The organism is Brevibacillus sp. NSP2.1 (genome assembly GCF_000470975.2).
GTDB classification, from domain to species: domain Bacteria; phylum Bacillota; class Bacilli; order Brevibacillales; family Brevibacillaceae; genus Brevibacillus; species Brevibacillus agri.
The window spans coordinates 172,328-229,998 of sequence record NZ_CP048274.1; the positions used below are offsets into that span (position 1 = coordinate 172,328).

General features: G+C 52.1%; 51 protein-coding genes, 1 pseudogene and 1 riboswitch (2 of these 53 running past the window's edge). Of the genes and pseudogenes, 37 read left to right on the plus strand and 15 right to left on the minus strand.

Going from position 1 to position 57,671, the window contains the following annotated elements:
• The 3 genes in view from M655_RS00995 to M655_RS01005 are tightly spaced (at most 43 nt apart) and all read left to right on the plus strand, a layout consistent with a single transcriptional unit that may run on beyond the window.
• Positions 1-414, plus strand: partial view of a YycH family regulatory protein gene (locus M655_RS00995; protein ID WP_007780450.1) — the 3' end only. The gene continues 969 nt to the left of window position 1, outside the view; only the last 414 of its 1,383 coding nucleotides appear in the window; its start codon lies off the left edge, out of view; the stop codon is at positions 412-414.
• Positions 401-1,174, plus strand: coding sequence for a two-component system regulatory protein YycI (locus M655_RS01000; RefSeq protein ID WP_005831717.1), 774 nt, complete (start codon positions 401-403; stop codon positions 1,172-1,174). The genes M655_RS00995 and M655_RS01000 overlap by 14 nt, the downstream gene beginning before the upstream one ends.
• A 43-nt stretch (positions 1,175-1,217) precedes the next feature.
• Positions 1,218-2,006 carry an MBL fold metallo-hydrolase gene (locus M655_RS01005; RefSeq protein WP_007780446.1) on the plus strand — a complete coding sequence of 263 codons (789 nt, stop codon included), beginning with the start codon at positions 1,218-1,220 and terminating at the stop codon, positions 2,004-2,006.
• Here the strand turns inward: M655_RS01005 and M655_RS01010 are convergent.
• Positions 2,001-2,237: a hypothetical protein gene (locus M655_RS01010; RefSeq protein ID WP_005831713.1), complete on the minus strand. Its 237-nt coding sequence runs from the start codon at positions 2,235-2,237 to the stop codon at positions 2,001-2,003. The genes M655_RS01005 and M655_RS01010 overlap by 6 nt on opposite strands.
• Before the next feature lie 276 nt (positions 2,238-2,513).
• On the opposite strand from M655_RS01010, the gene M655_RS01015 reads away from it, so the two are divergent.
• The 25 genes from M655_RS01015 to lpdA all read left to right on the plus strand — a co-directional run bounded on the left by M655_RS01015 (position 2,514) and on the right by lpdA (position 32,221).
• Positions 2,514-3,734 (plus strand): S1C family serine protease, encoded by a 1,221-nt coding sequence (locus tag M655_RS01015; RefSeq protein WP_005831709.1) that lies wholly within the window; start codon positions 2,514-2,516, stop codon positions 3,732-3,734.
• A 543-nt stretch (positions 3,735-4,277) separates the two neighbouring features.
• Positions 4,278-4,520: a CxxH/CxxC protein gene (locus tag M655_RS01020; protein ID WP_007780439.1), complete on the plus strand. Its 243-nt coding sequence runs from the start codon at positions 4,278-4,280 to the stop codon at positions 4,518-4,520.
• 6 nt (positions 4,521-4,526) lie between these two features.
• On the plus strand, positions 4,527-5,006 hold the full coding sequence (gene rlmH / locus M655_RS01025; RefSeq protein ID WP_007780437.1) for a 23S rRNA (pseudouridine(1915)-N(3))-methyltransferase RlmH: 480 nt from the start codon (positions 4,527-4,529) through the stop codon (positions 5,004-5,006).
• A 184-nt stretch (positions 5,007-5,190) separates the two neighbouring features.
• Positions 5,191-6,573, plus strand: a complete 1,383-nt coding sequence (locus tag M655_RS01030; protein ID WP_007780435.1) for a hypothetical protein — start codon at positions 5,191-5,193, stop codon at positions 6,571-6,573.
• 319 nt (positions 6,574-6,892) lie between these two features.
• A protein-coding gene (locus tag M655_RS01035; protein ID WP_157179509.1) for an IS3 family transposase occupies positions 6,893-8,016 on the plus strand; the annotation gives its coding sequence in 2 pieces (ribosomal slippage) (positions 6,893-7,142 and positions 7,142-8,016; 1,125 coding nt in all).
• A 4-nt stretch (positions 8,017-8,020) separates the two neighbouring features.
• Positions 8,021-8,941 carry a DUF1430 domain-containing protein gene (locus M655_RS01040; protein WP_286086024.1) on the plus strand — a complete coding sequence of 307 codons (921 nt, stop codon included), beginning with the start codon at positions 8,021-8,023 and terminating at the stop codon, positions 8,939-8,941.
• Positions 8,938-9,579 carry an ABC transporter ATP-binding protein gene (locus M655_RS01045; RefSeq protein ID WP_007780416.1) on the plus strand — a complete coding sequence of 214 codons (642 nt, stop codon included), beginning with the start codon at positions 8,938-8,940 and terminating at the stop codon, positions 9,577-9,579. The genes M655_RS01040 and M655_RS01045 overlap by 4 nt, the downstream gene beginning before the upstream one ends.
• A 499-nt stretch (positions 9,580-10,078) precedes the next feature.
• The gene (locus M655_RS01050) at positions 10,079-11,581 is read left to right on the plus strand and encodes a malate:quinone oxidoreductase (RefSeq protein ID WP_026557675.1); all 1,503 of its coding nucleotides are present in this window, start codon (positions 10,079-10,081) and stop codon (positions 11,579-11,581) included.
• A gap of 366 nt (positions 11,582-11,947) precedes the next feature.
• Positions 11,948-12,172 carry an ABC transporter substrate-binding protein gene (locus M655_RS01055; protein WP_005830628.1) on the plus strand — a complete coding sequence of 75 codons (225 nt, stop codon included), beginning with the start codon at positions 11,948-11,950 and terminating at the stop codon, positions 12,170-12,172.
• 437 nt (positions 12,173-12,609) lie between these two features.
• Positions 12,610-13,800, plus strand: coding sequence for a helix-turn-helix domain-containing protein (locus M655_RS01060; RefSeq protein ID WP_026557673.1), 1,191 nt, complete (start codon positions 12,610-12,612; stop codon positions 13,798-13,800).
• 61 nt (positions 13,801-13,861) lie between these two features.
• Positions 13,862-14,890 carry an ABC transporter substrate-binding protein gene (locus M655_RS01065; protein WP_035422931.1) on the plus strand — a complete coding sequence of 343 codons (1,029 nt, stop codon included), beginning with the start codon at positions 13,862-13,864 and terminating at the stop codon, positions 14,888-14,890.
• Positions 14,887-15,702: an alpha/beta hydrolase gene (locus M655_RS01070; RefSeq protein ID WP_025844685.1), complete on the plus strand. Its 816-nt coding sequence runs from the start codon at positions 14,887-14,889 to the stop codon at positions 15,700-15,702. The genes M655_RS01065 and M655_RS01070 overlap by 4 nt, the downstream gene beginning before the upstream one ends.
• Positions 15,703-15,979: 277 nt before the next feature.
• Complete coding sequence (locus M655_RS01075) at positions 15,980-16,906, plus strand: VanZ family protein (protein WP_026557671.1); 927 nt, start codon at positions 15,980-15,982, stop codon at positions 16,904-16,906.
• Positions 16,878-17,624, plus strand: a complete 747-nt coding sequence (locus tag M655_RS01080; RefSeq protein WP_025844687.1) for a response regulator transcription factor — start codon at positions 16,878-16,880, stop codon at positions 17,622-17,624. Before M655_RS01075 ends, M655_RS01080 begins: the two co-directional genes overlap by 29 nt.
• Positions 17,625-17,667: 43 nt before the next feature.
• Entirely contained in the window at positions 17,668-18,447 is a 780-nt protein-coding gene (locus M655_RS01085; protein ID WP_026557670.1) for a sensor histidine kinase, read from the plus strand.
• A 401-nt stretch (positions 18,448-18,848) separates the two neighbouring features.
• Complete coding sequence (locus M655_RS01090) at positions 18,849-20,234, plus strand: amino acid permease (RefSeq protein WP_005830611.1); 1,386 nt, start codon at positions 18,849-18,851, stop codon at positions 20,232-20,234.
• Positions 20,235-20,501: 267 nt separating this feature from the next.
• On the plus strand, positions 20,502-21,551 hold the full coding sequence (locus tag M655_RS01095; protein ID WP_025844693.1) for an LLM class flavin-dependent oxidoreductase: 1,050 nt from the start codon (positions 20,502-20,504) through the stop codon (positions 21,549-21,551).
• A gap of 184 nt (positions 21,552-21,735) precedes the next feature.
• Positions 21,736-22,281, plus strand: coding sequence for a hypothetical protein (locus tag M655_RS01100; RefSeq protein WP_026557669.1), 546 nt, complete (start codon positions 21,736-21,738; stop codon positions 22,279-22,281).
• Positions 22,282-22,418: 137 nt separating this feature from the next.
• The gene (locus M655_RS01105) at positions 22,419-24,116 is read left to right on the plus strand and encodes a DUF262 domain-containing protein (protein WP_005835596.1); all 1,698 of its coding nucleotides are present in this window, start codon (positions 22,419-22,421) and stop codon (positions 24,114-24,116) included.
• 196 nt (positions 24,117-24,312) lie between these two features.
• On the plus strand, positions 24,313-26,223 hold the full coding sequence (locus M655_RS01110; protein WP_007778120.1) for a sigma-54-dependent Fis family transcriptional regulator: 1,911 nt from the start codon (positions 24,313-24,315) through the stop codon (positions 26,221-26,223).
• Between the two features lie 37 nt (positions 26,224-26,260).
• Positions 26,261-27,094, plus strand: a complete 834-nt coding sequence (locus M655_RS01115) for a lipoate--protein ligase family protein (RefSeq protein WP_026557668.1) — start codon at positions 26,261-26,263, stop codon at positions 27,092-27,094.
• 272 nt (positions 27,095-27,366) lie between these two features.
• Positions 27,367-28,359 carry a thiamine pyrophosphate-dependent dehydrogenase E1 component subunit alpha gene (locus tag M655_RS01120; RefSeq protein ID WP_005826811.1) on the plus strand — a complete coding sequence of 331 codons (993 nt, stop codon included), beginning with the start codon at positions 27,367-27,369 and terminating at the stop codon, positions 28,357-28,359.
• Positions 28,360-28,377: 18 nt separating this feature from the next.
• The gene (locus M655_RS01125) at positions 28,378-29,415 is read left to right on the plus strand and encodes an alpha-ketoacid dehydrogenase subunit beta (RefSeq protein ID WP_005826813.1); all 1,038 of its coding nucleotides are present in this window, start codon (positions 28,378-28,380) and stop codon (positions 29,413-29,415) included.
• Between the two features lie 97 nt (positions 29,416-29,512).
• On the plus strand, positions 29,513-30,829 hold the full coding sequence (locus M655_RS01130; protein WP_025846955.1) for a dihydrolipoamide acetyltransferase family protein: 1,317 nt from the start codon (positions 29,513-29,515) through the stop codon (positions 30,827-30,829).
• A gap of 12 nt (positions 30,830-30,841) precedes the next feature.
• Positions 30,842-32,221, plus strand: coding sequence for a dihydrolipoyl dehydrogenase (gene lpdA / locus M655_RS01135; RefSeq protein ID WP_026557667.1), 1,380 nt, complete (start codon positions 30,842-30,844; stop codon positions 32,219-32,221).
• A 103-nt stretch (positions 32,222-32,324) separates the two neighbouring features.
• On the opposite strand, the gene M655_RS01140 is transcribed toward lpdA, so the two are convergent.
• From M655_RS01140 to M655_RS01160, 5 genes are all read right to left on the minus strand, one after another.
• Positions 32,325-33,320, minus strand: coding sequence for a sensor histidine kinase (locus M655_RS01140; RefSeq protein ID WP_026557666.1), 996 nt, complete (start codon positions 33,318-33,320; stop codon positions 32,325-32,327).
• Positions 33,317-33,994: a response regulator transcription factor gene (locus M655_RS01145; RefSeq protein WP_005826821.1), complete on the minus strand. Its 678-nt coding sequence runs from the start codon at positions 33,992-33,994 to the stop codon at positions 33,317-33,319. The genes M655_RS01140 and M655_RS01145 overlap by 4 nt, the downstream gene beginning before the upstream one ends.
• Before the next feature lie 100 nt (positions 33,995-34,094).
• Positions 34,095-34,817: an amino acid ABC transporter ATP-binding protein gene (locus M655_RS01150; RefSeq protein ID WP_005826823.1), complete on the minus strand. Its 723-nt coding sequence runs from the start codon at positions 34,815-34,817 to the stop codon at positions 34,095-34,097.
• The gene (locus M655_RS01155; protein ID WP_007778144.1) at positions 34,814-35,470 is read right to left on the minus strand and encodes an amino acid ABC transporter permease; all 657 of its coding nucleotides are present in this window, start codon (positions 35,468-35,470) and stop codon (positions 34,814-34,816) included. Before M655_RS01155 ends, M655_RS01150 begins: the two co-directional genes overlap by 4 nt.
• A 45-nt stretch (positions 35,471-35,515) precedes the next feature.
• Positions 35,516-36,289, minus strand: coding sequence for a transporter substrate-binding domain-containing protein (locus M655_RS01160; RefSeq protein WP_005826827.1), 774 nt, complete (start codon positions 36,287-36,289; stop codon positions 35,516-35,518).
• A gap of 93 nt (positions 36,290-36,382) precedes the next feature.
• Between M655_RS01160 and M655_RS01165 the strand changes: the two genes are divergently transcribed.
• From M655_RS01165 to M655_RS01190, 6 genes are all read left to right on the plus strand, one after another.
• Positions 36,383-37,870: an alanine/glycine:cation symporter family protein gene (locus tag M655_RS01165; RefSeq protein WP_286085948.1), complete on the plus strand. Its 1,488-nt coding sequence runs from the start codon at positions 36,383-36,385 to the stop codon at positions 37,868-37,870.
• A gap of 86 nt (positions 37,871-37,956) precedes the next feature.
• On the plus strand, positions 37,957-38,742 hold the full coding sequence (locus M655_RS01170) for a gamma-glutamyl-gamma-aminobutyrate hydrolase family protein (RefSeq protein ID WP_025846962.1): 786 nt from the start codon (positions 37,957-37,959) through the stop codon (positions 38,740-38,742).
• A 77-nt stretch (positions 38,743-38,819) separates the two neighbouring features.
• Positions 38,820-39,158, plus strand: a complete 339-nt coding sequence (locus tag M655_RS01175) for a zinc ribbon domain-containing protein YjdM (RefSeq protein WP_005826834.1) — start codon at positions 38,820-38,822, stop codon at positions 39,156-39,158.
• Between the two features lie 402 nt (positions 39,159-39,560).
• Positions 39,561-40,274 carry an amidase domain-containing protein gene (locus M655_RS01180; protein ID WP_026557664.1) on the plus strand — a complete coding sequence of 238 codons (714 nt, stop codon included), beginning with the start codon at positions 39,561-39,563 and terminating at the stop codon, positions 40,272-40,274.
• A 20-nt stretch (positions 40,275-40,294) separates the two neighbouring features.
• On the plus strand, positions 40,295-40,840 hold the full coding sequence (locus M655_RS01185; protein ID WP_005826838.1) for a hypothetical protein: 546 nt from the start codon (positions 40,295-40,297) through the stop codon (positions 40,838-40,840).
• Positions 40,841-41,047: 207 nt separating this feature from the next.
• The gene (locus M655_RS01190; RefSeq protein WP_026557663.1) at positions 41,048-43,723 is read left to right on the plus strand and encodes a YhgE/Pip domain-containing protein; all 2,676 of its coding nucleotides are present in this window, start codon (positions 41,048-41,050) and stop codon (positions 43,721-43,723) included.
• Between the two features lie 126 nt (positions 43,724-43,849).
• Positions 43,850-44,049, plus strand: a riboswitch (cobalamin riboswitch).
• Between the two features lie 129 nt (positions 44,050-44,178).
• Here M655_RS01190 and M655_RS01195 read toward each other — a convergent pair.
• Positions 44,179-44,598, minus strand: a pseudogene (locus M655_RS01195) (IS5/IS1182 family transposase); the annotation flags it as partial.
• Between the two features lie 222 nt (positions 44,599-44,820).
• Here M655_RS01195 and M655_RS01200 point away from each other — a divergent pair.
• The 3 genes from M655_RS01200 to M655_RS01210 all read left to right on the plus strand — a co-directional run bounded on the left by M655_RS01200 (position 44,821) and on the right by M655_RS01210 (position 49,213).
• Positions 44,821-46,224, plus strand: a complete 1,404-nt coding sequence (locus M655_RS01200; protein ID WP_026557661.1) for a sigma-54 interaction domain-containing protein — start codon at positions 44,821-44,823, stop codon at positions 46,222-46,224.
• 196 nt (positions 46,225-46,420) lie between these two features.
• Positions 46,421-47,770, plus strand: a complete 1,350-nt coding sequence (gene gabT, locus M655_RS01205; protein WP_007778180.1) for a 4-aminobutyrate--2-oxoglutarate transaminase — start codon at positions 46,421-46,423, stop codon at positions 47,768-47,770.
• 18 nt (positions 47,771-47,788) lie between these two features.
• Positions 47,789-49,213, plus strand: a complete 1,425-nt coding sequence (locus M655_RS01210) for an aldehyde dehydrogenase family protein (protein ID WP_026557660.1) — start codon at positions 47,789-47,791, stop codon at positions 49,211-49,213.
• A gap of 112 nt (positions 49,214-49,325) precedes the next feature.
• On the opposite strand, the gene M655_RS01215 is transcribed toward M655_RS01210, so the two are convergent.
• From M655_RS01215 to M655_RS01250, 8 genes are all read right to left on the minus strand, one after another.
• Positions 49,326-51,011, minus strand: coding sequence for a membrane protein (locus M655_RS01215; protein WP_026557659.1), 1,686 nt, complete (start codon positions 51,009-51,011; stop codon positions 49,326-49,328).
• A gap of 23 nt (positions 51,012-51,034) precedes the next feature.
• Entirely contained in the window at positions 51,035-51,469 is a 435-nt protein-coding gene (locus M655_RS01220; protein WP_007778189.1) for a divergent PAP2 family protein, read from the minus strand.
• A 24-nt stretch (positions 51,470-51,493) separates the two neighbouring features.
• Entirely contained in the window at positions 51,494-51,850 is a 357-nt protein-coding gene (locus M655_RS01225) for an SMR family transporter (RefSeq protein ID WP_005826878.1), read from the minus strand.
• A 27-nt stretch (positions 51,851-51,877) separates the two neighbouring features.
• Positions 51,878-52,804 (minus strand): decaprenyl-phosphate phosphoribosyltransferase, encoded by a 927-nt coding sequence (locus tag M655_RS01230; protein ID WP_035422928.1) that lies wholly within the window; start codon positions 52,802-52,804, stop codon positions 51,878-51,880.
• Between the two features lie 263 nt (positions 52,805-53,067).
• On the minus strand, positions 53,068-54,855 hold the full coding sequence (locus M655_RS01235; RefSeq protein ID WP_026557658.1) for an FTR1 family protein: 1,788 nt from the start codon (positions 54,853-54,855) through the stop codon (positions 53,068-53,070).
• Positions 54,856-54,882: 27 nt separating this feature from the next.
• Complete coding sequence (efeB, locus tag M655_RS01240) at positions 54,883-56,157, minus strand: iron uptake transporter deferrochelatase/peroxidase subunit (RefSeq protein ID WP_025846908.1); 1,275 nt, start codon at positions 56,155-56,157, stop codon at positions 54,883-54,885.
• Between the two features lie 4 nt (positions 56,158-56,161).
• Positions 56,162-57,049, minus strand: a complete 888-nt coding sequence (gene efeO, locus M655_RS01245) for an iron uptake system protein EfeO (protein WP_025846910.1) — start codon at positions 57,047-57,049, stop codon at positions 56,162-56,164.
• Positions 57,050-57,332: 283 nt separating this feature from the next.
• Positions 57,333-57,671, minus strand: the end of a protein-coding gene (locus tag M655_RS01250; protein ID WP_026557657.1) for a FadR/GntR family transcriptional regulator. Its footprint extends 378 nt past the window's final position; the window shows 339 of its 717 coding nt (coding positions 379-717); its start codon lies beyond the right edge, outside the window — the gene reads right to left on this strand; it ends in the stop codon at positions 57,333-57,335.

Sequence of the window (57,671 nt, forward strand, 5' to 3'; positions counted from 1 at the left end):
TTTGAACGAATCAAGAAAAGCTACAATGAAAAAGATTTAATCACCTTCCGCCAGTATGTCGGGGCGTATCCTCTGGTGAGCACAAGTGAGCCAATCCAGATTGATACGATCCAGATTACATCGGAAGCGGGACAGGTTGTAACGATGAGCCGTTCCCTGCTCGATCTGGATAAATATATCGGCAACAACGAGCAGACGATCATGTCGGGGCCGGAGCTGTACAAGCTGATCCGGGACAAAAAGCTGGCCGATACGGAACAAATCACAAATGCCTACCTCGCCTATCAAACGGTCATAGGAGACGGATACGTCGATCTGGTTCCGACCTGGATCGTCGAGCTGGCGAATCAGGGGAATCTGTACATTCTCGCGCGAGTGAAGCAGGGAGGAGGAGGGGCGCATGGATTGGAGTAGAACGAAGACCATTCTGATCTGGGCCTTTCTTCTGCTCGATCTGTTTCTTTTCTATCAGGTGTACGTGACGCGCATCAGCCTCTGGAATGACAAGGAAGTGGCGCAGGGAGAAAAGTGGAATATGGAGCTGTATCTGAATCAGCAAAATATTGCCCTGGACACAGAGGTTCCGCAAGAAACTCCGGAGATGGCTTATCTCGATGCGGAATACGTCGGAATCAGTCCGATTAACTTGCTTGAGCTGCCTGGCATTCAGGCTACGGTGGAGAAAATGTCGCTTGCGGCAAGGCTGGATCCGCCGATTCAGATTCGCGGCCAACTGACTCCGAATGAGCTGCTGCGTCAGATCGGGCCAAGGCTGATGTACGCCGAGCAGTACGGGCCGGATTCGTACCAGTCGAATCAATCACGGCTGCTGTACTGGCAGGTTCACGAAAAAATGCCGATCTTCGTCGCCCCTTTGGAAGTGTATTTGGAAAACGGAGCGATTTTGGGCTATCGGCAAACGTTTTTCCACGTGCGGGAACAAAAAGGCGGGCGGCAGGTCATCTCCGGCTACAAGGCGCTGCTCTCGCTGGTCGAGAAGCAAATTATCCAGCCGGGTGAACGGATTGAGAATGTAAGCCTGGGCTATTACGGTTCATACGATGCGGATATTCAGGCGCTGGCTCCGGTATGGCGGGTCGTCCACGATGGCAAGCAGCATTTTGTCAACGCGTTCACCGGGGCTTTGGAGCGGGCGATGGTCACGCAGCGATGAACAAATAGACAGCCAGGGAAAGCGACGGGAAGAGGGATGTTCGGTGAGATTTAGTGTGTTGGCAAGCGGGAGCACAGGCAATGCCATCTACGTGGCGACAGACCGTGTTTCCGTGCTGATCGATGTGGGGATTACAGGCAAGCAGGCAGAGGCCGCGCTGCAAACAATCGGCGTCAATCCTGCCGACTTGAGCGCGATCCTCGTTACCCACGAGCACGTCGACCATATCAAAGGGGTCGGCGTCATGGCGCGGCGATACGATTTGCCGATTTACGCCAATGAAAAAACGTGGGCGGAGCTGAACGGACAGATTGGCGCGATCAAGGAAGAGCAAAAGCGCCTGTTTGCCGTAGGGGAGAAGCGGGAGCTGGAGGACTTGGGCATCGAGTCGTTCGGCATCTCGCACGATGCGGCGGAGCCGATGGGCTTTTGCTTTTATCACGGCAAGAAAAAGCTCAGTGTGGCAACAGACCTGGGCTATGTCAGCGACCGGATCAAGGAGACGATTCGCGGTGCGGACGCGTATGTATTCGAGTCCAATCACGATGTCGAGCTGCTGCGTATGTCGCAGTATCCGTGGAGCATTAAACGGCGCATTTTAAGCGACGTGGGCCACTTGTCGAACGAGGCGGCAGGCGACGCTTTGACCGAGTGTTTGACGGGCGGAGCAGAGCGCGTGTATTTGGCCCATTTGAGCAAGGAAAACAACATGATCGACCTGGCCCGACTGACGGTGAAAAACATTTTGGAAGAAAAGGGGCTGACCGTCGGGGATGACGTGCATTTGCGCGATACATACCCGGACCGCCCGACCAAGCTGGAAGAGCTATAGGAGCGGTTCGATCCGGGTCTGGCGGCGGCTGATCGCATCGGAGAGCTTGACCATCGTATCGAGCTGAAAGCTGAGCTGGCTGTCGAGCTCCTTTGCTTTGGCTGTCAGCTCGTCATGCGTCAGCAGTCCTTTTGCAACGAGGAGGTCGATCAGGGCATGCAGGACAAGCGTATTGTGGTAATCCGTTTCCTGCAGATCGGCGAGCTTGGCGATGAGCTGTACTTCTTTCATACTCTATCAACCCTTTCTTTTAGCTGGTGTCAGAAAAAGCTTTTAATCTATCATATCCGCGCTCTCGGTGAAATATTCCGAGGGCTTTTTGCTTTTTTCATTCCACAACCTTTCCATATTTCTCACGCGATTTTGCCGAAACCAGGACGTATACTAAAGGTGTCAAAAGGAACAGACAGCAACGAACTCATACATGCAATCGGCTGACACAGGGGTATAGGAGAATGAAAAACCTGTAACCCTAGTATTAGTAGAGGAAGAAGGAGAGTGTGAATCATGGGGTTTTACGATGATTTGACTCACGTGGAGCGGAAAAAACGAAGCGGTTCTATCGGTCGCACTGTCTTGACGTCCGTAACGTCGGCGGTGATTGGGGGAATGGTCGTCCTGCTCATGCTGCCGACTCTCTCCAACTCCGGATATATCAATATGGTCAAGCCAGGAGCGTCAAACGTCATGAGCAATCCCGCGGCCAACCTGTTTGCCACGCCTGTATCTGTAAAGGTAGAAACCGGTACAGTAAACGCAGTGAAAAAAGTGGAGAACGCGGTTGTCGGCGTCATCAATATCGGCCGTGCCCGCAGCAATTGGTTCAGCAATACGCAAGATGTCGAGCAGGGTGAAGGTTCTGGCGTCATTTTCGAGAAAAAGGGCGGCAAAGCCCACATCATCACCAACTACCACGTCATCGACCAGGCGCAGAAGCTGGAAATCGCCTTGCCGACAGGGGAAAAGGTGGACGCGAAGGTTTTGGGTGCTGACCCGTACGCCGACCTCGCCGTCCTGGAAATCGACGGCTCCAAGGTAACCGCCGTTGCCGAGCTGGGGGACTCCTCCACGCTGCAAGTAGGCGAGCCGGCGATCGCCATCGGGAACCCTCTGGGCATGAAGTTTTCCCGCACGGTGACACAGGGCATCATCAGTTCTCTGGAGCGCTCCATGCCGATGGACTTTAACGAAGACGGCCAGGACGACTGGGAGCTGGATGTTTTGCAAACGGACGCAGCGATCAACCCGGGCAACAGCGGTGGCGCGCTCGTCAACATTCAAGGACAGGTCATCGGGATCAATACGCTGAAAATCTCCAAAGCCGGTGTAGAAGGTCTTGGTTTTGCCCTGCCGATCAATGACGTGAAAGTCATCGTCAGCGAGTTGATGGAAAAAGGCAAGCTGGAACGCGCTTACCTCGGCGTACAGCCATTCGACCTGACCAACGTGCCGCGCGTGCATTGGAAAGAAACCTTGAACCTGCCGGATGAAGTAAAAGCAGGGGTCGTCATCCAAGGCGAAGTCGGCAAATTCTCCCCAGCGGGCGAAGTCGGCCTGAGACAATACGACGTCATCGTCAAAATGGACAACAAGGACATTGCCAACGGCGCTCAACTGCGCAAGTTCCTGACCTTGAACAAAAAGCCGGGCGACACGGTTGTGATTACGTACTACCGTGACGGCTTCAAGAAGACGGCTACTGTCAAGCTGACGAAAACACCGCAGTGATGAGTTGACGTGATATTGTGAGTAACAACAGTAAGGCTTTTGTGGTCGATTAAGCTTATGGATGGCAAGCGTTGCGTTGTTGCTATGGCGTTGCGCTTCCTTTCATAGAGTTTCCATAGATGGAGATGCGGACATGGCATGGCATGAAGCATGAATAAGGGCTGTGAATGCAAGTCCGCTCCGTGAGTAAAGATCGAGCTTGGCGGCGCTCTGGTGGCTGGTGAAAGACGGAAGGCAGAAGTCTTCTGGAAGCCTGTTGCCAAACCGGAGCGTCTCGCCAGCAACAACTGACAGCAATTCCGGGACGATTTTGTCCCGTTTGCATATAAGTAGTTCCCCCTCTATCTATTTGTAAAATAGATCCCTTCTTTGTAGAGCGTCGAGCTGAGATCGGCGCTTTCTTTTTTTTGTGTGGAAACTGGGGTGAAGTGTCAGCTTAGCTTAGTTCGGAGCAGCAAATCAGCAGGTCATGGATTTGTTTTGCTGTCGTTCTGGGGTAGAATAAGAAGCGACATGAAAATGCGCGGAAAAGAGGCAATGGAGATGGACAAGATGATGGAAAGCATTCGCATAGAGGGCAAGGAAGTGGAGCTGCAAGCGGGATATCCGGTGCGTTTTTCCTGCATGGAGCATCTGGAGCAGGAACTGGATGACTACGTGAACGACTTCGAGACGGCACCGGACACGTATCCGGCACAGGCGATCGACGACAGCGCAGCCGACAAGCGCTGCCGGGTATGCGGCGAGCCAGGCCAGATTGCGCTTTTGAAAGAGAAAGGAATGTAGACGAACGTGCAAATTTCGATTATCACCGTAGGCAAGCTGAAAGAAAAGTATTTGCGCGAGGGTATCGACGAGTACAGCAAGCGCCTGTCTGCCTACTGCAAACTGCAAGTAATCGAGGTCAACGACGAAAAAGCCCCGGAAGAAATGAGCGCGGCCGAAATGGAGCAGGTAAAGCGCAAGGAAGGCGAGCGCATCCTCGCGCAGATCAAACAGGACCAGTATGTGATCGCACTTGCGATCGAGGGGCAGATGTGGTCGTCGGAAAAGCTGTCGGCGGAGCTGGACAGGCTGGCGCTGCACGGGCGCAGCCAGGTGGCGTTCGTAATCGGCGGATCGCTCGGGCTGGCAGACACGGTGCTGAAGCGGGCGGATGCGCTGTTGTCTTTTTCGAAGATGACGTTTCCGCATCAGTTGGTGAGGCTGGTGTTGTTGGAGCAGGTTTATCGGGGGTTTCGGATTAGTCGGGGGGAGCCTTATCACAAGTGACGGCAAGTTTTTGAGTTTCGAGCACTCAGGAGCCATTCTAACAAATTACGAGAGTGTACCTTGGGTTTTCCAAAACTGACCATTAACGTAAAGCGCTGAAAAAATGAATTAGAGATGAGATTTAAATGGACCCATTCACCAAACGGGGCATGGTATATTTATGTATGTGGGGAGGAGTCAAAACATGATTGGATTTAATACCGTACTTCCACTTTCAACGGATACATCGGTTGAACACTTTCTTAATATTTGCCGGGTATGGCAACAACGGAGTCCACATACAACGATGATTTTTGACGACCAGCCTATTCAGAATGGTCTGAAGTATGAGAGCGATCAGGAAATAATGGAGTTCGTCCATGTGACGGGAAGTGAAGGCGTGCACTGTGGTGTGCGGCATATCCGAAAAGACGAAGACGGCGAATGGCGAACCGATGTCGTTGGGTATAAAACGGCGGTTGATTTCAAGGTAGCGATTGTTTCGTCACGTTCACATTTCAACGTGACGACCTATACTGAGCTCCCGTTTACCCCATACATCGTAAGTCTGCTCATTCGGGAGACGGGCCCGATGTTTGACGACGGCATCCGCATCGAAGCGGGGCCCAAAGAGGTCACGGAAGAAAACGTCGCCGAGCTCGCTGCGTTGATCAACTGCCAGAAAAGCAATGCAATGCCAGTCATTTACGTCAGCAAGCCGTTTTCCGGCGGTGCGTATCTGACGGACCCTCGAAGGCTGGCATTGAAACTGGCCGGACTGGCGCATGTATATTTCGAGACGGATACGAAGGTATCAACGATGCTGAAGGCATTGACGGATGGAAAAAATGCGTACAATGGCTCAATCGGTATCTATTGGCAAGACCGTAATTTCAGAAGATTTGTGTTGAACGACACAGACGAAAACATCAATCAAAAAATCCAAAATTACGTAAAAACAGTGTTGAATACGCGGAAAACGGCTGACGAATACCGCTGGTCCTACGTTCAACACTTGCAATATCAACGGGCGATCGAGCGGTACCGCGAAGGCGAAGCCGAAAACAACGGGATGATCGAGTACGCTTTGCAGGAAAACGAGGAGCTGCGGGAACAGGTCAGGAGCCTAGAGGCAGAAAACTATTATTTGAAGGGAATACAGCAGATGCTGTATTCAAATGAGTTGGACGAGCAGAGACCGTTGATTTTCAAAGGCGCCGAAGTGGAACTATTCGCCAACGAGCAGGCGGAACTTATTCTCGACATCATTGAGGAGAAGCTCAGGAGCGGAAGCTGTTCAGTACGCATCCGAAATATGTTGGAATCCATTCTGGAAGCCAACGAGCGAACGAACAACAAGAAAACGTTTATCGATCAGGTGAAAGCCGTGCTGACGGAGTCTGGCGGCTTGTCGAGTCAGGGAAAAAGGGAACTAATTAAACTCGGGTTTGAGTTGACTGATGATGGAAAACACTACAAGCTTAAGATTAAGGGTGAAGATCGCTATTCGCATTCTATTGCCAAGACACCAAGTGACGTCCGCTCCGGAGAAAATAACTTCGCACAGTTCAAGAATCGGTTTTTTTAATGAGTTTTCTATCATAATTTTTCCTGAGAGAGCAAGCTGCTCACCATACGAATCAAATATTAATCCTCTCAAATCGTTTTTTAAGGAAAGGATTCGTATTTCCTGATACCATAAGCTTATTTACCTCGCACAACCGTTTTTTGCGAAAACTCCCAGACCCTTTCTTGTAAGCTTACGCAAAAGTAAAAGCTGGAGGCATATTAGTTAAGGGCACCCCAAAAGGTGCCCTAATAACTTGTGGATCGGCTACACTGAATTGGACAATTCTCTTAAGGTCTAGTAGATTGAAATCAAATCGACAAGGAACGGAGAGAATGTCATGCAGAAACGTGAGCGTCGGTCATTTACAGACGAGTTCAAGCAGCAGATGGTTCAACTTTACGAGAATGGGAAACCGCGGGCAGATATTTTGAGAGAATATGATCTGAGTGCATCTGCGTTTGACCGTTGGGTCAAACAGAGTAGAACAACAGGTTCTTTCAAAGAAAAGGACAACCGGACAGAGGAACAGAATGAACTCCTTGCGCTACGTAAGGAAATTCAACGATTGAAAATGGAGAACGATATTTTAAAGCAAGCAGCGCTGATCTTCGGACGAAAATAACGGTAATCCAGCAAAACGCTCATAAGTATCCCATATCGGCCATGTGCAAGATTCTTCAGGTCAATAGGAGTACCTACTACTACGAGAGTAATGAGCAATCATCTGTCAATGATGAAGTGGAACAAGCAATTATCCGTATTTTTGAAGAGAATCAGCGCGTGTATGGAGCAAGGAAGATCAAAGCAAAACTTCAAGAAGAGGGAATGACGGTTTCCAGACGGCGCATTGGACGTCTGATGAAGAAAAACGGCCTGGTCTCGGTCTACACAGTAGCGCAGTATAAACCGCATATGTCGTCATGTAACGAATCGCCGATCCAGAACGAACTGAATCGCGAGTTTGCGAAAGAAGCACCATTGGAAGCCGTTGTGAGTGACTTGACATACGTTCGGGTCGCAAATAAATGGCACTATATTTGCTTGCTCGTAGACTTGTTTAACCGGGAGATCATTGGCTATAGCTGTGGAAAATACAAAGATGCTGCTCTCGTCTACCAGGCTTTTGCAAGCGTAAAGGGAGACTTGCGTCAGATCCAGCTCTTTCATACGGATCGTGGTAGTGAATTTAAAAATCAGACGATTGATGAAGTCATCCACACGTTCGAAATCAAACGTTCCCTGAGCATGAAAGGCTGTCCCTATGACAATGCAGTTGCTGAAGCTACCTTTAAGCTAATCAAAGCAGAGTTCGTAAAGAATCGGCAGTTTGAGTCGTTGACACAGTTGAAGCTAGAATTAGAAAAATACGTCAAGTGGTTTAACGAAACAAGAATTCACTCGACATTGGGGTATCTGAGTCCACTCGTTTACAAACAGAAGGCACTTAAGAAATCCGTCTAGTTTGGTGTTGACAGTCCACATTTCAGAGGATACAAGCGATTTCATTTTGCTTGTTCCTGAAAAATACCGTAACAAGGAAAAAGAAATTTTGGATTACTTTACGAAAGTAAGAAAGAATCTTGTTGAGGTAGATGAGAACCGGTTTCAGGTGGAAGTTCCGGATCGTGTAAGAAATCAACGGCTGTCTATCATCTGGACAGCAAATAACCAGAAAATATTTAGCTTCAATCCAGAAGTGTTTCCATTAGAAAACAATATGATTGTAGATCCGATTATTCGCGTCGTTACTGAGAAAAACAGCCTTGTTGCAGACAAAGCCAACATGATGAGCGGAGGGGGGGGCCGCGATCCGTTAAAGGTGAAATTGATAAACAGAGACAGTGAACGGACGTTCGAGTTGCTCGAACCTGAACTGAAAAGGCTGAAGCTCGACGATAACCTGACAAATCTGATATCAGTCGACCAATATGTTCTGAGTCAGATATATGAATTGAAAAATACAAGGACCCAGCTTACATTCATCAGTCTCGGACTGTTAGCCGGATTGCTGGTGCTTGTCGTACAAAATCTGAGCGTGTTTTTTAGCAAATTTCAACGAAGATTTATCGTGCGCAGATTATTCGGTACCGGTTTTTTCAAAACGTACCAGGAATATATGTGGTTGCTGTCGGTGACATGGGCGATCCAGATCGGCGCCTGCCTATTGGTAAACAGTGGTTTTGCATCCAGTTTGCTTCAAATGGCCGGAAGTGTATCTATGGTAGCGTCATCCGTCAACGAAGCAGTCGGATCATCTAGCGATCGTGTGCTTGCAATAGGCGGCGGGGTGCTCGCTATTGAATTTGTAGCGTCTGTTCTCGCACTGTTTGTTATCGAGCGGAAAAATAAAGGAAAAGTACTAAAAGGAGGTGGGGGAGCAGCATGAAAACGGTATGTGAACTGGTTGATGTCAGCAAACGCTATCAAGATCACACGGTTCTTGAACAAATCAATTTGAAAGTATATGAAGGAGATATGCTCGCTATTACGGGTAAAAGCGGCTCTGGCAAGACGACTGTTCTCAATATTATGGGATTGCTTGAAGATCCGAGTAGTGGCACAGTGAAACTGTTTGATAAGCAGCGTCCGCGGATTGGATCGGCTCAGGCAAACAAACTGCTTAGAACAAGAATTGCCTATCTCTTCCAGAACTTCGCATTGATTGATGATGCAACCGTTGACTATAACCTTGAGGTCCCGCTGCTTTATTCGGGAAAAACAAGAGCGGAAAAGCAAAAATTAAAAAAAGAGGCACTGGAGAAAGTGGGGCTGGATATCTCACTCAAGCAAAAAACATACGGTTTGTCGGGCGGGGAGCAACAACGGGTGGCAATTGCGAGGATATTGTTAAAGCCATGCGACCTCATCCTTGCCGACGAACCGACAGGATCATTGGACGTCGACAACCGCAATGAAATTGTGAAGCTTCTGAAGGAACTGAATCATAAAGGCAAAACGATTATTATCGTCACTCATGATGAGTACGTTGCGGGAGAATGTAGCAGAATGATTACACTGTCATGAGGAAGAGGTTGCCCGATCCAATTCTCAGGCAGTCATATAATACCCCGTTTTAGGAAAACATAAAGAAAAATGTCCCGCGAAGACCAATGAGCAGTGTGGCAAAACGTATCAGTGGTGGCACAAAAAGTGACAATTGCAATATACTGACTTAGGAAGAAATAAAGACCTCGTAACAAATCCGCTATAAACCAAAGCGACATCCGTGCAGCAACCGGGTAAAAGCTTTGGTTTTTGTCTATCCATGAGTTTTTTTACACAAATTGCCAACACATTCCCTATAAAAAGTATATCATTCCGACACTTTACGGGCCTTTTAATAGCATATAACTATCAATATATAGCAAATATTTTATTCTAAAGATAAAAGTGATACACTATATAACAGGTTGTAATTATTCCAGAAAAGGTGTGTACTAGGTAGCACCCTGACTTGCAACGGGGCCAGATCAGGAGCCGCCTGCATCTTTTCTCCAAATACCAGCGAGTTAGGACGGTAAAAATGAGTAACAGACAAATGCAAACAGACGTTATCTTAATTGGTGCCGGCATCATGAGTGCGACTCTAGGGTCACTGCTGAAAGAATTAGTACCAGACTGGAAAATTACAGTGTTTGAAAAGCTCTCCAAAGCAGGAGAGGAAAGCTCCAACGAATGGAACAATGCCGGAACCGGGCATGCTGCACTCTGTGAGCTGAACTACACCACGGAAAAGAAAGACGGATCGGTCGACATTAGCAAGGCGATCAAGATCAATGAGCAGTTTCAGGTTTCCATGCAGTTTTGGTCTCATCTCGTAAAAAGCAAGCTGATTAGCAATCCGCAAGATTTCATCATGCCTTTGCCGCACATGAGCTTGGTGCAAGGGGAGAAAAATGTTTCGTTTTTGAAGAAGCGTTTCGAAGCGATGTCCCAAAATCCTCTGTTCCAAGGCATGGAGTTTTCCGATGACCCGGAAAAACTGAAGGAATGGATTCCGCTCGTGATGGAAGGCCGTTCTTCGAATGAGCCAATCGCAGCCACAAAGATCGACACGGGAACGGATGTCAACTTTGGGGCTTTGACGCGGATGTTGTTTGACCACCTGAAGACGAAAAACGTTGAAGTAAACTATGAGCATAGCGTTGATGATATTAAACGTACCAGCGACGGCTCTTGGGAATTGAAAGTGAAAAATCTCAAGAACGGCATCGTCCAACGCCATAAGGCGAAGTTCGTCTTTATCGGCGGCGGTGGCGGAAGCCTGCATTTGCTGCAAAAATCCGGTATTCCGGAAGGGAAGCGCATTGGCGGATTCCCGGTAAGCGGTATCTTTATGGTCTGTAAAAACCAGGATATCGTGGAGCAGCATCATGCAAAAGTTTACGGAAAAGCCAAGGTTGGCGCTCCGCCAATGTCTGTTCCGCATCTGGACACACGCTACATCGACGGCAAGAAATCGTTGCTGTTCGGGCCTTTTGCCGGGTTCTCGCCGAAGTTCCTGAAAACCGGCTCCATGTTCGATTTGATTACTTCTGTCAAACCGAACAACGTGCTGACAATGCTGGCAGCAGGCGCGAAAGAAATGTCGTTGACGAAGTACCTGATCCAGCAAGTCATGCTGTCCAAAGAGCAGCGCATGGAAGAGCTGCGCGAGTTTATCCCGAACGCGAAGAGCGAGGATTGGGATTTGGTCGTGGCCGGCCAGCGCGTGCAGGTTATCAAAGACACCGAGGCAGGCGGAAAAGGAACACTGCAGTTCGGTACCGAAGTCATTACGGCGTCGGACGGCTCGATTGCAGCGTTGCTGGGTGCTTCTCCGGGAGCTTCCACTGCCGTGTCCGTCATGCTTGAGGTCATTAAAAAATGCTTCCCGCAGCATATTAACGAGTGGGAAGTCAAAATCAAAGAAATGATTCCTTCTTATGGCGTGTCATTGATGGACAATCCAGAGTTGTTGCATGAAATTCACTCTTACACAGCACAGGTGCTGGGGCTGGACAGAAAAGTAGCTGTCGCCCGGTAGCCAGCCAGTAATCAATATACGAGCGAAGCGGCCTTTTCCCTGCGATTTGTAGGGGGAAGGCCGTTTTTTTCAGCTTGTCTTTGGCGCCGATTACGAAAAGCGGCAGATCAGCCTCGAAGAATTTTTGCAAAGATAGCATGGCGTGCAGTCAAAAACGCAGGGAGAGAGGAGGCGTTACATGGTAACAGATCAAGACTTAACCATCCATGAACTAAAATCGTTTCTGCAAAGCGGCGAAAGACACTTCAGAAGAGTTTGCGTGGAGACGGGAGCCTTGAGAAACGCTGACTTGCAAAACGCGTGTTTTCGGGGCAATGCCGTATGTGGCGTAGACATGCACGGCGCCAATATCCAAGGGGTGGAGTCATGGGGGACAATATTTTTCTTTTGACCAACGGCAGTGATGAAACAAGCGTCCACCAGAAGCAACTGACAGAAAGCCCGTTGTGGAAAACGATTCCGGCCGTCCAGCAAGGCCGCGTCTACACGCTGGACAGCAAATTCAACTTCGACGACCCGATTACGTTGGACATGCTGCTCGATGAAATCGTTCAGATCATGGCCGGGGCGGGGAAGGCTGACAAGAAATAAAGCAAACGACAACCGAAGAAGCTGCTCATGCCACGGGGACGGATCGACGCCCGGTTGTGCGAGCGGCTTTTTTGTGTGGAACAGATCGCCCGGCAAATCGAAAGGGGATTGGCATGACGAAAACAATCGTTGAAAAGCTGCGTTTGCACACGTACAAAAAAGCAGCGGTTTTGCATCAGCCGGAGGGCGCAGACTACTTGGCGTCGCAGTCCCTTTTTCTGTGATAGATAAGCCCCTGGTATTTTTCATAAAAAGGAGACAGGCACTTGCGGCCAACGAAGCTCATCCCTGCTTTGCCTGCTTTATTGCGACACGTCTGAAGCGATTCGGAAGATTGCCGTCCCAAAGCAGCTATCCTGTGCTACAATTTTGAAAATGATTATCAATATCACATTCGCATAAACATCATTGTTGAAAAGTGCAGGAGGTGGCTGTGCATGTTCAGTAATGAGCGGAACCATAGCGAAGCAGGAAGCACGGATGCGCTGCACATGTCGTTGGATGAAGTGCGTGAGTACATAGCCAGCCGTTTTGCGGAGCAGATGTCGATCCAGAGCTTGGCGCAGTTGGCGGGGCTTAGTCCCAATTATTTTGGTGAGGCGTTCAAAAAAGCGTACGGACAGAGCGTGATGGACTATTTGACGGAGCTGCGCATCGGCCACGCCAAGCAGCTTTTGCGCGATTCCGATTTGTATATGCGCGAAATCGCGCGCAAGGTCGGCTACCACGATGAGTTTTACTTCAGCAGAAAGTTTAAAAAAGTAGTCGGGGTTTCGCCTTCTGCATACAGCAGGGACACGAGAAAGCGGGTAGCCGTCACTTCGGCGGCTGCCATCGGCAATCTGCTCGTGCTGGGGGTCGTTCCGGTTGCCGCACCGCTTGATCCGAAGTGGAGCCCGCATTACCACTACTACTATCAAGAGCAGATCAAGGTCCATCTGAGCTCGCCAGAAGCCGACCTGGACGAAGAAAGTCTCCGGAAGCTGATGTCGGCCAAGCCGGACATGCTAATTTTGCACCATGAACACGATCCGATGGTTCGAAAGCAACTGCTCAGCTCCGGGATCGAATGCGTCGAAATCGGAGCGGCGGATTGGCGGGAGCAACTTCGGCAAACGGCCGAAGTCGTAGACAGGCAATCCGTGTGTGAACAATGGATAGCAGACTATGAGACGAGGGCGGCGGAGGCGAGGGAGAGCGTGAGCCAGGCAGTCGGGGCGGATGTATTCATCACGCTTCGCATATCGGGCGAGCAAATCTACCTCTACAGCAACAGAGGGATTCGCGACATGCTTTACGGGGACCTGGCGCTTGCGACGATCCCGGAGCTAAAGCAGTTGTCCAACAAAGAGATTACGCTCGACCAGTTGGCGCAGTTCAATCCTGACAGGCTGCTGCTGTTGATTTGTCCGAACGCAAGCACCAGAAAATACTGGCTGTCTTTGCAGTACCACACGCAATGGCGGGGGCTGAATGCGGTCAAGAACGGGCAGATGTACGTCATTCCTTCCAACCCGTGGTTCGAATATTCCGCTCTGGCAATGAACCGGATGCTGGAAGAGGCTACCTTGATGCTAACAGGGAAAAATCCAGCCCCTTCACCTGTTCCAGTCCATGGAGTCACGTAGCGGATTGCTTTATAATTCCTTCATGTGAGAATCGTTATCACTTGGAGGGGGAGCTTTTTTGATGATAAACGCGGGAAACAAAGGGCGGGGACGCATTCGCAAACCGTTGGCCCTGCTGTCAGCCTTGTTGCTTGTATCCGGACTGCTGGCTGCATGCGGGACGAATGCGGATGCACCCGAGGCGCAGGCGAGCAAACAGGAGACAGCGGCACAGAACAATGCGGCAGACGCGGAAAAGAGCAAGGCTGAGCAGGCGAGCGTCTACCCGCTGACGGTCAAAGACGAGCTTGGGCATGAGGTGACGATTCCAGCGAAGCCGACCAAAGTTTTTGCTCCGGTCATGGAGGATTCTTTGCTCACGCTGGGTATCAAGCCTGTACGGCAATGGTCGAACGGCGTAAGCCCGCAGGAATATTTGCAAGATCAGCTCGGCAGCGTGCCGCAGATCAGTTTTGCGGGCGGACAGCCTTCTTTTGAAGCGATTTTGGAATCGCAGCCGGACCTGATTATTTTGCACAATGCGTATGCAGCGGAGAACGGCGTGTACGAGCAATATGCCAAAATCGCGCCTACGTATGTGTTCAAGAGTGCATCCACCGATTTGAACAGCTCGATTCGCGAACTGGGCAAATTGCTGGGGGAGGAAGACAGGGCAGCGCAAGCGATCAAAGACTACGCCGACAAGGTCACAAAAGCAAAAGCCAAGCTGGAAGGAATCACAAAAGGGAAAAAAGCTGCAATCATCCGCTTTAATGCCAAAGGCATGTTTTTCATGAATAGCGACTATTTCAGCGGCTATGTGCTCGCGCATGAGCTGGGCTTCGAGCCAAGCAGCCTGGTGAAAGGCGGCGCTTTTGAAGTGTCCCTGGAAATTTTGCCTGAGCTGGATGCCGATTATATTTTCCTCGTGAACGACGGCAATCAGGGGGATCGCTTTGTAAAAGAGTTGAAGGAAAGCGAAGTGTGGAAAAACGTTCCGGCAGTGAAAAACGGTCGCGTCTTCGAGACGTCCAATGATTACTGGCTGAGTGGCGGATTTATTGCCCAAAGCAAAGTGATGGACGATGTAGTGAGGTTCCTTCAGCCATGAACAAAATGACAGAAAGACCTCATATCGCGGAGCGTTGCTTTGAGTACGAGATGAGGTCGAGCAGGCAACTCGACTACCGGATTTTGATTGCCACGCCAAAAGACGAGCCGCCGCAGAGCGGTTACGCAGTCGTCTACGCGTTGGACGGAGATGCGCTGTTTCAGACGCTCGCAGAGGCGGTCAAGCTGCAGACGCGCAAGCCGAAGGGCTTCGACCCGATCTTGGTGATTGGCATTGGCTATCCGTCCAGGGAGCCGTTTGACATGGAGCGGCGTTGCCGCGACTTTACGATGCAGGCCAGCGAAGGAGGGCTTCCGAAACGGCCTGACGGTTCACCGTGGCCGCCGCATGGCGAAGCAGACGACTTCCTCGATTTTCTGGAAACAGAATTGATGCCAGCTATCGCCAAGGAGTGGCCGATTGATCCGGCCAGACAGGCGATTGTCGGACATTCCCTCGGTGGACTGTTTACGCTGCACGCCTTGTTCACCAGACCGCATCTGTTTACGCATTATGCGGCGGGCAGCCCTTCCGTCTGGTGGGCCGACAACGAGGTGCTCAAGGAAATGGAGCAGTTCAAAGCGGGCTGGCAGCGCGAGGAACAGCGTCATCTGCTGCTGACGATCGGGGCAGATGAGCTGGAGGATATGCTCGAAGGCGCGGAAGAGGTCGCCCGGGGGTTGAGTCCGCTCAAAGAGCAGGGGCTTCGTCTGGAATGGATCAAGTTCGCCAGAGAAGATCATGTGACGGTGTTGCCCGCCATGCTCAGCCGCCTGCCGCGGTTTTTGTGGTCCGGAAAAGAAAACACATAACGCGAATCAGTAGTTCGGCTGTCAGCAGAAAATGACAGCCGAACCTTTTTTTATTGCATGACAGCAACCGTCTATGATAATTTTTGTAAAGTCTATCGTACAGACGAATCATCCAGGTGGGCGTGCGTCGGGAGCCAACGCGCGTCCATGACCATCGAACGAGGTGCAGCATGTCGGCATACTTGATCCCGATTCAAACCGCATTTATCGCTTTTTTCCTGCTCGAATTTGTGCTTGTAATCCCGTGGCTGATCTACAGCTACCGAAGTACTGCTATGTGAGCCTGTGGGCTTCTGTCGTGGCCTACTCGTTTATGTACTATATGTTGTCCACGTTGTTTCTTGTGCTTTTGCCGCTCCCGGAGACGCGGGATACGTGCGCGCACCAGTCAGCGGATACGGTGTACTATTCGCTTGTGCCCTTTTCCTTTGTCAGCGATACGCTTGCGGCCAGCTCAATCGTCTGGTCCAATCCGACCACGTACATGCAGGTTTTTCAGCAGAGCGCCTTTTGGCAAGCAACCTTCAACTTTCTCCTGCTGCTCCCTTTTGGCGTCTATTTGCGCTATTTTTGGCAAGAAAAACGGCACTGGAAGCGAGCGCTTGCTTTCGGCTTTGCCCTGTCCCTGTTTTACGAGGTCACGCAGGTCACCGGAATTTACGGCATCTACAATTGTCCGTATCGCATCTTTGACGTGGACGATTTGATGCTGAACAGCAGCGGAGCGCTGTTTGGCTACTGGATTGGCCCGATTATCCTCGCCCTGTTTCCATCGAAAAAAACGCTGCTGGCGAAAACGGCCAAAATCCGGCAAAGCGAGCGGGTTCCGCCACTGTCGCAGTTGCTGGCGGTGTGGGTCGATTATTTTGCGATTCAGGCAGTCTTGTTTGTCACGATTGGCTTTTTTACGGCAAATGAACTGATTGAGATGCTCTGCACCACTGTGGGCTTTTTGCTTGTCTACTTTGCGCTTCCGCTCCAGTGCGGCGGCAAAACGATAGGGACGAACCTGCTGCGCTTCAAGCTTGCCGATCCGCAGGGAGAGACGCCTTCGCGGAAAGCTTTGCTCTTTTGCGCATTTTCGCTATCGGTGAACAAGCCCGGCTTGATAAATGGGGAGCGGTCAGGCATACTCTCACATAAAAAGGTTGGGCAGTTGAGGAGGCTAAGCCGAGATGTCTGCAAAAAAGGTGTTAATCATTGACGACGAAGAAGATATTTTGAGGCTCATTAAAACGGTACTGCAAAAAGAAGGCATCGAACACGTCTATACGTCTGCGACGGCCAAAGACGGCCTCGCTCAATTTCAGGAAAAGAAGCCGGATCTCGTGCTGCTGGACATCATGCTGCCCGATGGGGAAGGCTATGACGTATGCAAACAAATGAGAAGCATCTCGAAGGTGCCGATTTTGTTCATTTCGGCGAAAACAGAGGAAATTGACAAAATTCTCGGCTTTGCCATCGGCGGTGACGACTATATTACAAAGCCGTTCAGCCCGAAAGAGCTTGCCTACCGCGTCAAGGCGCAGTTGAGGCGAGCAGACTATGCCGCAGCAGAGTCTGTGGAGGAAGCAGACCCTGTGCTAAAGGCAGGCCCCATCGAGTTGAATCCGCAAAAAGCAGAGCTGTTAAAGAACGGCGTTGCCATTGAGTTAAAGCCGAAAGAGCTTGGGCTGATGAAGGTGTTTCTGGAAAACGTCAACAAAGTGATTAGCAAGGAAAAGCTGTATGACACGGTCTGGGGCGAGGATTTTATCGGAATCGACAACACCGTCATGGTGCACATTCGCAGGCTGCGGGAAAAAATCGAGGACCAGCCGAAGTATTTGATTACGATGAAAGGCTTGGGGTACATTCACGCTGACACCAGAAGGAAAAGATGCGCTGCAAAAAAAGAACGCGTGGATTCAGATTCTCGATGAAAACGGCAACGAAGTGTGGGGCTATCGGGTGCCCGCAGGCGTGATGAAGCATTATACGCCAGCAGACATGATTCAAATGTACAAGTACCAGGAAGTGAATGGCGATACGACCGTGTTCGTAGGGGAAAAGGCGAGCGCAGACAGGCGCTACAGCTACTTCATCGGAATGGAAAACCCGAATCTCAGTCGGTACGTGATTTTTTACGACAACCAGGTCATCCTGCACTCGGAAATGCTGCGCGACCCGGACTATCATTTTACGCTGGACGAAATCAGGGAGTATGCAGCGATTATCGAGAAAAAGTCAGTGTACATCAAAGAGGTCATCGAAGACCTGAACTTGACGACGCGGCTGAGGAACAAAGAGCTGTCGCTGCAGCGGAAGACGGTCAACATGGTCACGCTCTTGCGCAGCATCGTGATTGACATCCTCAACGACCCGAAGTACGCCAACTGCCACATCGAATTTGCGTTCAGCGAAGAGTACATCCCCGTAGAGGCAGATGAAATCTTGATGTGGCGGGCGATCAACAACCTGATCTACAACGCGCTCGTCCACAACGATGACGGGGTAAAGATTACGGTGAGCGTTGAAAAGAAAGAACGCGTGCGCATTACGATTGCGGACGATGGAAAAGGGTTTAAAAAAGAAGAGCTGAACCGGATTTTTGACCGTTACTACCGGGGGACGAACACGGGCGATGCGCATAAAGGCTCCGGGCTGGGCATGGCGATTGCTCACGATATCATCAAGGCGCATCAGGGAGAGATCGTCATCAACAGCGAGGAAGGACGCGGAACTGTAGTAAAGATTACTTTATAGATAATCATGTAGGGAAGCGGGACACCTGTGCAGGGTGTCTTTTTTATGCGGGTTTGTGGGAGGTTTGGACCACAGAAATTTATTTTATTTATCACATATTTTTTATTTTATATAAGTCTGAATATATTGATTTACCAACTGTTTTTCTAGTGAATATAATTGTTATTATCAGAAAAACATATTACAATAAACAAGTGTTTCTGGAGTAAAGCACGCTAAAAGGGGGAGAAGAATAATCTTACCAACTATTAGGAATGCTTTATTAGAAGCACGACATGATGCAGGAGAACGTTTTTTATCAAGTAAAAATGATCGCCTGCTCATGATGTGTACGATTAGGTAGTACTCTACAGCTTTTTCGCAAATACAGCTAGCCAAAGCAGAGAGGAAGAAGAACCGAAGTGGAAAAGAAAGAGTTAAAAAGGGGTCTGGAAACGCGCCACATTCAAATGATCGCATTGGGCGGTACAATTGGCGTAGGGCTCTTTATGGGTTCGGCAAGCACGATTCAATGGACGGGTCCATCCGTAATGCTTGCTTATGCAATTGTAGGAATTTTTATATTTTTTATCATGCGCGCCATGGGGGAAATGCTGTATGTAGAGCCGAGCACCGGGTCGTTCGCGACGTTTGGCTACAAGTACATTCATCCCTTGGCTGGTTACTTGACGGCCTGGAGCAACTGGTTCCAGTGGGTCGTCGTGGGGATGGCGGAGATTATCGCCGTCGGGACGTACATGAAGTACTGGTTCCCGGATTTGCCGGCCTGGATTCCCGGGATTATTGCCATGCTGATTCTCGGGGCAGCGAACTTGTTCTCCGTTAAATCGTTTGGTGAATTTGAGTTTTGGTTCGCTATGATTAAAATTGTTACGATCGTCTTGATGATTATCGCCGGATTTGGCCTGATTTTCTTCGGAATCGGTAACGGCGGCAACGCAATCGGATTGTCGAACCTGTGGGAACACGGCGGCTTTTTTGCTGGCGGCTGGACAGGCTTTTTCTTCGCTTTATCATTGGTAATCGGGGCTTATCAAGGGGTCGAGCTGATCGGGATTACGGCTGGTGAGGCAAAAGATCCAAAGAAAACGTTGACGAGCGCGATCCAAAGCATCATCTGGCGTATTCTCATTTTCTACATCGGTGCAATCTTTGTTATTGTAACCGTTTACCCATGGGATCAACTGCAGTCGATTGGCAGCCCGTTCGTGGCGACGTTTGCGAAAATCGGGATTACGGCAGCGGCTGGACTGATTAACTTTGTCGTTATCACCGCAGCGATGTCCGGCTGTAATAGTGGTATTTACAGTGCGGGTCGCATGCTTTATACGCTCGGTATGAACGGACAGGCTCCGAAAATTTTCACCAAGCTGTCCCATAACGGCGTGCCGCTTCTGGGGACGATCGGCGTGCTGATCGGCTTGGGCGTCGGCGTGATTTTGAGCTATATCGCGCCGGAAAATCTGTTTGTGTATGTGTACAGCGCAAGCGTGCTGCCTGGAATGGTTCCGTGGTTCGTCATTCTAATCAGCCAAATCCGCTTCCGCAAGCAAAGAGCGGCAGAGCTGCGCGATCATCCGTTCAAAATGCCGCTTGCTCCACTGACCAACTACGTCACGATTGCCTTTTTGCTGATGGTACTGGTCGGAATGTGGATTAACGATGAAACACGCATCTCGCTGATTGCCGGGATTGTGTTCCTGGGCATCATGACGATCAGCTTTTACGCTTTTGGCATTGGCAAGGCAGTTCCGCTCGATGAGCAGGACGGGAACGCCAAGCGGTAATAATCGTTTGGGCAACAGATAGGGACATTGGCGACGATGTCCCTATTTTTTTGTGCAGATAAAAATTATCCAGTATCAGGGCAACTAACCTTCGAGGTTCGCCAATGGCTTGGCGCAGCCAAGTTTTCTAATCTGTGCGGGAAAAAGAGGCGGTGCAGTTGCAGGGTTGAAATTTAAGTTCAAGAATCTTAAAATAAAGATATTATTTGGTGAGAAGCTACGTGTGTCACTGGAAGAAAAATGCGAAACAGTAAGGGGGCTTTTTGCGTGGAAATAGGGGTAAGCACCTTTGTCGAAACGACGCCGGACCCACAAACCGGCGAGGTTATCAGCCATGCGCAGCGTTTGCGGGAAGTGGTCGAGGAAATTGTGCTGGCGGATCAGGTAGGGCTTGATGTGTTTGGCGTTGGCGAGCATCACCGGAAAGACTTTGCTGCGTCTTCTCCCGCGATGGTGCTTGCGGCGGCTGCGCCACAGACCAAGCGGATTCGACTGACGAGCGCGGTGACGGTGCTGTCTTCGGCTGACCCGGTTCGTGTATTCCAGGACTTTGCGACACTCGATGCGCTCTCGAACGGACGCGCAGAAATCATGGCCGGGAGAGGGTCTTTTATCGAATCATTTCCTTTGTTCGGCTATGATTTGAACGATTACGATGAGTTGTTCGAAGAAAAGCTGGAGCTGCTGCTGAAAATCCGCGCGTCGGAAAAGGTGACCTGGAGCGGCAAGCATCGGCCTGCCATCCAAAATCTCGGGATTTATCCGCGGCCTGTCCAGGACCCGCTGCCCGTCTGGATCGGCAGTGGCGGCAACACGCAATCGGTCATTCGGGCCGGACTGCTGGGGCTTCCGCTCGTTCTCGCCATCATTGGCGGCCGCCCAGTGCAGTTTGCGCCGCTGGTCGAGCTGTACAGGCGCGCAGCGATCAAAGGCGGTCACGATCCGCGCAAGCTGCAGGTGGCTTCCCACTCGCACGGCTTCATCGATTGGGATACGGAGACGGCAGCCGACAAGTTTTTCCCGTCTACCCAGCAAGTCATGAACGTCCTGGGACGGGAGCGCGGCTGGGGGCACTACGACCGCTCGAGCTTTGACGCGGCCAGAAGCTTTGAAGGCGCGCTGTACGTAGGCGACCCGGAAACCGTAGCGGCGAAGATCATTCACCTGCGCAAACAGGTCGGGATCACCCGGTTCATGCTGCACGTTCCTGTAGGCACGATGCCGCACGATCAGGTCATGCAGGCGATTCGGCTCTTGGGCACCGAGGTGGCGCCGCGCGTGCGCGAAGAAGTGGCAAAGTGGGAAGCGGCAGAGTGAACCAGCCGTCGGCAGCGTGGTCTGCTCTGTCTGGGGAGTCCTCGTGACGAGCAAAAAGGCAGATTGTATGAGGTGGAAGCAGTCAGATGCTCCACCTTTTTTTATTTGGATAGTACGAGACGTAACGTACGGCAGGAACGTCTACCTTGTAACCAATCATCAAAGCAAATAAGGTGGGCTTCCTATGAAAAAAGTGGTCGTCACGTGCTTTTGCATGCTTTTCGCAGCTTTTGTCAGCGGCTGCGCCCCGGAGGAAACTGTACAGGAGAACGCCTTGCCAGCGCCGAAAGAAGCTCCGGCCGCGGCTGATGCCGGTGCTGCGTTGAATCAGACGATAGACATCTCCGCAAACCAGAACAAAATCGCCAGCTATATGGTGGAGGAATGCAAAAAGGCGTTCTCGCCCTACTATGAGCTGCTGGCGTTTACTTTGTCCGACTACGAGGAAAAAACCGTCGATGGAAAAGTGGAAGCCATTTTCGGGTATCAGGTGAAATATAAAAACTTCGAAAAAGACCCGGACACCGTAGACTACATCAAGGCGGCAAAAGCCAAAGGCGACCCGCGATATCAGCAGTTGCACGACGAGTATTTGCAGCCCAAAGAAATGAACTTTCATTTGAAGGCGGTAATCGAACATAACGGCTCTGTCACGCTTTACACCAATGTAAAACCAAAAGGGATACAGTGGGAAAAAGTCGTCATGTCTGACTTTGTACTGAAAAAATAGGCGAATAGGCACGTTTTCCAGAATCGGATGAATTAACGGTTTCAAAGAACTGGAAAGTAGGGTATATTCCTAGGTGGGCAATAATACCTATTTCATTAGTTGGATCACCCATTACAAGCATTCGGGGAGGCAGCATTTTGAAGACGACGTTATTTGCGCAGGAGACTCCTTTACATAAAGTCTTTTCCGATGATTACTTGTTTACGATTCCTTCCGTTCAGCGTCCGTACTCATGGACGACCAACGAAGCGGGAGAACTGCTGGATGATTTGCTCGACTTTATCGAACATTACGGGATTACGGAAAAAAATATTGGCGATGTAGAGGAGCCTTATTTTCTCGGCAGCATTGTGCTGGTCAAGAAAGACGGCCCTCATGCAGAAGTGTTGGACGGCCAGCAGCGGCTTACGACATTGACGATTTTGCTTGCGGTATTGCGGGATTATTTGGGCGACGACTACGCTGCCGAGATTGATGACATGATCGTGCAAAGAGGGAGCAAGATTCGAAACATTGCCGATACGTACCGTCTCTGTCTGCGCAATCGCGACAGCGACTTTTTCAAAGTGAGCATTCAGGAGCGGGGCGCTACGCAAAAGCTGAATGCAGATACGCCCGTGAAAACGGACAGTCAAAAGGCGATTCGGGACAACGCCCTGTACTTTTTGGAGCGGCTCAACGAATTGGATCCGCAGACGGTCAAGACGCTGCCTGGCGTGATCGCAACGCTTTGCTATATTGTCGTGGTGTCGACTCCCAATTTTGATTCGGCTTTCCGCATTTTTACCGTGCTGAATGATCGCGGGCTGGATCTGATGACGAGCGATATTTTCAAAGCGCAGGTCATTGGCGATATCCCGAAACATGAGCAGGACCACTACACAAGCAAGTGGGAAGACGTCGAGGTTTCTCTCGGCAGGGACCGTTTCAACAAGCTGTTCGATCACATGAGGATGATTATCCAGAAGCGAAAAGGCAGCGCGAATTACAAAGACGAGTACAACGAGATTTTTTCCACGATCAGCGGCAGCCGGTTTATTGATGAATACTTGATCCCGTATGGGGAGATTTATTTAAAGCTGGTAAACTACAATTCATTTTTCAGCCAGCAGCCACAGCTTATCAAGATTTTGAGCTTGTTGAACCGGATTGACAACAACGACTGGATTCCGCCTGCCATGTACTACATGCGTCATCACAACCAAAAGGTAGAAGATTTTCTCTACCGCCTGGAGGTGCTGGCTGGTACGAGCATGATTTTGCGGAAAAACTTCAACTGGCGCATGTCGCGGTACTCGCAAATTTTGCGAGAGATGGATAAAGGCGTCGACATGTTTTCCGACGAGTCGGCTCTTGAGGTGACGGAAGAGGATAAGCAGGAAGTCATTCGCATGCTGAACGGAGATGTGTACACGGATCTCAAGGATACGGCGAAGCGCTATTTGCTTTTGCGCCTGGACTCGCTTTTGACGGCAGGGCAGCCTTACTACGACTATTCGGTTATTACCGTCGAGCACGTCTTGCCGCAAACGCCCAAACCGAACAGCGACTGGTTGCAGCATTTCCCCAATCCTTCCGAGTACGTTCATAAACTGGGCAATCTCGTGTTGCTGACACGGGCCAAAAATGCGCAGGCCAAAAACTATGATTTTCAAAAGAAGAAAGCCTCCTATTTTCAAACGAGCAACGGGATCAGCTCATTTGCGCTCACGACTCAAGTGATTCAGGAGAAAGAGTGGACGCCGGATGTTTTGAAAAAGAGACAAAAGAAGCTGATCGACTTGCTCAAAAACGCCTGGAACCTGCACGCGAAAAGCACGACGACCAGTCCCTGAACAACTGGATGCCTTCGATAAGTTCGAAGGTGTCTTTTTCTTTAAGATTGAAAAGGGGAAGTCACAAGTTTGTTAAATCCTCCCTTTTGTTTTGATGAGTGGTAGTCATGAACTACAGACAGACCTTGAAACTTCTGAACATTCGGGATAATCTTGAGGGAAAGGATTGATTCGTAAAGCGGAGGGTGGTTGATGCATGTTCGAGGAAAGCGTTTCGTTGCGGATGTGGAAACGTTTTGTTCAAGAAGGTGTAATTGACTCAGCACGAATCAACAAACGGATTACAGAGTCGTGGCATCGCTGCAAAAGAAATCGGGTAAATCCGTACGCAGGAACGGGACAGGTTGTGTTGGCAGGAGACGCTTTGAAAAGGCAGCAGGAGAGCAGCCGGCTTTTGCTGGAGCTTGCCTTGCCGCAGATCGACCGACTGTCGCCTTTTATTCACGATGTGGGAATGATTGCGCTCGTGATTGATCCCGAGGGCTATGTGTTGAGCATGCGCGGCGAAAAACGGGCGCTTTTGGATGCGAACGCGATCAATTTCGTCGAGGGCGTGCGCTGGACGGAGGAAGAGGTAGGGACCAATGCCATCGGAACGGCGCTCATGGCAAAGGAAGCGATCATGGTCAACGGGACGGAGCATTATTCTGTTGCCTCTCATCGCTGGAGCTGTTTTGCCGCGCCGATTCGCGACGAAGCAGGCGGCCTGCTCGGGGTCATTGACGTATCCAGCCCGCTGGAGCGCAGCCATCCCCAGACGATGGCGACCGTTATGACATTGGCGTACTCCATCGAGCAGGCGTGGATGAAGCAGCGGCAGCAGGACGAGCTGGAATTGCTGCAGCGCTCCGTGCTTTTGGCGGACGAACCGGAACGGCATCTGATCGTCTACAACCAGGAAGAGCGGGTGGTGTACGCGAGTGCGGGCATACGCAAACAAATTGCTGGCTGGTCAGGACGGACGCGGCGCGAGCTGGCCGAATACGGGCTGATGGAGGTCAGGCAAGCCCCGGTGTTCTCCGGGCGCCATAACGGCTTGATCGGCTGGATTGTCGAGCTGACTCCCAGCAGCACGCGGGCTCCGCGCATTTTTCTCAGCGGCAGCCCCGCGTTTCAGTTCAAAGGCGAGAAGGGAACCAGCGCGGCTTTTGCCCGTGTGCTGCGGGAGCTGGAGCGAATTGCGCCAACGGACGGCAATGTCGTGATTTACGGCGAGAGCGGCACGGGAAAAGAGCTGGCGGCGCAAGCGATTCACGACAACAGCCCGCGCCGGGAAGGGCCGTTTGTCGCGGTCAACTGCGGGGCGATCCCGCGCGAGCTGATGGAAAGCGAGCTGTTTGGCTACGTCGAGGGAGCCTTCACGGGGGCGCGCCGCCGCGGGTACAAGGGCAAGCTGGCGCAGGCCAACGGGGGAACGCTGTTTCTCGACGAGATCGGGGAAATTCCGGCGGCGATGCAGGTAGCTCTGCTGCGCGTCCTCCAGGAGCGAAAAGTCACGCCGATCGGGAGTGCGGAAGAACAATCGCTGGATATTCGCGTCATCGCGGCTACGCACCGCAATTTGCGCCAGCAGGTGAGCGAAGGCACGTTTCGCGAGGACTTGTACTATCGGCTGCACGTGCTGCCCGTCTCGCTGCCGCCGCTTCGTTCGCGCAAGGAGGACATTCCGCTGCTCATTCGGCATTATTGCCGCAAAAACGGCTACGACGAGCTGGAGTTGCCGGACGTTTTGCAAAAGGAGCTGCTAGCCTACGACTGGCCGGGAAACATTCGCGAGCTGTACAACGTGGTGGAGCGTCTCAGAGTGATTCCCAGAGAAGATTGGAAGCGTTTTCTTGCCGGCTTAACCCGGCCCGATCTGAACCACGATTTTTCCGTCTCCGTGTATCCGGACCAGCCAAGTACAGATTTGCGCCTCGGCGCAGGTCACGCGGCAAACGAGCCAGCTTTTTACGAACCGGACTCCTTGCGCTATCGCGAGAAGCTGGAACGGCAAACGATCGTCCAGGCGCTGGAAAAGAGCGGCGGCAGCGCGTCTGTGGCGGCCGAGCTGCTGGGCATTCCGCGCAGCACTTTTTACCGCAAGCTGAAAAAGTATCGGCTCTGAGCCTCTGACGACGAAAACAACAGGGAGGAACGCACGTATGCAACCGACATGGCGACAAACGACGCTGCAACTGCTCGACACGACCTCCCGGATACATACGGGGGACGTGCTTGTCCCGTTTGGCATCGACGAAGCGTACGCCCGCCTGTGTGCAAAAGATGCGGCAATCGCGCCGCTGGTTCACCTCTGGCGGCACGAAAAGGCAGTGGTGCTCGGCTCGCGGGACGCCAAGCTGCCACAGGCGGCGGAGGCTGTTCGCGAGCTGGAGGCAAAAGGATATCGCACGGCTGTCCGCCAATCGGGGGGCGCGGCCGTTCCGCTCGCTCCGGGCGTGGTCAATCTGTCGCTGGTGATGCCTGTCGGAGCTGCCGACTTGAATCCCGAGCCGTTTTTCGCGCAAATGGTCGAGCTGATTCGCGCAGCGTTGGGCGACGATGGAGAGCGCATGAACAGCGGCGAGGTCGTAGGCTCCTATTGTCCAGGGACGTACGATCTTGCCATCGACGGCTATAAATTTTGCGGGATTGCCCAGAGGCGTTTGACACGCGCCGTTGCTGTGCAGGCGTTCATCAATGCAGAGGGCTGCGGGCGTGCGTACGGTGAGGTCGTCCAGTCCTTTTACGAGACGGCTGCCCAAGGAGCCTGTGTCGAGCAGTATCCGCAGGTGCAGCCTGAACGGATGGCAAGCCTGTCCGAGCTGGGCTTGCCGGGTGGAGCCGAATGGTTGGCCGCGCGAATACGCAAGGTGTTGCACGCACAGGCAGCATCTTCGTTTTCGGTGCTGGATGTCTGTCCGCCATGGCTTGCCCGGGAGGCGGAGAGCGCGCTCCATATGCTGCAAGGAAGACAGCGTCACCTGGTCGGTTCTTAAAGAACCGGCCTTTTTTATTTTCTGCCATCGACCAAGCCGGACAGAGGCAGGTGCGGCCCAGTGAGAATTGAGAAAAAATGAGACAAAATGGGACGCCCGTCTCAGTTTGTCTCACCTGCGAGGGACATGTCCCGGCAAAACGAGGCGGAAACATGGCGCAAATACGCGTTTTTGTCGGACAGGTCCAGGCTGGCACAAGGATTGCACATAGAAAAGGGCAAGAGCGATCGACCGGTCGTTCCAGACAAGTCACGATGGAGGAGGCGTATCTGATGAAAGTAATCCAGGCGGAAGAACAGGTGCTGTCCCGTGAGCAGGCGAAATGGATGTACCGCAAAATGCTGGAGATCCGCAAATTCGAGGACGCGGTTCACGTGTTGTTCGGACAGGGCAAGCTGCCAGGCTTTGTTCACTTGTATGCGGGAGAAGAGGCGATTGCGGTTGGGCTGGGCGTACATCTGAACCAGCAGGACAGCATTACCAGCACGCACCGTGGTCACGGCCACTGCATTGCCAAAGAGTGCGACTTGAATGGAATGATGGCGGAGATTTACGGCAAGGCGACAGGGCTGTGCAAAGGCAAGGGCGGCTCGATGCACATCGCGGACCTGGACAAAGGGATGCTGGGGGCAAACGGCATCGTCGGAGGCGGATTCCCGCTGGCGTGTGGCTCGGCGTTGACAGCCAAGCTGAAAAAGACCAGTGCGGTCAGCGTATGTTTCTTTGGGGATGGCGCAAACAACCAGGGAACTTTCCACGAAGGCTTGAATCTGGCGGCGATCTGGAAGCTGCCTGTCGTGTTTGTGGCAGAAAACAACGGGTACGGAGAGGCGACGCCGTTTACATACGCCTCGAGCTGCACTCATATCGCCGATCGTGCAAGCGGTTACAATATGCCGGGCGTGCGAGTGGACGGCAAAGACGTACTCGCTGTTTACCGGGCGGCGGAGGAAGCAGTAGCCCGTGCGCGGCGCGGCGAAGGCCCTACCCTGATTGAATGTGTGACTTACCGCAACTACGGGCATTTCGAAGGGGATGCGCAAAAATACAAAAAAGAGAGCGACAAGCAGGAGCACTTGAACGAAAAAGATGCGATTGCGACGTTCCGCAATCATTTGACTGCATCGCAAACGCTCGCTGACGCGGAGCTGACAGAGATCGAGCAGTCGGTGGAAGCGGCGATTCAGGAGGCAATCCGCTTTGCCGAGGAAAGCCCGTATCCGAACGCCGAAGAGCTGCTGACAGACGTGTACGTGTCGTACTAAGAGAGGAGGATGGAGAACATGACGAGAAAAATCAGCTTTTCTGCCGCTGTAAACGAAGCGATGAAGCTGGCGATGAGAGCCGACGAGAACGTGATTTTGCTGGGCGAGGACGTGGCTGGCGGCGCGCAGGTGGACCATTTGCAGGACGATGAAGCGTGGGGCGGCGTGCTTGGCGTGACCAAAGGGCTTGTGCAGGAGTTCGGCCGCGAGCGCGTGCTGGATACGCCGATTACCGAAGCGGGCTACATCGGGGCGGCCATGGCGGCTGCGGCAACAGGGATGAGGCCGATTGCCGAGCTGATGTTCAACGATTTTATCGGAAGCTGCCTCGACATGGTGATGAATCAGGGGGCGAAATTCCGCTACATGTTTGGCGGCAAGGCGCAGGTTCCGATCACGATTCGCACGATGCACGGCGCCGGATTCCGGGCGGCAGCGCAGCACTCGCAGAGCCTGTACGCCATGTTCACGCACATCCCGGGCATCAAGGTAGTCGTGCCGTCCACGCCGTATGAGGCAAAAGGCTTGCTGCTCGCCGCCATCGAGGACAACGACCCGGTCATTTTCTTCGAGGACAAAACGCTGTATAACACCACAGGAGAAGTTCCGGAAGGCTACTACACGATCCCGCTCGGCGTAGCGGACATCAAGCGCGTGGGCAGCGACCTGACGATTGTCGCCATCGGCAAGCAGGTACAGACAGCGCTTGCGGCAGCCGACCAGTTGGCGAAGAAGGGAATCGAGGTCGAGGTAGTCGATCCGCGCACGCTGTCGCCGCTGGATGAGGATACGATTTTGGCTTCCGTCGCGAAGACGAATCGCCTGATCGTGATCGACGAGGCGAACCCGCGCTGCAGCATCGCCACCGATATCGCAGCGCTTGTGGCCGATAAAGGCTTCGACACGTTGGATGCGCCGATCAAACGGATCACAGCGCCGCATACCCCTGTTCCGTTTTCTCCGGTGCTGGAGGATCTGTATCTGCCATCGCCGCAAAAGGTCATTCAGGTCGTGTCGGAAATGATCGGAGACGCTTCGATTACCGCCGTTTCCTGATCGACTGGGCAGCACCCGGCTGTCGGCAACGAGCAATGCCGGGTGCTTTTTCGGCTGAACACAAGCGCGTAGGCAAGGCAGGAGAGGAGAGAGCAAAATGGCAGAAAATATCATTATGCCCAAGCTGGGAATGGCAATGGTGGAAGGTACGGTTATCGCCTGGAAGAAGCGCGAGGGAGAGGCGGTAAAAAAAGGCGAGGGCATCGTCGACATCAGCTCGGAAAAAATTGAAATGGAAGTAGAGGCCGCTGCAGACGGCGTGCTGTTGAAAATCGAGGTTCCCGAGGGTGGCGTGGTCCCCTACGGCACCGTGCTTGGAGTGATCGGACAGCCAGGGGAACTGGCAGGGACGGCCTCTGTCACCGCGTCGGCAAAAGCGACTGCCGAGTCGGCCGCTGCGCTGGCGGCTTCGGATGAGCAGCGGACAAAAGCAGGAGCGCCAGCGGCAACAACTGCAACTGCCGTACTGGATCGTCCGCGGGATGGGATCAAAATCTCGCCTGTAGCGCGCAAGATGGCAGAAGAAGCGGGCATTGACTACACAAAGCTGACGGGCACAGGGCCGCAGGGCAGAATCACCAAAGAAGACGTGGAGCGCTTCATTCAGGCTGGCGGGGAAAAAGAGACGAATGCGGCGGCACAAGTTGCTGGCGTGCAAACGAGCGTTGCACCTGTCGCGGGCAGCAGCGACCATGCGGCAGCGGCCGTGAACACAGCCGAAAAGCAGCCTGAGCGCATTCTTGTCTCCGGCATGCGCAAAGTCATTGCCGAGCGGATGTACCAGAGCCTGCAGCAAAGCGCCCAACTGACGATCACGATGCAGGCGGACATTACCGAGCTTTTGCAACTGAAGGAAAAGCTCTCGCCAGAAATGGAGCGCCGCTACCAGCTCAAGCTGTCCGTTACCGATTTGATTGCCAGGGCGGTCGTTCTGTCGCTTTTGCGGCACAAGCAGATGAACAGCGCGTATGTGGAAGACCGGATCGAGCTGTACGAAGAGGTTCATCTCGGAATAGCCGTCGCGCTGGAAAAAGGTCTGGTCGTCCCCGTCATTCGCCAGGCCGAGCAGAAGACGCTTGCCGAGCTGTCCAGCCAACTGAAATCCGTCAGCGCACGGGCAAGACAAAATCAGCTTGCGCCGGAAGAAATGAAAGGCTCTACCTTTACGATCACCAACCTGGGCAGCTATGGCGTAGACACCTTTACACCTGTGCTGAATCCGCCGGAAGCCGGGATATTGGGCGTAGGCGCGGCGAAGGACACGCCTGTATTTGTCGGCGACGAGCTGCAACGCCGCAGCATATTGCCGCTCTCCCTGACATTTGACCATCGGGTGCTCGACGGCGCTCCGGCTGCGGCGTTTTTGGCGACAGTCCGGTCTTACCTGGAAGAACCGCACAGCCTGCTGGTCTAGGGAGGGAAGGGCATGTACGATATCGCGATTATCGGCGGAGGACCAGCGGGCTACGTGGCGGCAATTACGGCGGCGCGTGCCGGAAAGCAGGTTGTGCTGATCGAACAAAAGGAGCTGGGCGGCACCTGCCTGAACGAAGGTTGCATGCCGACCAAAGCGCTGCTGGAGTGCGCGGACACATATCAGCACGTCTTGCATGCAGGACGCTTCGGCATCGAAAGCCCTGTGGACCAGACGCGAGTCCAATGGGAGAAAGTGCACGCCTACAAGCAGGGCATCGTTCAAAAGTTGACTGGCGGCGTGCAGTACTTGATGAAGCGCAATCAGGTGCAGGTCATGCGAGGACGCGCGACGTTTCAAAACGAGCGCTCTTTGCGGGTAGAAACGGCAGACGGCACGAGCAGCGTAGAGGCAGAGAAATTTATTGTAGCGACCGGGGCGGAGCCAATCGCCCTTCCTTTTGCTCCATTCGACGGGGAGTGGATTTTGAACAGCAGTCACTGCCTGTCATTGGAAAAGGCTCCGCCCGTGCTGCTCATCGTGGGCGGGGGAGTGATCGGCTGCGAATTTGCTTCCGTTTACAGCAGAATGGGCAGCCAGGTCGTCATGGTGGAGCTGGCGGAGCAACTATTGCCGGGAGAAGACGCTGACATCGCGGCATTTCTGGAGCGCAGCCTGAAGCAGGAGGGCGTGCAGTTGCATCTGGGGAGCAGCGTGGAAGCACTGGATCGCACGGGCAGGCTGGCGCGCATCCGTACTCCGGAGGGGGTAAAGGAACTCAAGGCAGATGCCGTCCTGGTAGCGATCGGAAGAAAGCCGCGTCTGGACGGACTTTCGCTCGATCGAGCCGGGGTAAAAGCGACAGCGCGCGGGATCGAGGTAAACGAGCGCTTGCAGACGAGCCAGCCGCATATTTATGTCGCAGGTGATGCGCGCGGAACGATTCAGCTTGCCCACGTAGCTTTTCACGAAGGCGAGACTGCTGCTCGCAACGCATGCGGCGAGGAAGCCATGCTCAACCTGCGCGCTGTGCCTCGTTGCATTTATACATCGCCGGAGGTGGCTTCCGTCGGATTGACGGAGCGTCAGGCCAGAGAGCAATACGCAGGGCTGCTCGTCGGCGAGTTTTCTTTTTCGGCCAACGGCAAGGCGATGATTTTGCAGGAAGCCGCAGGCAAAGTAAAAGTGCTGGTGGAGCCGGCGTACCACGAGATCGTCGGCGTGACGTTGGTGGGGCCGCTGGCAACAGAGCTGATCGGGCAGGCGGCGCTTCTTTTGCATGCCGAAATGACGGCAGATGCCATGGAGAACTTTATCGCTCCGCATCCTACGCTTTCAGAGGCGCTGAACGAGGCGGTTCGCGGGGCATTGGGACATGCGATTCACGGATAGCGGAACAAAAGTCGATGACTGCAAGCGATGCAAAAATGTGAAACAGATAGCCCTCCACCGAGCCAAGGGAGGGCTATCTGTTTTTTATCGAGAAGAAGCAGCGTCAGTTGGTCGTGCTTGGCAGCAAGATGGTAAACCTCACGCGTTTTCCCCTGTTTTCTGCGTGTACTTCTCCATTATGGAATTGGATGATTTTTTTCGTGATGAATAACCCAAGTCCGAATTTTCCGTTCATCCCTTTGTAAAAATGGTTGAACAACTGATCTAGCTGTTCAGCTTCGATCGGGGGACCGTCGTTTTCCAGGATGATTTCCACGAGTTCTTTTTCTTGGACGAGAACGCGGTTCACCGATATCCAGATAGAAGATTTGGCAAAGCGCATATTGTTTTCCAAAATGTTCTCCAGTGCTACCGTAAGCTCTTCCTCGTTTCCCCAGACAAACACAGTTTTCATCTGGTTGTGAATGACGATATTGTTTTGCACCAGTAAAAATCTCTCGATGAGATTGTGAACAATTGCTTGGACGTTCGTGGGCTTACATTCACTTTTTCTTTCTAATATATAGTCGAGACTGTTGAGGTACAGCAGTTTTTCTACCTTTTTTTCGAGATGCTTCGCTTCTTTAATAATGACAGCAACCGTCTCGTCAAAAGAGTCGTTCAAATAGATTCGATCCAAAAGCGCCTGGGAATAGCTGTGGATGACCATGATAGGTGTTTTCAAATCATGGGAAACGCTTTGTAAAAAAATTTCTTCCTCCATCTCCATTTTCTTGAGCGATTCTTGCATCATGTTAATAGAGGAAGCCAGTTTGCCGAATTCGTCTCCGCGATTTAGATCAATCGGTTCTTCCCACTCCTTGTTTGCAATTTTGCGAACCTTCTTTTCCAAGTAGCGCAATGGCTCGGTAATTTTATTCGAGATAAACTTGGCTATGCAGATGTTGATGATAGAGAGTATGACGAGAAGCCGAACGAGATTGATTAGGACATCGACCGAGACATATGTGACGAGTACAACCGTGATGATCCCCGTAATAAAAGTGAGAAAAGCGGTCATGATTACCCATATTTGGAGTCCAAACGGTTTGTCTCTCATCCATTCACCAGCCTATACCTGTAACCGTAGCCATAGACAGTTTCTATGGACAGCTTTGGCATTTTTTTTCGTATGCGCCGCACAGTATCGTCGACTACACGATCAGAGCCATAATAGTTTTTGTCCCACAATCGTTCCAAAATTTGTTCCCGAGAGAACACACGATTTGGATGGTCAATGAAAAACAGCAATAGCTCAAACTCCTTGCTGGTCAGGGATATGGAAACACCTTCGTGATGAATGGTGTGGTTTTCGCGGTGAATGGTATAGTCGTTTATTTTGTTTATAGCGTGCCGATGAGGCTTTGTGCCGTTTTTGCGTTCCAGCAGCTTTTGCGTTTTCAAGATCAGTTCTCGCGGTAAAAATGGTTTGGAGATGTAGTCGTCGCAGCCTAGTTCCAGACCGACAACCCGGTCGATTTCCTGGTTTTTGGCAGAGATAAAGATAACAGGAATATCCGGGTGGATTGCTTTGATCTCTTTGAATAAGGTGTATCCGGTCGTATCGGGCAGCATAATGTCCAAGATCCAGAGGTCAGGTGTCTCCCGGATTTTTTGCTGGGCACAGAAGCCGTCCAGAAATGCTTCCACGGTATAGCCTGCGTTTTCCAGATACTTCTGCAAGATGGAGTTTAAATCCTGATTATCTTCAACTAAAAAGACGGTGTACGCCATCTGCAAAAACTCCCCCTCACGATGTAATACATACTATTATACCGGAATGGAGCAAACCTCTGAATTCAAGAGAATCCAGAGGTTGAAAAAGAGAAGCGAGCTACAGTACCTTGTTCAGGAACTCCCGCGTTCTTTCTTGTTGGGTGTGGAAAAACATCTGTTCAGGCGTGCCTTCTTCTACAACAATTCCTTGATCCATAAACAGGATTCGATCAGCTACCTCTTTGGCAAAACCCATTTCGTGTGTGACGATCACCATCGTCATTCCTTCCTGGGCCAAGTCTTTCATCACTTGCAAAACCTCCCCGACCATTTCGGGATCGAGTGCTGATGTAGGCTCATCAAACAGCATGATTTCCGGCTCCATAGCCAAAGCTCTTGCAATCGCCACCCTTTGCTGCTGACCGCCAGACAGATTTCGCGGGTAGACATCTGCTTTTTCTAGAAGACCTACTTTCGCAAGCAGGGCTTTTCCTTTTTCAACGGCAGATGCTGTACTGTATTTTTTGATCTTAATCAGGCCCAGCGTAATGTTTTCCAATGATGTTTTGTGCGGGAAGAGATTAAATTGCTGAAATACCATTCCGGCTTTTTGCCGAAGGGCGTTAATATTTGTTTGCTTATCCATAATGTTGATCCCGTCGATGATGATCTCACCGGCTGTAGGTTCTTCAAGAAGATTCATGCATCGGAGAAAAGTAGACTTGCCGGAGCCCGAGGGGCCGATGACACATACGACCTCTTTGCGTTTGATATGGGCGTTGATGTTCTTGAGTACATGGAGATTCCCGAATGATTTTGCCAACTGATTCACCTGAATCATCGTGCCGCCAACCTCCTTTCCAGCCAATGGGAGAACCATGTGAGCACATAGATCAGAACCCAGTAAATGACGGCAACTGTACCTAAAAACTCGAAAGCTTTGAAGTTTACCGCATAAATTGTCTGAGCCGTGAATGTAAGCTCCGCAATTCCGATGGTGGCAAGCAGTGACGTATCTTTAATGCTGATAATGAACTGGTTGACGATTGCGGGGATCATTCGCTTGATTGCTTGCGGCATGATAATGTATGCCATTGTTTGGCCATGGGTAAAGCCGATGGCTCGGCCTGCCTCCATTTGGCCTTTGTCGATGGATTCTATGCCGGCGCGAAATATTTCTACCAAATACGCCCCTGCATTAAGACTGAGAACGAAGATGCCGGCAGACACCGCATCGGTAGCTCGTCCAAACAGTAGTGGAAACACGCCGAAGTAAAAGAAAATAACTTGTACATACAGCGGGGTACCCCGAATGATGCTTACATAGACTTTCGCAATCATTTGTAGCGACTTTCGCTTCGATACACGCAAGAGGCCGAAGAAAAGTCCGAGAACAGTGGCAAAAAGCAAAGAAAGAAAAGCTACTTTTATCGTATTCTCAAGCCCTTTCAGCAAAAGGGGAGATGCGTCTGCAATCAGGTTTAATGTGTCCATGCTTCGCTTCCTTTCCTGAAAGAAATAAGGTGCAATCTGCACCCGTTAGTTTGAACCGAAGTATTTATCGTATAATTTTTGATACTCGCCGTTTTCTTTCATTTCTTTCAGGTGTTTGTTGAATTTTTCCAGAATGTCTTCTTTTCCTTTTGCAATGGCGATCCCGTATTCTTCACCTGTCAATTTGTCTCCAACGATTTTCAAGTTGGTAGCTGTTCCGGATTTGATTTTATTGGCGACAAAAGGGAAGTCGTTAATCAGCACATCGGAGCCTCCCGCTTCCACGTCCATATAGAGTGTGGCTTCATCTTCCAAAATCTTTACTTTGGCGCCTTTTTCTTTGGCGAGCTCGTTTGCTTTTTCAAGTCCGGATGTTCCTTGTTTGGCGACGATTGTCTTGTCCTTCAAGTCATCGACGGAGTTGATCGGGCTATCTTTTTTCACTACCATCACAAGGCCGGAATCAAAATAGGGGTCGGTAAAATTCGTCACTGCCTTACGATCGTCACGAATGGTGATTGAAGCTGCAGCGCCATCAACCTGTTTCGCTTGCAAGGCAGGGATAATTCCGTTGAATTTCATCTCTTTCCACTCTACTTTGAGGTTTTCTTTCGCAGCGAGTGACTCAACGAGTTCAATATCAAATCCGGTCAGTTTGCCGGAGCTGTCTCGGGAACTGAAAGCGCCTCCATCTGGAGCGACGGCAAAAATGAGAGTATTGTTTGCGCTGCCCCCGGTCTCTTGGGCTCCGCACCCTACCAATCCAATGGCTGTCAAACAGCTTACTACGAAAGAAATCCAATGTTTACGACGAAGCATAAAAACCCTCCTCTTTGAAAAAAGATACGTACTTTGTGCCTATATCATAAAAAAATAATGTAAAATAAATTTCAAAGAAATGTGTGAAAATTCGTGAAAGGTTTGGTCGTCTTGATAGAGAAAATGGCAAACTCCATCGTCAACATCCTTTGGGATATCCCCATGCCTTTTGCTATTCTTTTCGCGGGCTTCTTTTTTACGGTGGATAATCGGTTTTTTCAGCTTCGTCAGCTTTTGCATATATTTCGCCACATTTGGGGCTCCACTCGCCAAAAAACGGAAAAAACAAGCCAACGAGGAGGACTGCCTTCTTACATCGCCGGAAATATTGCCCTTGGCTGTCTGGTAGGGGTTGGATGTATAGGCGGGGTGGCTACAGCCATCTCCATCGGCGGTCCGGGAGCGGTATTTTGGATGTGGGTTGCCTCCGCAGTCGGGATGATTATCAAAATGGTAGAAGTAACTTTATCCGTCTATTACAGAACGAGAGACGAGGATGGGCAATTCATCGGGGGGGCGACTGTTTACATCGAAAAAGGTATCGGTGAAGAAATGAATGTAAAAAATTGGATGTTTCTGGTCGTGTTGTTTGTGATTGGCATGATCGCGCCCATTTTTCTCTCGATCCAAAACTACGTGGCTTCCGTCGCTATCAGCACCACGTTTCATATGAACATTCTTGGCGTATCCTTTTTGTTTGCGCTTTTGGTTTATTTCATCATTGTGCGCGGCATTCCGTATTTGGCAAGGATATTTTTATTCATAGTGCCGTTCATGATCGTGGCTTATCTTGCTTTAGGTTTCCTGATTATTTTGATGAACGTGGAAAAAGTCATCCCGACCCTGGAATTGATTATTCGGCACGCCTTTTATGGCTCGGCCGCCATCGGTGGTTTCACGGGAGCAACCTTGGCCCAGGTCATTACGATCGGGGTATCCCAGGCAGTGTACACCAGCGAATTCGGCTGGGGCACTACACCGATTGTTCATTCGACGGCCAATGTCGACCATCCGGTAAAGCAAGGGCTGTGGGGTGGTTTTGAGGTGTTTTTTACAAGCATTGTGATTTGTGGAATTACGGCTTTCGTGGTGATTTTGTCTGATGATTGGGTTTCCGGACGAACGGGGATTGAACTGGCTTTGCATTCGTTTGAACAAACATTGGGGTTAGCGGGCAAATACATGGTGACGGTCATCATTTTCTTGTTTGCACTAACGTCGGCAAGCGGCTGGTATGTGAGCAGGGAAATAATGGTAAAACACCTGCTGAATAAAAAGAAGGTCGCTAAAAAACATGTACTGAAATATTTGAAGATATTTTGCGCATTTCCCGAATTTCTCTTTGTCGTCTATGTCGTCACTTTTCACTTTCCCGACAAGGATGTATGGTTGATGACAGGCATCATGACTGCTGTACCTACCTTTATCAACATATTTTTCCTGCTGGTTCTCAGCCATCAGTTTAAAAAGCTGTTGCAAGATTACAAAGCCAGATATTTGAACATCGGGCAGATTGACGAAGATGTCCGACTGTTTTATGAAGATAAGGGAATGGCCAGCGCTACAAAGACAATTGAGTGAGCGATCACATAATTTTTTGATTTTTCTCCAGAATTTTTCCCCTAAAATCGGTCACATAAGATCAGCAGATGAAGGAGAAATGGAATGTGACGAAGCCTCTCATTGGTTGTACAACCTATTACGTCAGTGCCTTTGAGGAAAGCAAACATCGATTTGTCATTGCCCAGGACCACTTTATGTCAGCGATAGACGATCCTGAGAGTATTCATCGTGCAGGCGGAATACCTGTACCGATTCCACTCATTGATGATGACAGTTATCTGGAGTCGCTATTGGATCGTCTCGATGGCCTGATGTTTATTGGCGGGAGCGACATTAGCCCAAGCTTCTACGGGCAGCCGTATAAAAAAGGTCTTGGTCAGATCAATCCGGCCAGGGACCAGTTTGAATGGAAGCTGCTGGACAAAGCGGTAAAAAGAAAGATGCCGATATTCGGGATATGTCGCGGACTTCAACTTCTGAATGTGTATTTTGGCGGGACGCTCGTGCAAGACATTGAGCGAGGCTATTCCACGGAGATCAACCACGCCGGGTATATAGGGCCAAAATCCAGTATTGCTCACAAAGTAAAGCTTTCAAAGGAGCATGTTCTTTATCGTTGTTTTGGCAAGGAGGAGCTGGACGTCAACAGCTTTCATCATCAGGTGATCGAAAGACTCGGAGAAGGTCTGGAAGCGATTGCAACCGCAGAGGATGGCATCATTGAGGCGATTGTACATCCGCAGTATCCATTTTTACTGGCTGTTCAGTGGCATCCCGAGATGATGTTTCAGACAGATGAGGAACAACTGAAGCTGTTTATGCTATTTATCGAGTCCGCCAAGAAGAGGCGAATAGACATGGATAACCTTTGTACCTCTGCCAACCGTTAAGAAATTGGGCGGCAAGACATGTATCCAACGGGCATTTGTGTTAAAATGAGCCGTAATTGGATGGAGGTATGAAATGCATGAGTAAATTGCCAAATTGCCCGAAATGTAATTCCGAGTACACGTACGAGGATGGAAGCATGCTGATCTGCCCGGAATGCAGCCACGAGTGGACACTGCAAGCAGAAGCCGAGGACAGCGGCGAAAAAGTAATCAAGGACGCGAACGGCAACATCCTGCAAGACGGCGATACCGTAACCGTCATCAAGGATCTGAAAGTAAAAGGGAGCTCGTCGGTTTTGAAAATCGGGACGAAGGTAAAAAACATTCGTCTGGTGGACGGCGACCACGATATCGACTGCAAGATCGACGGGTTCGGTGCGATGAAATTGAAGTCGGAGTTTGTGAAAAAGGTGTAGCAACGTCAGGCCAGCTTCTGTAGAGAGGCTGGTTTTTTTTCTCATCTTGCATACGCTTCCCTCAGACGGCAGACATATAACATATAAAAAGTGGTTGAGCAACATTTTCCGTTGCCAACCACTTTTTTCAATTGGAACGGTTAAGGAAAGACAGGACAACTTCGACACGTCCCCGCGCGATAAGGTAAAACTTTTTTCGCCGCCTGTCTCGCTTTCGTGGATGACTTGCGACGAACGTCTCCGTGTTGAACAGACGGGACAGGTCTTTCATGTTGTCTGAAGCAAGGAATAGGAGAAACGAATAATAAATAGAATTAAAAAGGAAATTTATTGATTTTTTTGGGAGTTTTGACATAAAAATAAAGTGAAGATATTTTGCAAAAATTTCCTTGGAGAGGGATGATGAATTTGAAGAAGGCTTTGAAAAAAACGTTGATTTTTACGTTCTTAGGAACAACTTTACTGACTGGACAAGCATTTGCAGCACCAGAGATTATGTTTACGAATAAGGACTCGAAAATAAATAGCGATTTTGACCGAAGAGGTGCAAAAAAATACGTTGAAAAGTATGCTGAACGACCTGGGAATAAAAAGTACGCGAATTATGGAAGTAACAGCGATGGTGGTGACTGCACAAACTTTGTTTCTCAAGTATTACATGAGGGTGGAGGTCTGGATTTCCATGGAAAAGTTGGTTATAATAGGAATACAAAGGATTGGTATTATTATGGCCCTAATGTTCCCAAAAATACAAATGATAAAAAATCCCGCACATCATCTTGGACTGGAGCTCATCAATTTAGAGAACACTGGGCAGTAGTTAATGGTTCCGGAGGAGAATTTGCGTATCAGGCCAAAAAGTACTCAGTCAAAGATGCACAAAAGAACTTTAGAGACATTTACAACGATTTGTATGAAGGTGATATTGTTCAGTATGTGAACAGTGCTGGAAGAACTGTTCATTCACAAGTAGTTCATCACTTTAAGGATGGGGAAGTGTATATGGCTCAGCATTCGTTAAATGACAGTGATTATACATGGGGGACAGACCTTCCGCTAAGTGAATGGCTCGATTATGGCGGAGCATATGTTGTAACAATAAAAATCAAGAAATAAAACACTAAAGGGGTGATACCATGTTTATACAGCGAACCAAAAAACTTATCGCTGCATCAATAGGCGGTCTTGCCATTTTAGGCGTTGCAAGTTTTTTGGGGTATCAAGCATATGCGAATGATGCATCCAAAACAGAAATGCTTAAGCAAATGGAAGAAGAGTATCAAAAGCTGGCCGAGCAAGATGATCCAAATGCGCCAAGTGAAGAAAGACAAAAAATAAAAGATCTGGGGTGGGAGATAGGCAAGCTGAAAAAAGAGCTGTACCCCGAAAACCCCGAGGATGTATTGGCACGTAAGCTAGCTGGTTTCAAAGAAATGACACTCATTCATGAATCAAGCTACAAAAACAGCGATGCAGATGCAAACGACCCCGAGGTAACGAAAATGTTAGCGCAAATCGAACAGCAGAAACAACTCGTTGCAAAATTTGAAGAGAAATTGGCTTCTTTAAAAAATAGAGCAAAGATGGCAAGGCAGTCTGAAGATGCCAAAGAAGAAGCAGAACAGTTGCTGGCACAATTTCAACAGGAAAAAGATGCAATCAGTACGCAAAGCGACCAATAAGGCTACATGTACGCGAAAAACAAAGGGCGTTGCTCACCAGGGCAGCGCCCTTTTCATGAGCAGTCCAGGTGGACAGGCCAAACATAAAATGACAGGCAGCGGCTCATGCTACTACTGGCAGCTTCCTTCCCGCTTATTTCCTTTTATGGTAGACTGTCATGGAAGTATCAGATGGCCCTCATTCCTCCAAAATTAGGTGGTACATGCATGCGTTCCATATGGCAGATTTACAAAACGGACTGGATCAACATATTCAAAGTACCGACGGGAATTTTCCTCATTGTCGCGATCATCTTGCTCCCATGCCTGTACGATTGGGTCAACATCAAGTCGGTCTGGGACCCGTACGCCAATACGCAAGGCGTAAAAGTGGCGGTAACGAGCGAGGACCAGGGTGCGACGGTCATGGACAAGCAGATCAACATCGGGGACGAGCTGCTAAAGAGCTTGCAGCACAACGATAAGCTGGGCTGGACCTTCGTGACGAAGGAGGAGGCCGAGCGCGGCGTGGATCGGGGCGATTACTACGCCAGCATCCTGATTCCGGCCGACTTTTCCGAGAAAATTACCGGGATCGTCAACGGCAGACTGGACAGGCCCGAAGTGATCTATACGGTCAACGAAAAAGTCAGCGCCGTGGCTCCCAAAATCACCTCTTCCGGCGTCTCGGCCATCGCCAAGCAGATCAACGAAAGCTTCACGGAAGAGGTCAGCGAGGCTCTGCTGACAAAGCTGACGGAAATCGGTGTGAAGCTCGAGGAGCAACTGCCGACCATTCGCCGAATCGAGAGCGGTATTTTTGAACTGGAGAAAAAGCTGCCCGAGATTCATGCAGCGGGGCAAAAGGTGCTGGAGATTGAAAAGAAGCTGCCGGAAATTCACGAGAAGGCGCAAATCATCCCGGAAGTGGAAAAGCGCCTCCCGGAAATCAACCAGGCGGCCGATGCCGTGCTGAAAGTCCAGCAAAACTGGCCGCGAATCAACGAAGCCGCATCGGTTATCATCGGCATGGAAGACAAGCTGCCGACAATCGAGCAGGCGGTTGGGCGCATTGCCGAGCTCGATCAAAACTTCGGCAAAGTCGCAAGCGCGGTCACCACGGCCACAGAGAAGGCCAGTCAGGCAATTGAGATTGTTTCGGCGGCTCAAAACGCCCTGCCGCGCATTGCCGAGCTGACGGACAAAGGAGCCGATTTGGCCGATCAACTGAATCGGTTTTTTGCAACCCATGACGGCGCATGGGACACAATCGCGCCGCTGATTAAGCAAAATCTCCTGCTGGCACAGCAAGCTGCCGATGCGCTTGCACAGCTTACAGACAGGCTTTTGCAGCTCAATCCGGAGCGCTTGCCGACAGCAGAAGAGGTTCATGCCGTCCAGGACAGGCTGTCCCGAGTCGTGCGCGTGCTGGAACATACCGCAGCGCTGGTCGACAAGCTGAACGGCTACATCCCCGGACAGCCGCTGGACCGTTTGTCAGAGCGGCTGCACGGGCTCGAGGACAGGATGAATCGGCAAATCGAAATTCTCGGCACGATTGCAGACGCGCTGGAAAACGGGAAAAAGCCAGCGCGAGACTTGGTCGAGAGCCTGAACGAACTGTCGAAAAACACGAGCGCGGAACTGGGCGATATTCTCGGGCGCTACGATAGCGAAATCGTTCCGAAAATCGAGGAAGGCATTGAAAAGCTGAAGACGATCACGGGAATGTCCGCCGAGCTTTTGCACAAAGCGCAGGAAAAGCTCCCGGATATCGAGACGATTCTCAAGGAAACGAAGGCAGGTCTGGATCTGGGCCTCGCAGAGCTGAAACGAATCGAGCAGGAGCTGCCGCAAATTCAGGCGCGGGTTCACGAGTTGGCGCAAACGCTGCAAGCGAAGTCGGACGCTTTTGCCAAAGCGATTCGCACGGCGGCTCCGTTCTTGAAGGAAAACTTGCCAGCCATCGGGCAAAAGCTCGACCAGGCGGGGGCATTCATTCGCAACGATTTGCCGCAGGCGGAAGCGGAACTTGTGAAGCTGGCTGATTTTGTGCGCAACAAGCTGCCGGAGGTGGAGAACGGCGTCCACAGAGTGGCGGCGCTGGTTCGCGACGATTTGCCCAAGCTGGAGAGCGCGATTTCGCAGGCGGCAGACAAGCTGAGAGAGGTAGAGGCGAACAACAACTTCGCCGATCTCGCCAAGCTTTTGCGCGGGGATATTCAAAAAGAGAGCGAATTTCTCGCCAGCCCGGTGCAGATCAAGGAAAACCGCAAATACCCGATCCCGAACTACGGCTCGGCGATGTCTCCGTTTTACGGCGTCCTGTCGCTATGGGTCGGGGCCACGCTGCTGATTTCCCTGCTCAAGCCGGATGCGGAAAATCCGGATGGCCGCTACAAGCCGTACCAGCTTTATTTGGGCCGCTTGGGCACGTTTGTGACGATCGGTCTGCTTCAGGCATTGTGCATTACGCTTGGAGACATTTACATTCTGGAAGCTTATGTTGCGGATAAAGTCCCGTTTGTGCTTTTCGCGATGCTCGTCAGCATGGTATTCGTCACGATCACGTACACGCTGCTGTCCGTATTCGGCAACGTGGGCAAAGGCATCGCGATCATTTTCATGGTGTTCCAGTTTTCCAGCTCGGGCGGGACGTTCCCGATCAGCATGACCGCTCCCTTTTTCCAGGCATTGAATCCGTTCATGCCGTTCACCTACGCGATCAGCCTGCTGCGTGAGGGCGTAGGCGGGGTGCTGTGGGAGACGGCGACCCGGGACATTCTCTTTCTGTTCGGCTTCATCGGAATCAGCCTGTTCATCGCGCTCGCCCTGAAGCGTCCGTTGAGCGGCCTGATTCAAAAATCGATGGAGAATGCCAAGAAGACAAAAATTATCGGGTAAGCCATCAGTAACCAGCCAATCATCGTTATTGGCTGGTTTTTTCGTGTGCGTTCAATCGGGTTACCCAATTTTTAGGAAAGAATTCAATTGTTAATTTTCTGAATCGGTGGTATATTCGAGACAAACTAAATACGTGTACAAACAGGTGCAGATAAATTCACCATCTTTTATCTGCTTAAAAGGGAAGTTCGGTTAGAATCCGACGCTGTCCCGCAACTGTAATTGGGAGCGATTCGAAGATGCCACTGTTTTCGCCAGCCGAAAATGGGAAGGTTCGAAAAGCGATGAACATAAGCCAGGAGACCTGCCTGTTTGAGCACAACATCAATACCTACGAGGATAGGGGGTGTTAAGTGCGAAATGGATAGGCGTGTTTTTGATTTGGACAATCAGCATGCTTATTTGAGTATTCATTCGCCTCTTAACAACTTCTGCGGAAGTTGTTTCAGATTGGAGACAAACCCCTTTCGATCACAAGCCGTATGGAAACTGTAGGCAAAGACACGCTCTTTTTCTCCTTTTACAAACAATCCGCACTCGGGATCAGTCGTACTGACCTTCCCCTCCTTCTGTGAGCTTCTGTCTTTTTTTTCGAGTGGTTTCTTCCCATGTGCGATTCGATCTTGATTGATCTCGTCGTCCAGCAGTTCCTGATACTTTTTGCTTTGCTCTTGCACGATCTCTTTGAGGTATTTGTTCTTGTTCGCGTTGGCTTTTACATGTGTGGCATCAATGAAAAGCACTTCCGGCTCCACGAATCCATGGCTGACGGCCTCTTCCAGAATGCGAGCGAAGATTGTCTCAAACAAATTGCTATCGCGGAAGCGGCGAACGTAGTTCTTACCCAGTGTCGAGAAGTGGGGAATAGGTTGACTGGAGTCATTGCGATGCTGCATGAACACGTGTGTGGTGGATAAAATCTCAGCTTTCTGGGCATTCGTTGTTCTGGCAAGCTCTATTTTCTATAATGAGAGTAAAAAACAGGATTCAGAGACAACCGTGAAGGCAGACACGGCTTTTGGGACAAGGCAGATTTTACGGGCGGGCAAGCAAGCGGGAGCGGCGACAGCAGCCTGAGGCCAAAAGGAGGCGGACGAATGAATAATGAAGAGAGCCGGGAGCGATGGATGAGCCGCGTGCTGGAAGGCATCGTGGAGACGTCGCGCGATCATCTGCTCATCACGGACCCGGAAGGCTACATTCAGCTAGTCGGGGATTCGTCCTACGAAATGTACGGGATCGGCAAAGACGAGCTGCTGGGCAAAAACGTCATCGAGCTGGAAAAAGAAAAAGTATTTTCGCCTTCCGTCACGCGCAAGGTCATGGATACGAAGACCCCGCAGACGATGATGCAGGAAATCCCCGGGGGCCGCAAGCTGATGGTGACGGCCTATCCGTTGTGGAATGCCGATGGGAGCATGCATTCGGTCATCAGCTATTCGCACGATTTGACGGAAATTTTGGAATTGAAGCGTCGCTACGAGAGCCTGACCGAGCAATTGAAGCAGTTTGAATCCGAGATCGAGGAGCTGCGCGAGAAAAATCAGGATGGCTTCGTGGCTGTCAGTCAGCCGATGCGCGACATTGACCGCCTCATCAAAAAGGTGGCGATGGTCGACTCGACCGTGCTCATTCTGGGGGAATCGGGTGTCGGCAAAAACGTGATCGCGCGCGAGATTCACCGCAACAGCCGCCGCTTTGGCGGACAGTTCGTGGAAATCAACTGCGGGTCGATTCCGGAAGGGCTGCTGGAGTCGGAGCTGTTCGGCTACGAGGCAGGCGCGTTTACGGGCGCAGGCAAGCAGGGCAAACAAGGGATTATCGAGATGGCGAATCAGGGGACGCTGCTTTTGGACGAACTGGGAGAGCTGCCGCTGACTTTGCAGGCCAAGCTGCTGAAGGTAATTCAGGAAAAACGGCTGCAGCGAGTGGGCAGCATGCAGTACCGGGACGTGGATTTTCGCCTGATTGCCGCGACCAACCGCGACCTGGAGAAGATGGTCAAGGAAGGCAAGTTTCGCCAGGACCTGTATTTCCGGCTGAACGTCGTGCCGATTCATGTGCCCGCCCTGCGCAATCGGCCAGAGGATATTGCCGCGCTGTTGAAGCTTGTCGTGCGCACGCTCAATGAGCGGTACGGAATGAACAAGCGGCTTGATGCAGCGGCGACCCACGCCTTGATGCAGTACGCCTGGCCGGGGAACGTGCGGGAGCTGGAAAACGTCCTGGAGCGGATGGTCGTGACGGCGGACGAAGACGTGATTACGCCCCAGCACCTGCCTGCCGAAATCCGGGCGGTCGGAGAGGAGCAGGCAGCGATGGAGCCGAGTGTAGCGGCGTCGAGAATGTCGCTGCGGGATGCGCTGGAGCAGGTGGAGGAAAAATGGCTGCGCCATGCGGCAGAGCGCTGCCGGACGACAGCAGAGATGGCGGAGTTTCTCGGCATCAGCCAGCCGTCTGTCGTGCGCAAGCTGCAAAAATACCGGATTCGTTCCACTTGATTCAAAAATGAATTTTTCATTCAAAAATGAATCGGGAATTTCGTGGTCTTCAATTCATTTTTGAATAAACGTACACCGCGCGCGTGCGGCAAATGCGCTTCCGGCAAGCTTTTTCGCTTGGCACGAGTATTGCTACATATCGTCAGCGAAGGCATCACCTTGCTGTTATCAATCTCATACGAGGAGAGATCACGATATGTCCAAACAACGCAAATTCGTCAATGTAGCCGCTGGTGTACCTGGTCCGAAGGGGTCCGCCCTGATCGAGAAAAGAAAACAGTTTGTGCCAAAAGGCATCGGCAACAACACCCCGGTTTTTGTAGAGACAGCCTCCGGCGCGCTCGTGACAGACGTAGATGGCAACACGTTCATTGATCTGGCAGGCGCTATCGGCACTTTGAACGCAGGGCATTGTCCGCAGGAAGTAGTCGACGCGGTCAAAGAGCAACTGGACAAATACATCCATCCTTGCTTCCACGTAGGCATGTACGAGCCGTATGTGGCACTGGCGGAAAAGCTCGCCGAAATCACGCCAGGCAGCTTCGAAAAGAAAACGATGTTTGCCAACAGCGGAGCGGAAGCGGTGGAAAACGCCGTGAAAATCGCCCGCAAATACACCGGACGTCCCGGTATCGTATCGTTTAGCCGCGGCTTCCACGGACGCACACTGCTCGGCATGTCGCTGACCTCCAAAGTGAAGCCGTACAAATTCGAGATGGGGCCGTTCGCGCCAGCTACCTACAAGGCGCAATTCCCTTATCCGCTGAACAAGCCTGCTTCCATGACAGAGGATGAGTACGCGCAATTTTGCGTGCGCCAATTCGAAGACTTCCTCCTGACAGAAGTCGCGCCGGAAGAAGTCGCGGCTGTCATCATGGAGCCGATCCAGGGCGAAGGCGGCTTCATCGTGCCGCCAGTAGCATTCGTACAAGGCGTCTTCCAAATTTGCAAAAAGCACAATATCTTGTTCATTTCCGATGAAATTCAAACAGGCTTCGGCCGGACCGGAGCGATGTTCGCTTCGACTCACTTCGGAATCGAGCCTGATATCATTACGATGTCGAAGTCGCTTGCGGCTGGCTTGCCAATCTCTGCTGTGACAGGTCGCGCAGAGATCATGGACGCGCCAAATCCGGGGGAAATCGGCGGCACTTACGGCGGCAGCCCGCTCGGTTGCGTAGCGGCGCTCGCTGTGATCGAAAAAATGGAGCGCGAAAATTTGTCCGGGCGCGCAAAAGAGATCGGCAAGGCGATCAAGACGCATTTCCAGGCGCTGCAAGCCGAGTTCCCTGTGATTGCGGAAATTCGCGGACTGGGGGCAATGTGCGCGGTAGAGTTTATCGACCCGCAAACGAAGCAGCCTGCCAAAGAGCTTGTGGCGAGCCTGACCAAAGGCTGCTACGAGTCCGGCGTCATCGTGCTTTCCGCAGGTGTGCACAGCAACGTGCTGCGTTTCCTGTCTCCGCTGGTGATTACCGACGAGCAACTGCAAGAAGCGCTGGACATCATGACCGATGTGCTGAAAAGCCAATACGTGACCCACTAATTCATCTGGGAGGTACGCATGAAAAAGCATCTGTATATCAACGGTCAATGGAAAGGAGCAACGGAATACGCGCCGCTGTACTCGCCTTATTCCGGCGAGCTGCTGGCAGAGGTCGCCCAGGCGAACGAGGCGGATGTCGACGAGGCGATCCGCGCGGCCAGCGCCGCAGCAAAAGTGATGGCGAAGCTGCCAGCGAGCCAGCGGGCGCTGATTTTGGAAAAAGCGGTGGCGATCATGGAAGCGCGCAAAGAGGAACTGGCTGTGATTCTCGCCCAGGAAGCTGCCAAACCACTGCGCACGGGACGGGTCGAGATCGCCCGCACGATTCAGACGTACAAATTCGCGGCAGAGGAAGCAAAGCGGATTCACGGGGAAACCGTACCGCTCGATGCGGCTCCGGGAGGCGAGGGACGACTCGCTTTTACCGTGCGCAAGCCGATCGGCGTGGTCGGGGCGATTACGCCATTCAACTTCCCGTTTAACCTGGTTGCCCACAAAGTAGGTCCGGCGATTGCGGCAGGAAATACGGTCGTACTGAAGCCAGCCAGTCAGACTCCGCTCAGCTCGCTGATTTTGGCCGATATTTTTGCCGAGGCCGGATTGCCGGCCGGCGCGTTGAACATCCTTCCGGGAAAAGGCGCGGTCGTAGGCGAAAAGCTCGTCAGCGACAGCCGGATCGCCGCGATTACGTTTACGGGCAGTCCTGCGGTCGGGATTGCGATGAAAAACAAGGCAGGTCTGAAACGCGTGACATTGGAGCTTGGCTCCAACTCCGCGGTCATTATCGACCACAACGTAGAGATCACGCCAGCGTTGGTCGATCGCTGCGTGACAGGAGCCTTCTCCTTTAGCGGCCAGGTGTGCATCTCGCTGCAACGCGTCTACGTTCACCAGAGCAAGTACGAACAGTTTCTGGAAAAGTTCAAGGCAGCGACAGAAAAGCTCGTGCTGGGTGACCCGCTGCAGGAGGCAACCGACATGTCCTCCGTCATTTCCGCCAAAGATCATGAGCGGATGGGGGCGTGGGTACAGGAAGCGGTGGACGCCGGAGCGCGCGTCGTAACAGGCGGCAAAGCTGTGAGCGACCGACTTTTTGCCCCTACGATCCTGACCAACGTGAGCAGCCATTCCTCCGTGTCTTGCCAGGAGGTGTTTGGGCCAATCGTTGTCGTCACGCCGTTTGAGACGATGGACGAGGCGATTGCGGCAGTAAACGACTCCCGTTTCGGCCTGCAAGCAGGGATTTACACGAGCGATATTCATGCAGCCATGCGCGCAGCAGAAGAGCTGGAAGTGGGCGGCGTGATGATTAACGACATCCCGACCTTCCGGGTGGATAACATGCCATACGGTGGCGTGAAGGACAGCGGCTTTGGCCGCGAAGGCATCAAGTATGCCGTCGAAGAGTTGACAGAGCTGAAACTGATTGCGATCAAGCTGTAGCTGCCGCTGTTTTTCCACGAGTAAACAGGAGAGTGCAGCACCACATGAAAAAACCTTCTCAGCGTCGCTGAGAAGGTTTTTTGTTTGATCCCGTCTGTGCATACGAAGCGGGTTACTGCAAGTAGTAGATCGCCCGCGAGCTGACAATGCCTTTGACGTTTTGCTCGTCGCTGATTTTTTGCTCTACGAACGGAATCCCGGCTTCCTGCAGCCGCACGCGGTTAGCGTTGAAGTGGCGGAAATCGACGACCATCGTCTTGTTCGCAGCTTTGATGTCTTGTAACTGCTGCCGCGCCATTTCGTTGACGGATTTTTGCGCCAGCAGATGTGCACTGCCAACCAGCAGCATGTTGACGAACATGACGCCGACCAGGAGCGTGCTTCCGTAGCGCAACAAGGCAGAGCGCGCCTCCCAGCCTGCCAATGCCACGAGAACGGGAATCAGCCAGAGCTGGGGAACATACCGCGCCCACCAGCTTTCCGGGTTGACGAGCACCGTGGCGAGCAGGATGCCGCTCGCGATGAAAAACGGCACGGCTTTTCTCCGCTCCGGGTCTACAAGCAAGCCAAGCGCGAGCAGGAGGGCGATCAGCACGGCTCCCCCGAACCATGGCCCGAAGCCTGCCACGCGGACGTCCGGGGAGAGAAACACTTTCAATTCCGGAGTCGAGACAGTAAAGGGCCATTTTAGCGTCGTTTCTTTTGGCGTGGCGATGTTTTCTGATTTGGCGAACAGCGAAATCGCGAGCTTGCTCACCGGGTTGATGCCTTTGAAATCATGCGGGCTGTTCGAGGTCATAATATCGACCGCGCCTTTGCCCGCCAGCGGATAAAACGGATGCCCTTTGGCGAGCGTGTTGGTGACGTACGGATTGTAGCCCACTACCAGGACGGTGATAACCAGACTCGCCGCGAGCCACGCCAGGAGGCTTTTCCAGCGCTTTTGCCGATCGTAGAAAAAGAAGAGCACCAGCAAGGCGCAGCCGAGCAGCACGGCGTACACCAGCGCCGTGAATTTGATCTGTGCCAGCAGCATGAGCGCCGAGCAGAGAGCCAGCATGATCCAGGTGTGATAGCGCTTGAGCAGCAAGTACCCGAGCGCGCAGATGATGAGCACGAGCGAGCCGAGCTGTCCGTCAATGTAGTAGGACGTAGCCTGCGTGACGCTGACCGGATTGTCGGCCAAAAGCAGCGCCAGGACGATCCCCAGCCCTTTTTTCGCGGGAAAGGCGACGCTTATGGCGGCCAGACTGAAGAAAAAGGAAGCGGCCATGAGCAGCAGGTTGAATATTTTCCCGACTTCAATCTGGTCGGTCACCTTGTACATGACGGCATCCAGCATCCACGGCCCTTTGGCGTAATGATTGATCCAGAGGTGGAACGCGGACAAAATCTCCTTGTTGTCCATTTCCTCGATTGGCTTGGCGAGCGGCTTGAGCACGGGCGCGTCGTGGACCGGATTCCAGCCGTTTTTCAGCAAAATGATCGCTTCCTGGTGATAGGTCTGCCCGTCAAAGGAAAGGTCGAACGTATTGGCGCTGATGTACCAGCTACTTCCGACGACGAGGCCAAGTCCCGCGAGCAGGGCGAGCAGCCAGGTTGGACGGCGGAGAGGCACAAATACGGCCGTCATGGCGAGCATGCAGGCCAAAGCGGCGAAGACGGCGAGCCAGAAGCTGACGGCCGTGACCGGGATGCCCAATAAAAAGAAAATCGAGGTACAAAGCACGATCGCGGCCATAAAAAACAGCAAAGCGGCCCCGATCAAAAACGAATACGTTGCAGTACGGTTATTCATCTGTATGTCTCCTGTTTTGCAAGCTAAAGGACTGGGAAGGCGCCAGCCAACAGGTGCAGGAGCGTGGCGAGCATGATCCCCAGCACCAGCCCTCCGGCAATTTCCCATCTGGTATGGCCCATGCTCTCGCGCAGCGGCGTGGGCAACAGGCTGCCAGGGTGCTCCTTTGCCAGCTTGTTGAGTGCGGCGGCATGCTTGCCTACGGCTCGGCGCAGCCCGGTTGCGTCAATGATGACAATAAACGTCACCGCCACGCCCAGACCGAAAACAGGATGAGTGAAGCCCTCCTGCAAGCCGATCAAAAACACGGTGGTGACCATGACGGTCGTGTGCGTGCTGGGAAAGCCGCCGTTTCCGACCATCTTTTTCGCTTCTGGTCCAAAGCGAAGGTAATTTATCAAAAATTTGGTTACTCCGGACACAAGCCAGCCAATAAATGGCGCGATCGCATAAAACATGGGCAAGCTCCTCTTTCTTGGTGATTACGATTGGGAAATGACAACCACGCCAACGACGATGATCGCCAGCCCGACGATACGTGTGAGCGACAGCGGCTCGTGAAAGATCAAAAAGGACAGCCCGGCTACCAGCACGTACCCGAGGGCCGCCATGGGATACGCGTAGGAAAGCTGCACTTTTTCCAGCGCGGCGATCCAGATGAACGCAGACAGTCCGTAAAGCGCAAGCCCCGCCATGATCGGCAGGTTGGTGAAATAATGCAGAAACTTCAACAGCAGCATGTCATTGTTGCCGGACAGCGAGGACGCCCCCATTTTCATGGCAATCTGACCGCTGGCGCTGAGCAGCACCGAGATGAGGATGAGAACGATAGATGGCATAGTGTGATCCACAACCTGTCTGTGTGATTAATATTCAAAGGTGTAAATGATGCCCGCTACGGTGATGGCGTAGAGCACGACTGTGATGAGAATCGGCTTGTCCTGCAGCAGCACTTTTTCAGGACTGCCGCCTTTGTCTGTGATCGTAATCAGGTACAGGTAGCGGAAAATGCCGAAGATCACGAACGGGATTGTCCACATCAGATGAATCGTGCGTCCCGAAGTAAAGGTGAACAAGCTGTAGCTGATAATCGTCGCCGTAGTGACAATTGTATTGAGCTGATTCAACAATTCGGACGAATAGCTGTCCAGTACTTTGCGATGCGTTCCTTTGTCCGCTTGCAGCAGAAGCAGCTCGTGGCGCCGTTTGCTGATCGCCAAAAACAGGGCCAGCAGCATGGTGCAGAGCAAAAACCACGGCGTGAACGGCGTGTTAATCATCAGGCTGCCGCCGATGGCCCGCAGCACAAACCCTGCGGAAATAATCATGACGTCGAGAATGACTACGTGCTTGAGCTTGAGCGAATAGGCGACATTGAGCACAAAATAAACAGCGAGGACAACCCCGAACAACCGATCAAAGTAAAAGGCGGAAAAAAGCGAGCCAGCCAACAGCAGCGCACCAAACGCCAGGGCAAGCGCAGGCGGCAGGGTGCCGGAGGCCATGGGCCGAAACCGCTTTTCCGGGTGGTTCCGGTCGTTTTTGATGTCCACGAAGTCGTTCAGGATGTAGACGCAGCCGGATACAAAGCAGAACAACAAAAACGCGAACAACGATTTGCCAATGACATCCGTGCTGACTTTGTGCAAGGAAAAGAGCAGTGCTGCGAAGACGAGCAAATTTTTCGTCCACTGGTGTGGGCGCAATTGACGAATCAGCAGGTAGACGATATTTTGCCGGACGCGGGAAGCCGTTTTCACGTCAACTTTTACGGAATTAGATGTTACCCCCATATTTCTCTCCAATCCAAAAAGAATATTGCTATCCTCCTAATGACGAAAAATGTAAATGGAAAGTTACACCTCGCCAATATAACGCTTCATTTTTGCGTAAAATTTGTGGTTTGTCCATATCTTATGGATATTTTGTAAAATTTTGTAACTGGTCATTCGGAGGCGGCGGACGGTGGGGCAAATGGTTGGCGACCTCACGAAAAAACGCAGCTTCTGGCAAAGCGGAGTGCCAGCAAGCTGCGTTTTTTTCCCTTCTGTTCCGGTCAGTTTACGCGTGGGACCCTTTTGGCTGGCCTTTTCCACGAGTAAATCGACAAGTTGAGCAAAATGACGGCCAGGATGACAAGCTGCGGAATCGTCGTCTCCCAGTTCGCATAAATGCCGAGGTCCGGCAGGTGGAGCAGGAAGTCCTCGCTGTGCGCAGGCAGGGTGCCTGTGACCTGTAGCGCATGGATGCTGACCCCGATAAACTTGAAGGCCATGTAGTAAAGCAGCAGGCTGGCGACGAGGAAGAACGGACGGACAGGAATCCGCGCGCTCAGCCTGATGATGACGAAGCTGATGACGGCGAGCACGACCAGCGCTCCGACGATGCCGAGCATCAGGTCGGTCATGGAAATCGTCGCGGCCATCCCCATGTAAAAAATGATCGTTTCCGCGCCTTCGCGGACGACAGCGAGAAACGCAGTGAAAGCAAGCGACCAGAGCGCGCCTTTTGCCAGCGAGGAGCCGATTGATTTTTGCACAAAATCGTTCCACGCCTGCAAATTCGACTTTTTGTGGAGCCAGGCGCCGATGGTCAGCATGAAGAACACGGCAATGAGTCCGGTAATGCCTTCGATTGTCTCGCGGGAGCTGCCTGTCGTGAGGTTGGAAAAGACGATGCTGAGCACGACGGCGAGGATCGCCGAAGCCGCTACCCCGAGCGCGGCGCCTGACCAAATCCATTTGCGCTTGTCCGCATTGCCTGATTTTTGCAGGAAGGCGAGCAGCGACACGATAATCAGTATCGCCTCCAAGCCTTCGCGGAACAAAATCAGTCCCGCATCCCAGGCGGTGTAGGAGGAAGCGGTGGCGAACGGCTCCAGCTCTGCCTTCATCTCAGCGAGCAGGGCGGCTGCTTTGTCCCACTGTGGCGGGCTGGACAAAATCAGCGTCGGTACGGCGACCATCTTGGCTTCTATGCTGCTGTAGGTCGCGGGCGATTTGGTCATGACCACGCCTTCCACCAGAGGCCATGTGGCGATGAAGGTGTCCATTTTTCCGGCCGCTTCCTCCGCGTTCTGGCTGGCGATGTCCGCCTCCACAGAGCCGATGAGTTCAAGCAGGGTGGAGATGGACGGCTGCTCTGTGGAGTCTGTCGCCCCCGCCGCCTGCTGCCCGGCTTTTCCTGACACGTAGTCTTGGACCGCTTGCAGCAGCGATTGCAGCTTTTCCGTACTTTTTTGCGGATTGGGCGGCTCGGTGTTCAAGGCGATGCGTGCGCCGCTTATTTTCACTTCCATATCGCCGTAGACGGCGGCGTTTTCCGAACGAACGAGGCTTTCGGCTTTGTACCAGCCTTCGACGAAGCTGTTGTACTGCTGCTTGGCTTGTGTCCAGTCGCTTGCTTCGATTGCAGCCAGGCTTTTTTCCAGAAAAGGCAGCAGGGCAGCGATTTGCTTGTGCGCCTTTTCTTTTGGCTGTGCCGGTGATTCCTGGGCCGTGACGTAGCGATCGGCGGCTTTGGCCAGGTTGGAGATGGCTGCGGCCGCGTCCTCCGGCTTGGACTGTACCTGGGCGAGAGCTTGCTCGGCTTGCGCGATGGCAGCCGACAGCGCCTGTGCGTCTGCTGAAGTATCCTCTGCGTTCGCAGCCCAGATCGTCTTCATGCTGGCAACGGCTTTTGTCGCTTCGTCCCAATTTTTATCGCCGCTGCTGATGAGCGCGTCGCTGGAGAGGGCGATCAACTGTTTGAGCTGCTCGGAAGCAAGTGGCGCTGCGAAGGCAGACGACAGCCCGGAGAGAAGCAGCAGCAGGCAGAGGAAAACGGAAAAAAGATAGCGTTTCAAGGGATTCACTCCATCCTTGCTAGTTGGTTAAAACAGTGTGTCTCCGATGTAGCCGCCTTCGCTGGCGCCCGGCAGACAGGCGTACAGGCCGCTGCCGACGTGGGTAATGTATTCGTTGAGCAAATCGACAGATGCGAGCTTTTGTTGCATCGGGATAAACTGCTTGCGCGGGTCGCGGTTGAAGCAGATGAACAGCAGTCCGGCGTCCAACTGCCCGGTCCGCGCATCCAGTCCGCTCGAATAAGAGTAGCCGCGGCGCAGTATTTTGACTTTGCCCTCCATGTGGGCGAGAGCGACGTGGGAGTCAGCCGGAATGACCGGATTGCCGTTAGCGTCCTTGCGATCCAGCTCCAGATCGTCGAACTCGTTTGTTTTTCCGAGCGGCGCACCGGAGTCGCGATGTCGGCCAAACGTATTTTCCTGGTCGTCCAGGGCAGAGCGGTCCCAGACCTCGATCCGCATGCGGATTCTACGCATGACCATGTAGCTGCCGCCAGTCATCCAGGCCGGTTCGTCGGAAGGTTGCACCCAGACGACTTCATCGGCTACAGCCGGGTCGCTGACCTTCGGGTTGTTGGTTCCGTCCTTGAAGCCCATCAAATTGCGCGGGGTAGAACCGCTCGGATCGGCTGCGCCCGTGCGCTGAAAGCCTTCCTGAACCCAGTGGAGGACAGCTTTGCCGCGCGCGATGCGGGCCAGGTTGCGCAGCGCGTGAAAAGCCACCTGCGGATCGTTGGCGCACACCTGGACGACGACGTCGCCGCCAGACCATTCCTTGCGTATTTCATCGCTGTTGAAGCGGGGCAAGTCGACCAGAGCGGCGGGCCGTTTGCCAGACAGTCCGAAGCGCTCGTCGAAGAAGGAAGCGCCGAGTCCAAACGTAATCGTCAGGCGCATCGGGTTCAGCCCCGCGCTCTCGCCTGTATCGGCGGGCGGGAGGTGAGGGCTGCCGCTTTCCTCGTCCGCGGTTTTGCCAGCCGTCAAGCGGGCTGCTGCTGCGGTCCAGCTCTGGAACAGCTTGCGCACATCGTCGAGCGAGGTCGTCGTTAAATCAAAAGCACCCATGCAGATAAAATCCTGCATAGGTGTAATGATCCCGGCCTGATGCTTGCCGTAAAAAGGAATGATGCCGTCGGCAAGCACAGGCGCTGCAGCGGCTTTTTCGCTGGAAGAAGCGGACGGCAGCAGCGATTTCACGCCGGTAGCGCCGAGAATCAGCCCGAGTCCGCCGACACCCGCCAGCTTCAGTGCCTCGCGACGTGTCAGCTTTGTGTTGTCGCTTGCGGGATGCTTGTTTTCCATCAGGTTAGCCCCCAATGATCGTGCCCATTTTGGACAGTGGTTCAGCCAGGGCATCGAGAGACTGGCTCAGTTTTTTCACCTGGTCTTCCTTCAACTCGGTGTACAACACGTAGCCGTTGTCCTTGCGGTAAGGCGCGAGCGCTGCGTCAAGCTCGGCAAAACGGGTTTCGATCTCTTTGGACAAAGCTTCGTCCTTGGCATCGACAGCAGGCTTGAGCACTTTGAAAATCTCGTGTGCGCCCTCTACGTTTGCCGCGAAATCGTACAGGTCGGTGTGGGAGTAGCGCTCTTCCTCGCCTGTCACCTTGCTGGTCGAAACTTCGTTCAAAAGCTCTACTGCGCCTGTTACGAGCATTTTCACGTCGATATCCACGCTCTCGACTTTCACGCGCAGTTGCTTGACGTCTTGCAGAAGCTGGTCTGCCACCGGGCCTTGGTCAGCGACGGACTTGGTTTCCCAGAGAGCTTTTTCCAATTTGTGATAGCCGCGCCATTCGTTATCGGGAACATCGCCTTCGCGAGCATCAATCCACGGGTCGAAGTCGCCGAGCGATTCCGCGATCGGCTCGATTCGTTCAAAGTAGGCGCGAGCTGGCGCGTACTCGCTTTTCGCTTTTTCCATGTCGCCAGCTTTGACGGCGGCCGTAAAGCTTTCCGTCGCTTTTACCAACTGGTCTGTCTGTTCAATGACCCATTTGCGGTAGGCGTCGATGGGAGCTTGCAGGTCTACGGCAGCGGTGTTCGCGGCGGTTTCGGCAGCGGCTGGCTTGTCCGGTTGAGCGGCTTCAGGCTTTTTCTCTTCCTTTGCCGTCTCGGTGCTGCCGCAAGCAGACAACAAGAGAGAAGATCCGAGCACAACGGCGGACAGCGGGTAACCCCATTTTTTCATCATCTGAAAACATCCCCTTAATTACCATATAAGTAGATTCTTATACATTGATAATAAAAATCATTATCATTCAGGAAAAATGTAAACCTTTCTTTGGCGGTTTGCAATATTTTTTTGTACAGAGAAGAATGTATAAGATTCTTATCCAGTATCAGCGCAACTAAGTCTGCGCCAAGTTTTCTGACAGGCTTGCCTACCGGTTTATTTTGCATGCCGGAACGAGGGGGGAGCGAGACAGAAAAAAAGGCCGCCGAGTCCGTTGCTCGACAAGCCTTTTGCGCGGGGTTCAATCAGCCAAATACTTCAGGAGAATGCTCTTTTCGTGGAGCAGATGTTCCTTCATCCTGGACTGGGCCGCTTCGGGGTCTTTGCTCTTGATCGCTTCGTAGATCGCTCTATGCTCGTGGAAAAACTGCGCGGAGACGGAGTGGTTCGAGTAAATTTCCATTCTGCGAGTCTCGCGAATGCCGATTTCCATTTGGTGGGAGAGCGATTCAAACAGATGCGCCAGGATGGAGTTGTGGGTGGCTTTGGCGAGTGTCAGGTGAAAAAGCAAATCGGTGCGCTCGCCTACTTCCTCGTCGCCGACGTGCTGCTCCATTTCCGCGAGGATGGCTTCCAAGGA

What these genes read in the sequence shown, in the direction of transcription:
- M655_RS01000 (WP_005831717.1), top strand. Translation starts at nt 401, where the DNA reads ATGGATTGGAGTAGAACGAAGACCATTCTGATCTGGGCCTTTCTTCTG.
- M655_RS01010 (WP_005831713.1), bottom strand. Translation starts at nt 2,237, where the DNA reads ATGAAAGAAGTACAGCTCATCGCCAAGCTCGCCGATCTGCAGGAAACG.
- M655_RS01015 (WP_005831709.1), top strand. Translation starts at nt 2,514, where the DNA reads ATGGGGTTTTACGATGATTTGACTCACGTGGAGCGGAAAAAACGAAGC.
- M655_RS01020 (WP_007780439.1), top strand. Translation starts at nt 4,278, where the DNA reads ATGGACAAGATGATGGAAAGCATTCGCATAGAGGGCAAGGAAGTGGAG.
- M655_RS01030 (WP_007780435.1), top strand. Translation starts at nt 5,191, where the DNA reads ATGATTGGATTTAATACCGTACTTCCACTTTCAACGGATACATCGGTT.
- M655_RS01045 (WP_007780416.1), top strand. Translation starts at nt 8,938, where the DNA reads ATGAAAACGGTATGTGAACTGGTTGATGTCAGCAAACGCTATCAAGAT.
- M655_RS01050 (WP_026557675.1), top strand. Translation starts at nt 10,079, where the DNA reads ATGAGTAACAGACAAATGCAAACAGACGTTATCTTAATTGGTGCCGGC.
- M655_RS01055 (WP_005830628.1), top strand. Translation starts at nt 11,948, where the DNA reads ATGGGGGACAATATTTTTCTTTTGACCAACGGCAGTGATGAAACAAGC.
- M655_RS01060 (WP_026557673.1), top strand. Translation starts at nt 12,610, where the DNA reads ATGTTCAGTAATGAGCGGAACCATAGCGAAGCAGGAAGCACGGATGCG.
- M655_RS01065 (WP_035422931.1), top strand. Translation starts at nt 13,862, where the DNA reads ATGATAAACGCGGGAAACAAAGGGCGGGGACGCATTCGCAAACCGTTG.
- M655_RS01070 (WP_025844685.1), top strand. Translation starts at nt 14,887, where the DNA reads ATGAACAAAATGACAGAAAGACCTCATATCGCGGAGCGTTGCTTTGAG.
- M655_RS01080 (WP_025844687.1), top strand. Translation starts at nt 16,878, where the DNA reads ATGTCTGCAAAAAAGGTGTTAATCATTGACGACGAAGAAGATATTTTG.
- M655_RS01085 (WP_026557670.1), top strand. Translation starts at nt 17,668, where the DNA reads ATGAAGCATTATACGCCAGCAGACATGATTCAAATGTACAAGTACCAG.
- M655_RS01100 (WP_026557669.1), top strand. Translation starts at nt 21,736, where the DNA reads ATGAAAAAAGTGGTCGTCACGTGCTTTTGCATGCTTTTCGCAGCTTTT.
- M655_RS01110 (WP_007778120.1), top strand. Translation starts at nt 24,313, where the DNA reads ATGTTCGAGGAAAGCGTTTCGTTGCGGATGTGGAAACGTTTTGTTCAA.
- M655_RS01115 (WP_026557668.1), top strand. Translation starts at nt 26,261, where the DNA reads ATGCAACCGACATGGCGACAAACGACGCTGCAACTGCTCGACACGACC.
- M655_RS01120 (WP_005826811.1), top strand. Translation starts at nt 27,367, where the DNA reads ATGAAAGTAATCCAGGCGGAAGAACAGGTGCTGTCCCGTGAGCAGGCG.
- M655_RS01125 (WP_005826813.1), top strand. Translation starts at nt 28,378, where the DNA reads ATGACGAGAAAAATCAGCTTTTCTGCCGCTGTAAACGAAGCGATGAAG.
- M655_RS01130 (WP_025846955.1), top strand. Translation starts at nt 29,513, where the DNA reads ATGGCAGAAAATATCATTATGCCCAAGCTGGGAATGGCAATGGTGGAA.
- lpdA (WP_026557667.1), top strand. Translation starts at nt 30,842, where the DNA reads ATGTACGATATCGCGATTATCGGCGGAGGACCAGCGGGCTACGTGGCG.
- M655_RS01140 (WP_026557666.1), bottom strand. Translation starts at nt 33,320, where the DNA reads ATGAGAGACAAACCGTTTGGACTCCAAATATGGGTAATCATGACCGCT.
- M655_RS01145 (WP_005826821.1), bottom strand. Translation starts at nt 33,994, where the DNA reads ATGGCGTACACCGTCTTTTTAGTTGAAGATAATCAGGATTTAAACTCC.
- M655_RS01150 (WP_005826823.1), bottom strand. Translation starts at nt 34,817, where the DNA reads ATGATTCAGGTGAATCAGTTGGCAAAATCATTCGGGAATCTCCATGTA.
- M655_RS01155 (WP_007778144.1), bottom strand. Translation starts at nt 35,470, where the DNA reads ATGGACACATTAAACCTGATTGCAGACGCATCTCCCCTTTTGCTGAAA.
- M655_RS01160 (WP_005826827.1), bottom strand. Translation starts at nt 36,289, where the DNA reads ATGCTTCGTCGTAAACATTGGATTTCTTTCGTAGTAAGCTGTTTGACA.
- M655_RS01175 (WP_005826834.1), top strand. Translation starts at nt 38,820, where the DNA reads ATGAGTAAATTGCCAAATTGCCCGAAATGTAATTCCGAGTACACGTAC.
- M655_RS01180 (WP_026557664.1), top strand. Translation starts at nt 39,561, where the DNA reads ATGAATTTGAAGAAGGCTTTGAAAAAAACGTTGATTTTTACGTTCTTA.
- M655_RS01185 (WP_005826838.1), top strand. Translation starts at nt 40,295, where the DNA reads ATGTTTATACAGCGAACCAAAAAACTTATCGCTGCATCAATAGGCGGT.
- M655_RS01190 (WP_026557663.1), top strand. Translation starts at nt 41,048, where the DNA reads ATGCGTTCCATATGGCAGATTTACAAAACGGACTGGATCAACATATTC.
- M655_RS01200 (WP_026557661.1), top strand. Translation starts at nt 44,821, where the DNA reads ATGAATAATGAAGAGAGCCGGGAGCGATGGATGAGCCGCGTGCTGGAA.
- gabT (WP_007778180.1), top strand. Translation starts at nt 46,421, where the DNA reads ATGTCCAAACAACGCAAATTCGTCAATGTAGCCGCTGGTGTACCTGGT.
- M655_RS01210 (WP_026557660.1), top strand. Translation starts at nt 47,789, where the DNA reads ATGAAAAAGCATCTGTATATCAACGGTCAATGGAAAGGAGCAACGGAA.
- M655_RS01215 (WP_026557659.1), bottom strand. Translation starts at nt 51,011, where the DNA reads ATGAATAACCGTACTGCAACGTATTCGTTTTTGATCGGGGCCGCTTTG.
- M655_RS01220 (WP_007778189.1), bottom strand. Translation starts at nt 51,469, where the DNA reads ATGTTTTATGCGATCGCGCCATTTATTGGCTGGCTTGTGTCCGGAGTA.
- M655_RS01225 (WP_005826878.1), bottom strand. Translation starts at nt 51,850, where the DNA reads ATGCCATCTATCGTTCTCATCCTCATCTCGGTGCTGCTCAGCGCCAGC.
- M655_RS01230 (WP_035422928.1), bottom strand. Translation starts at nt 52,804, where the DNA reads ATGGGGGTAACATCTAATTCCGTAAAAGTTGACGTGAAAACGGCTTCC.
- efeB (WP_025846908.1), bottom strand. Translation starts at nt 56,157, where the DNA reads ATGGAAAACAAGCATCCCGCAAGCGACAACACAAAGCTGACACGTCGC.
- efeO (WP_025846910.1), bottom strand. Translation starts at nt 57,049, where the DNA reads ATGATGAAAAAATGGGGTTACCCGCTGTCCGCCGTTGTGCTCGGATCT.